Raw genomic sequence first — 57,671 nt, forward strand, 5'->3', positions numbered from 1 at the left:
TACACATTGGCTTAACGCCGATGTGTAGTCCCAGGCAGACTTGAACTGCCGACCTCCACATTATCAGTGTGGCGCTCTAACCAACTGAGCTATAGGACTGAGTTGGAAGAAAGCACTGCGGCTTCTCATGCCAGACTTCCTTTCTCTTATTCTTAAAACAGAGTGCAGTGAGTACAAGAAGAAAAACGAACCAAAGGTTCTTTTATTTCCTTGATTACCGTTAACTTCTTGACATGTATACTTAAATACTTATCAACTAAATCAACTAATAAGCATCCTCTCCAGAAAGGAGGTGTTCCAGCCGCACCTTCCGGTACGGCTACCTTGTTACGACTTAGCCCCAATCACCAGTTTTGCCCTAGGCCGATCCTTGCGGTCACGGACTTCAGGCACCCCCGGCTTTCATGGCTTGACGGGCGGTGTGTACAAGGCCCGGGAACGTATTCACCGCGCCATGGCTGATGCGCGATTACTAGCGAATCCAGCTTCGTGGGGTCGGGTTGCAGACCCCAGTCCGAACTGGGACCGGCTTTCAAGATTGGATGCAATTTGCATTACACCGTCCCTCTGTACCGGCCATTGTAACACGTGTGTAGCCCCGGACGTAAGGGCCGTGCTGATTTGACGTCATCCCCACCTTCCTCACACCTTACGGTGGCAGTGTCTCCAGAGTGCCCAGCTTAACCTGATGGCAACTGAAGAGAGGGGTTGCGCTCGTTATGGCACTTAAGCCGACACCTCACGGCACGAGCTGACGACAACCATGCAGCACCTTCACAGAGACCCCGAAGGGCGTCATTATCTCTAAATCCTTCCTCTGCAATTCAAGCCCGGGTAAGGTTCCTCGCGTATCATCGAATTAAACCACATGTTCCTCCGCTTGTGCGGGCCCCCGTCAATTCCTTTGAGTTTCACCGTTGCCGGCGTACTCCCCAGGTGGGATGCTTAATGCTTTCGCTTAGCCGCTGATACCAGGTACCAACAGCGGGCATCCATCGTTTACTGTGCGGACTACCAGGGTATCTAATCCTGTTTGATACCCGCACCTTCGAGCTTAAGCGTCAGTTGCGCTCCCGTCAGCTGCCTTCGCAATCGGAGTTCTTCGTCATATCTAAGCATTTCACCGCTACACGACGAATTCCGCCAACGTTGTGCGTACTCAAGGAAACCAGTATGCGCTGCAATTCAGACGTTGAGCGTCTACATTTCACAACACACTTAATCTCCAGCCTACGCTCCCTTTAAACCCAATAAATCCGGATAACGCCTGGACCTTCCGTATTACCGCGGCTGCTGGCACGGAATTAGCCGGTCCTTATTCGTATGGTACCTGCAAATAGGGACACGTCCCTAACTTTATCCCCATACAAAAGCAGTTTACAACCCATAGGGCCGTCATCCTGCACGCTACTTGGCTGGTTCAGACTTCCGTCCATTGACCAATATTCCTCACTGCTGCCTCCCGTAGGAGTTTGGACCGTGTCTCAGTTCCAATGTGGGGGACCTTCCTCTCAGAACCCCTACTGATCGTTGCCTTGGTGGGCCGTTACCCCGCCAACAAGCTAATCAGACGCATCCCCATCCATTACCGATAAATCTTTACTTCAAATCTGATGCCGTCATCGAAGACTATGCGGTATTAGTCTGCCTTTCGGCAGGTTATCCCACAGTAATGGGAAGGTTGGATACGCGTTACTCACCCGTGCGCCGGTCGACGTCCAAAGAGTGCAAGCACTCAATGCCGTTTCCCCTCAACTTGCATGTGTTAAGCCTGTAGCTAGCGTTCATCCTGAGCCAGGATCAAACTCTCCATTGTAAAATATGTGTTGGTGATAAGTGATAGGTGATAATGAATACCAATATCCCCAAGCACTCCACCGAGTAATCTCTGTTTCAGAACGCTTATCCTAAAAGTATCAAGTAAAAAGCACCTTTTCTTTTGTTCCTTTAGTTTTGAGGCGATGCCTCAAAAGCAGGGACAATGAATTGATCGGTTCGTTTCTTTTACCCATCCATTTGATATAAAATCAAACAGACGCTTCTTGTACTACTTCTCTGTTTATGTAAATCTTTTCAAAGAACTCTTTCTTTACTGCTTTAAGTAACTTGCCAGGTGGCTTGTTTTGTAAAGCGAATGCAAAGTTATAGACTTTCTGTGTAATCTCCAAATGTTTTGAGAGAAAATTTTATCGAAAAAGTGTTTTTTCTTCGTTAGAGAGGAAATAAACCGTATTACACCTTATTATATATATCAATCCACGATAAAACTTTCTGTAATCACAGCACCATGGACAATTCCATCAAAATGTTCAATCACTCACAAAAGGGGGCATCCCCCCATTCAGTTATTCTTTAGACGACTTTATCAAATGCCAAACCTCTCTAACCCATAAGACTAAAGAGGAACCAATCAAGATGATAGCCCAATCTTCAAAAGATAGACCACCCTTAACGATATTAAAGAACTTCTGCAGAATAGGAAGTTCCACCATCGCAATCTGTCCAATGAAGATAATTGAGATAATAAAGAGCAATCCACGACACCCCTTAAAATGAAGCGCACTACGTCCAGTTTCAAAAGCACGCGCATTGAACAGATAAAAGAAATGCGTCATCACAAAGATAGTAAAAATCAAAGTCAGCTCATATGGGCTAAGTCCATTAACCTCACCAAGCTGCAAATGAAGAATATCTCTCAATGCAGTAATATCAGCATGCTCAAATATATAGAGCAAAACCAATAGCAGCACAAAGAAGAAACCACCCACACCAATGATATTCCAGCCCATAGAACGATTGATAATAAAGGCATTCCTATCACGTGGACTATCCTTCATCACTTTCTCTGACGGAGGTAAAGAAGCCAACGCCATTGCAGCAAAGGTATCCATAATAAGATTTACCCACAGCATCTGCGTTACCGTCAGCGGAGATTCCGTACCCATAAACGCACCAGCAAGTACGAGGAAACAAGCCGCAACATTGACGGTTAGCTGAAAGAGTAAGAAACGTTGTATATTCTGATAAAGCGAACGTCCCCACATCACAGCCTTACCAATACTACTAAAAGAATTATCGATAATCGTAATATCCGAAGCCTCCTTAGCAACAGAAGTACCATCACCCATCGAAAGTCCCACATGAGCCGCTTGTAGCGCAGGTGCATCGTTGGTTCCATCTCCCGTAACAGCGACCACCTCATTACAACGCTGCAATGATTCCACAAGACGTTTCTTATCTAACGGACGAGCACGAGAGATAATCTTCAGATCCTTCACCCGCTTATCCAATTCATCATCAGAAAGAGCAGCAAAGTCAGGACCACTAATAATATTCTTATCCGTATCATTACTTGTCCACAAGCCAATTTGTCTACCTATCTCCTTTGCCGTCCTTGCGGTATCACCTGTAACTATCTTCACATCAATACCCGCCTTCATACATTCAGCCACAGCCCCAGGCACATCACTTCTCACAGGGTCGCTAATTGCGACAATACCCTGAAAAGTTAGATTATCAGCAACAACCCGTCCATCCTTAAAGACCTCTGTCTTACGATCTATAATCTGATAGGCAAAGCCCAAAGTTCGCATAGCCTGCTCCTGATAGCCTTCCAACTGATGTTCAATCTCCTCTTTCGGCACATTACAATCAGTTTGTTTGCAAAGACCATAGACAATCTCTGGCGCACCCTTCACATAGAGAATCTGCTTATCCTCCATCAAAGCAGAGTTTACAAGCACTGCCATATACTTCCGTTCCGTAGTAAAAGGGAGTTCATCAATAACCTGCACAGCCTCTCTCAGTTCCTGATAAGAAACCTGATTATCCTTCAACCAAAGTAGTAATGCTCCTTCAGTAGGATTGCCCAAAACCTTAGGATTACTTGCATCCGTATAATCTATTGAGGCAGTAGAATTGACAGCTATCCCCTCTTTCAACAAACAAGAAGCAAGACCATCATCTAATGTCTGATTAGCTAAAGCATAGAATTGAGTTTGATAAATACGCATCTGATTCTGCGTCAGCGTACCCGTCTTATCCGTACAGATAACTGTTGTAGCCCCCATTGTCTCACACGCATGCATCTTACGTACAAGATTATTGGTCTTCATCATTCGGCGCATACTATAAGCCAAGCTCAACGTCACAGCCATAGGAAGGCCTTCTGGCACTGCAACAACAATCAATGTAACGGCAATCATCATTGTATTCAGTGCATGAGCAAGCAATCCTGCCATACTCTTATCAGGCATAAGGCAATCGTGGAAAACAATCACACACGCCATCAGAATACAGAAATACGCTATAGTGCTAATTGTTTTCGAATACCATTTCCAACCATCAAACTTCGTGATAACAAGCCAAAAAAATACGATTGTAGGAATGGTTAAGGTCCAAACAATAGGACTCCAATGGAAAAACACCATTAATCTACCTACAATGATAAGTCCTGCAAAGACGTAACTTAGTTTAGTAATAAGCACACTCAGTCCATCAAGTTGCTCACTAAGAGGTGTTTTAACGCTATCATCAATTTGTGCAGCCTCAAACACCTTACCATTTTCAGTCCTATCGCCTACAGCCTCAACCTGAAAGATACCATGCCCCTCCATTACCTTCGTACCACGTAACACCTGGTTCGTAGCGTATGAAGCATCCTTTTCAAACTCCTCTTCTTTTACCGATTTATAGGCAGGTACGCTCTCTCCATTCAGTGTAGACTCATCAACATGCAATGAGATAGCCTCCAACAACCTACCGTCAGCAGGAATCTCAGCACCCGTATTGATAATAACAATATCGCCAACTACAATATCTTTTTTAGCAACAGTTGTTGTATTTCCATTTCTGATAACCTCTACCTCCTCTTCATCGTTCACTTGATTGAGAATAGCAAACTCTTTATCCGCTTTTAATTCAAAGAAGAAAGCAATCGTCGTAGCCAAGAAGATAGCGAGGAATATACCGACTGGTTCGAAGAAAACGGCTGCGCCATCTTCAACATGAAGGCCCCAATACTCCCAACAAGAGATAGCAATAGAGAGAAAACCCGCAATAAGCAGAATAATAATCAGTGGGTCTTCAAACTTTTCCAAGAACTGTTTCCATAGTGGTTCCTTCTCTCGGGGTGTTAGCACATTAGCCCCATATTGCTCACGACTCTTCAACACCTCTGTGTCAGTCAATCCTTCATAATGTTTCTTTTGCTTCATAATAATCTTAGCAAGTTTATTTAGATGGACTTAATCCTATCCTACAATTAATAAGCAGATAGCAGTTCCTTTCACTAATTCCTAATCCTTTCATAACTTTATAAACTTTGATATATCTGTTTGCAAAGTTACAAATAATCTGATTATAATCCACATTTCTGTAACATTACAAGTCATATTCTCAACTATTTTTAATGAATTACAGAAGAATATCAGGGCAAAACAATGTTTTCGTTATCATATTCTTTTCCAACAATTCTGGTATAATTATTATCCCTATACATAATGCTTTTGCAAAACTTAATCATAATGCTATGAATATTACATAGAAATTATGGCAAAGATAATAAATTTATGAGGAAGAATACAACTGATTTCTTGTTCTTACATTCCACGCTTCTTTGTTTATCTTATAATATTCTTCCATCATTTATTTCTTATTTATTACCTTCTTCCCAACGTTGAAACCTATCCATAAAGAAGAATGCAGAAAACACGCTTAGTATGGTAAGAACAATACCAATAACTGCCCATAAAACCATTTGCGAGAAGGATAGAACTGTTACTTTTGAGAATTCAACAAAAGAATAGATGCAGTAAGGCAATGTTAGGAGGCTTGTAATGATAACTGGCACATACTTTCGATATACAATCCACTGTACGATATGCATTAACAAGTGAACGGAATATCCTGTCAATGCAGCAAACCACAATTGATATTGACCTGTCCAAACCGAGCAAAACGAAACAACAGAAACAAGTATGAACTCGTGAGCAGTTCCAACGGCAAAGGTGGAAGTGGAATAATCGAAAGGTCCATGTCGAGTAAAGAACGACTCGATTTTAGGAAATCGTTTTCTCAATTCTCCCCTATTCCTGTCAATCCAACGCCTAAACATAATAATTTCCTCGTATTCGTGAATCATAAATACGACAAGGAAAAGCATAATTATTAAGTTTATTTTTGTCATAACCTCTTTTGTAATTTATTTCAAACTACCGACGCAGTTTCTTCCAATCGTCTAAAGTGATTTTAGTAAAATGTTCTGTGCGAACCTCATTTAACATTGGAACAGGTTTATTGCCTTCTGTATGACTGTAAACGGATCCGCATTTCTCTTGTACTCGTTTTGATTTCTCGTTGCCATCGTAGTACCCACACCAAACTGTAGTTTTCCCTAAGTCCTCAAACGCATACCGAAGCAATTCGTTTACGGCTTCAGGTATCAAGCCTTGTCCCCAATAGGGTTCACCAATCCAATAACCTATCTCACACTCGTTGTCTGCCATATCTGCGCTTTTGACTTCACTTCTTACAGCCATTATTCCAACGCAACCGATAGCTTCACCTGTTTCTTTCAACACAACCGCATAGGTTTCAGGAGCAGAGAATGCTACCTTTATAATCTCACGACTGTTCTCTACACTTGTATGCGGTGGCCAACCAGCAATCAGACCAACGTTTGGATTCCGAGCATATTTGTATAATGCTTCAGCATCGCTTTCTTTCCACGCTCTCAATAGCAGGCGTTTTGTTTGTAGTCCCATACTTTTTTCTTATACGTTATCTGTTGTAATGTCTAAAGAGGTCAAACTTTCTATTTCTTGTGACGATAGATAAAGTCCGAGCTTTCGGTTTTTTTCTCTCATGCACAAGAAGGTCATAAATTATCCCTAAAATAATTTATCCAACGAAACTATGGCAAAGATAATAAATTATGGGAAAGTAAAGAAATAATAGAAGGTAAAACATTAATCATTCAAACCATTACATAAATCCAAATAACAAATTATCATTATTTAACTAAATAAGGTAACATATGTTATCTTTGTATTTCCCAATAACTCAGTATCTTTGCATTAGAAATAATAAAAATCAGTAACAAAGTTATGGCAAATAAGATGAAAGACTTTCTCCCAGCAATTGAGATGGAGAAAATGCAGGCAATGCTTGAGCTTGAAGAAAAGTATGAAACAGGACAGCTCTCATTAGAAGAGGCACGCGAAGTGATGAAGACAAAGATAGGAAAGATTCGCCCTTATCACCTTGCCTTCATCGAACAAAACATGAAGTCGCGTGAGGACGACGAGTGTATCCGTGCAGACATGCGCAAGATTATTGAACTCGTTGAAGGTTTCATGGACTACAGCCGCCCTGATGTACCAGAGGATCACCCACTCTCACATTATTATAAAGAGAATGACGAGATGCGAAGACTGCTCCTTGCGGTCGAGGATCTTGTACAATATCCTGTCATTAAAAACCAGTGGTTAGAACTCTACGACCAGATTCGTCAGTATCCTATCCACTATCACCGTAAGCAGAATCAGCTCTATCCACTTTTGGAGAAGAAAGGATTCGACCGCCCAACGACAACAATGTGGAACTTTGACGACATCGTTCGTGATGAGATTAAGGATTCACTCCGACTCTTAGAGGCTGGCGAAGATGAAGCTTTCATCGCTAAACAAAATGAGCTTATCGCCTATGCACGCGACTTGATGGAAAAGGAGGAGACTATCCTCTACCCTACTTCATACGCTCTTATCTCGGCAGAGGAGTTTGAGGACATGAAGTCGGGCGACCAAGAGATTGGTTTTGCCTTCTTCAAAGTAGACACACCATCAACACCCAACACTCAACACTCAACACCTCAAAAGGGCTTTGCAGAAGACCTGCAGGCATTGCTCAGCAAGTATGGCTACTCTGCAGGACCACAGCAGGAGTTGGATGTGGCAACAGGTAAGCTGACCTTAGAGCAGATAAACCTTATCTATAAGCATCTGCCAGTAGACATCTCTTTCGTAGACGAGAACGAATTGGTGAAGTTCTATTCAGATACCGACCATCGTATCTTCCCAAGATCGAAGAATGTTATCGGACGACAGGTGTCTAACTGCCACCCACGTAAGAGTGTACACATCGTTGAGGAAATCGTAGAGAAATTCCGTAGTGGCGAACAAGATAAAGCCGAGTTCTGGATTAACAAGCCAGAAGTGTTTATCTACATCGTTTACTTTGCTGTGCGCGATGCAGAAGGTCGCTTCCGTGGTGTACTCGAGATGATGCAGGATTGCACACATATCCGTGAGTTGACAGGTTCACAGACCTTGCTGACATGGGCTGGAAAAGAAGAGGAAAGTGCTGCAAACACTACTCCTTCTGACAATGAAGACGACGAAGCGTCTGCTGCACAATCAGACACTCCTATTGAGATAACACCAGACACACGTCTGAAAGACCTCTTTACAGCTTATCCAAATCTGAAGAAAGAACTCGCTTCTCGCTATCCATCTTTCAAAATGCTAAACACACCATTGGGTAAGTTGATTCTCAAGAAAGCTACTGTCCGCACCGCTTCTGAGCGTTCAGGATTGGGTGAAGAGAAGTTTATCAATTTACTAAAGGAGTGCATCAAAGACGCCTAAGGTGGTCTTTTCACTCATTGTGTAACAGGTTGTTTCTCAATAAAATCTCTTTAGGATGCACATTTCGTGCATCCTTTTTTTATATCCAGCATTTTCATCCTAACTCATTAGCATCGATAAGCTACGTGTTGACGCCTAACACCAACGGTGTGGAGCGTCCGCACCATTGGTGCGCAGGGTCAACACCATTTTAATAGTGACTTTATGCTGAGCATACTAATGAGAGATTCATGTTTGATTAGCGATCTCAGGAAATAGAGAATCTACCTCTTTATATCCTATCCATATCCTTATAATCCGGTATCGTTACCCCACTTGAAAAGCTATCTTTTACACTTCATTCTTGCAGGGTTCAAAGAAAATACGTACTTTTGCGTACAAGAATTACGCATTATGACAAGAAAGATATTTCAATTATTAAGCTTGGGCTTGATACTTTTTGGTATCACAGCCTGCAAGCAAGAAAAGAAATCAAACGATATTATCACCAAGATAGCACCTAAACCAAAGGTACCAAGCGGTCCACAGCCAATGACCGACTTCAAATATGAGAAGAAGATAGAATGGATGGGTAGTACCTATACGATTCGTATCCACCGCTTTGCAGACAAGTCATTGTCAATCGTCAGTGATGAAGACGGACGTAAATACTACGATAACAAGTTCCAAGTACAGATTCTTCGTCAAGATGGTTCATCTTTTTATGAGCGTACACTTACGAAAGATGATTTTAGAGAATACACTGATAACCAATATGGTAAGGATGGCGCACTGATTGGTTTCATGTTCGACCGTGCAGAGGGTAACAAACTCTACTTTGGTGCAAGTGTGGGTTCACCTGATCCAAAGAGCGATGAGTATGTACCATTGGATGTAACCATCGATAATATGAGCCGCATGCGAATCAGTAAGGCTACACAACTTGATACACCAAGCGACCAGCCACAACAACAGCCAAAGAGTGAGTTGGAGAAGGCAGAGGAAGAGGGGGTGTAAAAAGCCTCCCCCGACCCCTCCAAAGGAGGGGAGTGCTAATAGGATAAGATTGGTGATTAGGCTTAAGCCTTATTAGTCTTATTAGCCTTATTAGCCTTATTAGCCCAATACCCTTTACTTACCCCTCACGCACAAAGTCAAGGGCTTCCTTAACTTCATCCTCACTGACAGACTGGTTGATACGGACATCACCAATACCACCTAAGAGCGTAACATTGATTTCATTACCACGATTCTTTTTATCATGGTGCATGAACTCAATGAGTTTAGGATAATCATTACATGTAATAGCTAATGTGCCATAATACTCACGAATGAAGTTGACCGTCTGACGCATACGTTCCGTTGGGAAGCCAGTCTTCACAACAGACAGATAAAGCTCAGCTATCAAGCCGAAAGCCACTGCATAACCATGAAGAATTGGATTCTTTTCTAATGACCATGACTCAAAAGCATGACCAAAAGTATGTCCGAGATTTAATACCTTTCTAATACCCTTTTCATGTGGGTCTTCCTGAACAATACACTCCTTTACCTGCACACTCTTACAAAGCATTCCGCTCAATTGCTGTAAGTCTGGCTGTGCAAGATTAAAGTTTATCAGCTCTGCCCACATTGCTTCATCAGCTATCAAACCATGTTTCAACATCTCAGCATAACCACTTCGGATGTTTTCCGTATCGAGTGTTTTAAGCCATTCGGTGTTAAGGAGAACGACATCAGCCTCACTAAACACGCCAATCTCATTCTTCAATCCTCCGAAGTTCACACCCGTCTTACCACCCACACTGGCATCTACCATCGCAAGCAATGTAGTTGGAATATTAATAAAATTGATTCCACGCTTGAAGGTTGAGGCAGCAAAACCACCAAGATCGGTCACCATACCACCACCAAGGTTTATCAACAGTGAGTGGCGTGTGGCTCCTCCCTGCTGCAATGCTTCCCATACAGAAGCCAACGTGTCAAGCGTCTTACTGCTATCAGTCGTACCAATCGTAATTACTTGTGCCTGCTTCAGACAGAAATCATCCTTGATAAGTTCCCAACATTTCTCATGTGTCGTCTCATCAACGAGTACAAAGATCTTATCCTTCTCACATTCTGAGATGGCTGTTGCCAATTCACGCTTGAACTGTTTTGATATAATAATATTCTGTCTCATAAGCTTTCTCCTTTAATATTCAATACAAAAATACGCCTTTTCTTTTTACACAAACATAGAATTACATAGTTATTTCACACACTTTAATACTCAAATCAATGTTTTTGCGCACATCACTTACTCCGTGTGCAGTGTTTGCAAGTTGTTTACTATCAAATGACTTCAGCACCACTAAAGAACCAATAACATTCTGCCCTAAACTCCAAACACCTCTTATATATAAGCATCTTGAAATCTTTTTTCAATAAAATATTAACCTGCATTAAACCTTATCACATTCTCGTCGTCATATATATCGTTCAACGACAAGATTTAGAAATTAACAATAAACTTATGGTAAAAAGACTGTTGACATTTGTTCTTCTGCTGACTGGCTCTATATCGATGCTGGCACAGAACCGAACAATTACAGGATCACTCTACGATGGAGAGTTAAAAGAGAAGGTACCATTTGCTGTTGTTCAGCTGTTGAAGCAGGACAGTAGCTATGTTGTTGGTGCCACATCAGATGAAGCAGGAAGCTTTAAGATTACGGCTCCGAGCAATGGACGATTCATCTTGAAAGCATCTTATGTAGGTTACAAGACTATTTTTCAGAACATTACCATTGCCAATGAGCAGGATGTGGCAGTGGGTCAGTTAGACTTCCAAGTAGACTCACGCACTTTGAAAGAGGTGAAAGTTGTGGCAAGTGCACCGAAAGTTGTCGTAAAAGCCGACACCTTCCAGTACAATGCTTCGGCTTATCGCGTACCAGAAGGTTCGACGATTGAGGCTCTTGTAAAGAGATTACCTGGTGCGGAAGTGTCGAGTGATGGAACCATTAAGATTAATGGTAAGGAAGTTAAGAAGATACTTGTTGATGGAAAGGAGTTCATGGTGGGCGATACCAAGACCGCGATGAAGAATCTCCCTACCTCTATCGTACAAACTATTAAGGCTTACGACCAAAAGAGTGACTTGAGTCGTGTGACGGGTATCGATGATGGTAACGAGTCAACTGTACTCGACTTTGGTATCAAAGCGGGAATGAACAAGGGTTTATTCTCTAATATTGACCTCGGTATCGGTACGCATAACCGCTATTCAGAGAAGGCGATGGGCGCTTATTTCAACAATAAGTTCCGTATGATGGGCTTTGCATCAGCCAATAATGTCAACGACATGGGCTTCGGTGGTGGTCCACGTGGCGGTTTCGGTGGCGTAAGACAGGGATTGAATGCGACCAAGATGGTGGGTCTGAACATGAATTATGACAATGGGAACACCCTGCAGTGGGATGGTAGTGTGCGTTGGAACCACTCTAATGGCGACCTGAATACACGTGTATCAAGTGAGAACTTCGTAGCAAGTCAGGGCTCATTTGCCAACCGTCTCGCACAAGAATACACCAGAACGAACTCTTGGGACGGCCGTTTCCGCTTGGAGTGGCGACCTGACTCTGTATGGAATATTATGTTCCGACCAAACATCAGACTCACTAAGAACGACGGACAGGTGGTTAGTTCTTCTGCTGCCTATAACGCTGACCCATACGAAACAGTTGATGATCCATTGTCAGCAGCCTCTATCGCACAGCTGAAAGCATTGGGAACGATGGTGAATACACAGCGTAATATGACCATAAGTTATGGTAATACCACCGCTTTGGGTGCTATGCTGCAGGTGAATCGCAAGCTCTCAAGCAACGGAAGAAACGTTACTTTGCGCGTAGATGGTAACTATAGTGATTCGGATTCAAAGACCTTCTCAACGCAAGATATTCAGTATTTCCAGTTGCAAGATGCACTCGGGAACGACTCTACTTATCGTGCCTATCGTTACAACCTTATGCCAACAAAGAGTTGGGACTATGCCCTACAGGCTACTTATAGCGAGCCAATAGCCCGCAAGACTTACCTGCAGTTCAGCTATCAGTTTAAGTATGGCTTCTCAAAGAGCGACCGTGACACCTACGATCTCTCTGCTATGCCTTCAGGAACCTTCGGTAGTCTGCAACCAGCTTATCGTTCATGGGACAATTATCTCGGACTGCTGACCAATCCTTTGGCAAGCTATCTCGATGATAACTTGAGTCGTTACTCTGAGTATCGCACCTATACACACGACATGCAGGTGATGATGCGAATGATTCGTGATAAGTGGAAGATGAACGTGGGTGTGATGTTCCAGCCACAGCACTCTACTTACATGCAGGATTACCTCGGGGTACACGTTGACACAGCGCGCACTGTATTCAACTGGAGTCCTAATTTCGACTTCCGTTATAAGTTCAGCGAGCAGAGCAATCTGCGTATCAATTATAAGGGTACTATCACTCAACCTACGATGAGTCAGCTGTTGAGTATCGTCGACAACACTGACCCACAGAATATTTCAGTTGGTAACCCTGGTTTGAAGCCAGCCTTCACCAATAACTTCCGCTTGTTCTATAACACGTACAAGCAGAGTCATTCACAGGCGCTGATGACTTTCGCGAACTTCTCAACGACACGAAATGCAATTGGCAACAGTGTGACCTACGATGCGATCACAGGTGCACGTACGATACGGCCAGTGAACGTAAATGGTAACTGGGATGCTGATGCAGGATTGATGTATAACACAAGTATCGACTCTGCTGGCGTATGGAATCTCCACACCTTTACGCGTGCTAACTTCAATCGTTACGTCAGCTATCTGCAGCTTAACAGAACAAGCAACTTAGAGAAGAATATAACGAAGTCATTGACCTTAGGAGAACGACTCGCTGCCAGCTATCGTACCTCTTGGTTAGAACTGGAGTTAGACGGTTCAGTAGATTATACGAACACGAAGAATAATCTTCAGAGTATGAGCAATCTACGTACATGGCAGTTTGCATATGGTGGTACGTTGAGTCTTAACCTCCCTTGGAACATGAGCATTTCGACCGACCTTCACCAGAACAGTCGTCGTGGATATAGCGATGCCTCATTGAACACCAATGAGCTACTTTGGAATGCGCAAATCTCACAGAGTATGTTGAAAGGCAATGCACTGACCTTCAGTTTGCAGTTCTATGACATCTTACGTCAGCAGAGCAACCTCTCACGTGTCATCAACTCTATGAGCCGTACAGATACTGAATACAATAGTATTAACAGCTATATCATGCTGCGTGCTACCTACCGTTTGAACCTCTTTGGTGGTAAGAACGCTATGCCTAAACCAAAGGATAGTCCAGACTTCGACCGCAATGGTCCTGGTATGGGTCCACGTCCAAATGGTCGTCCTTCTGGCAACGGTGGCGGTCGTCCTCCTATGGGCGGTGGATTCGGTGGATTCTAACAGCCTCACCCCCAATCCCTCTCCGAATGGAGAAGAAGAAGCCTCACCCCCAACCCCTCTCCGAATGGAGAGGGGAGTAGTCACCGATATCCCCTACAAGATTGATTGGTATTATAGATTAATATTATACCTTTTAGTATCTTCTATAGGGGTATCACGGTAATCACTCCCCTCTCCATTCGGAGAGGGGCTGGGGGTGAGGCTGCAACTCTTGCACAGTTCTCTAAAAATGCTTACCTTTGTCTGCAACCCTAAATCATTCAAAGAAGGGTAAACCCAAATAAAAAAATACAGACAATGAAACCTATCAAGAACTTTATCGCAGCTGTGGGCTTGACGCTCGCGCTCTCTGCTATCACCAATAACGCTCACGCACAGGGAAGTAATATGCAGGAGAAGGTGAAAAACTACTTCCTTCAAACGCTTAAAAAGAAGCAGAATGAAGAACAGAAAAGCAAGGATGCCTTTCAACGTAACAAGACTTATACTACGGATATACAGCAACTGATAAAGAACAAAGATATCGCACAAAACCAAAAGATGGTGTGGGCAGCATGGTGTGAGGCGAATCGCGAGTTGAATGAACAGAAACTTGCAAAGCCTGAAGACTTGCAGAAGGGCGTAAAAGCATCGTGGAATTTGCCAGAAGCATTGGAAAAGAATGCTGTCATGCCTTACTACTATGGTATAAAGGGAAGCACAGCAGGAAAGCTTCCGTTGTTCCTTTATCTGCATGGTTCTGGTCCAAAGGAACATGAATGGGCGACCGGACTTATCTTAGGAAACAGATTCCAAGATGGTCCTTCTCTCTATTTCATTCCACAGATTCCTAATGAAGGCGACTACTATCGCTGGTGGCAAGTAGCTAAGCAGTTTGCTTGGGAGAAGCTTATCCGACAAGCATTTGTCGAGGGTAATGTTGATGCTAATCGTCTCTACGTCTTCGGTATATCTGAAGGGGGCTATGGCAGTCAGCGTCTTGCCTCTTTCTATGCCGACTATTGGGCTGCAGCGGGTCCAATGGCTGGTGGCGAACCATTGAAAAATGCACCTGTAGAAAACTGTGCTAACATTGGTTTTTCATTCCTCACAGGAGCGGATGACACTGGTTTCTACCGTAATATTCTAACTTATTATACGCAGATTGCATTTGACTCTGCTCAGTTGGTACGACCGCTTGATACCGACAAGCGTCCGCTCTTTGTTCATCGCATCAACCTATTGCCTGGCATGCAGCATCATATTAAATACGACCTCACTACTCCATGGCTAAAGAATTTCGTTCGTAATCCCTATCCAAAGACGGTTCTCTGGGAAGATTATGACATGGATGGGCGACATCGTTCGGGCTTCTACAACCTACAAGTGTTAAGCTCTCCTACGCAGAATCGCACTTACTATGACATGAATATCCACAACAATGTGGTGAAGATTAATATCAAAGAGGTCGAATACACCGCTGTTGAGAGAGACAAGCATTGGGGTATTGAAATGAGATTTAACCGCAGCTACACAAATGCAAAGGGCGGTAGGCTACGTATTTATCTGAATAGCGAACTCATAGACATGAACAAGCCTGTGACAGTTATCGTCAACGGAAAAGAGCTCTATCGAAAGAATGTGAAGGCAAATCTCCAAGACATGATTAATAGCTGTACCGAGTATTTCGATCCTTACAGAGTTTATCCAACTTCCATTGAGATTAATTATTAACTCAATGGGAGCTGGGGAAATCCCCCTTTACCCTTCATTTTGTAATAAAATTTCACTCCCTTCATTTCAAAAGATGCTCTTTTGGCTTCTAAAAGACGCCTAATTGGCTTCCAAGAGACGCCCTTTTGACCTCTTAAAGACGCCCTTTAAGAACCCAATTAAGCACCTTTTATCAACCAACTTTGTAACAGTCTGATTATAGGAAACTTACAAAGGCCGTAAAATACACGTTTTTCATACCGCTTTTAAGCCTTGAAAGCGGAATTATTGTAAATAAATTTCAGACCCTTCTTTTGAGTATTCATAAATTTGGTGTAATGCGCTTTGACGTAATGTCACACAGAGAAAGGGAGAGGACGGAGGATTATAAAACAAAGTAATGGTAGGCACGGAGGCACCGTCGGTGCATAGAGCGACGGAGCATATTTGCAAGCTTTATTAGAGATTCTATACACAAACAATTTATCCAAAAGTTATAAGGAACCTGTACGCTACACCTCCGCCGCTCTATGTGCCGTCGGCACCTCCGTGACATTGCGTTTACCTCCGTCCACTCCGTGACTCCGTGTGCCCATTATATAAGCCTTTTAATTTATCCTCCATATTTCGAAATATTGCTGTCCGGTAACCCTTTTTCACATATAAAAGTTAAGGGCTAAAATCCGTATTTGGATTTCAGCCCTTTTTGTTACTTTTGTTTCTGCGATAAAACTTCAATAACATGGGCAAAAGTACACATTTTATCGGACAGCCGGTCTATAATCAGGTAATAAAATTACTCGATAAGCAACAAATCAAGCAAATTAGCCTTGAAACACCCCGAAGTGAAGCTTATGTGAAGCGTCTTGATGGGTGGACTCACCTTGTCATAATGCTTTTCGGTGTTCTCAAACACTTTGATTCTCTTCGGGAAGTGGAGATAGGCATGAAGGCTGAAGTAAACAAACTGCATCATCTTGGCATCGACTATGTCGTCCGTCGTAGTACGCTTGCTGATGCCAACAAGCGTCGCCCACAAGAGTTCTTTGCAAAGGTTTATGCGCACCTCTTAGAGCGTTATGGTTCTTTTTTATCGGACAGCCGCCCTAAAGGTGAACAGAAGACATGGGAAAAGCTTCTGTATATGATGGATTCAACTACGATTACCCTTTTTGACAACATACTCAAGGGTGTAGGCAGACACCCCAAGAGTGGTAAGAAGAAAGGCGGTATGAAGGTTCATACGGTGATGAAGTATCATGTTGGCGTTCCCATGGTCGTACAGCTTACCTCTGCCGCCACGCATGATCATTATCTACTTAAAGAAGTGCATCTTCCTAAGGATGCTACCCTTACCATGGACAGAGCATACGTTGATTATGCACAGTTCCAGCGACTTACAGAGGAAGGGGTATGCTATGTGACCAAGATGAAGAAGAATCTCACCTATACGGAGTTGTCCTCAGTAACCTATGTAAGCCCTGATGGATTGGTTACACATACAGACAAGAAGATTCTCTTTGAGAAAGGAGAGATACGGCACGAAGCAAGACGTGTAGAACTGTGGAGTAATAACTCCCATAAGTCAGTTGTCCTGCTGACCAATAACTTTGAGCTCGATGTAAAAGACCTTGAGGAGATATACAAACGAAGATGGGCTATAGAGTCCCTTTACAAGCAGCTCAAACAGAACTTCCCACTGCATTTCTTCTATGGTGACAGTGTAAATGCCATACAGATACAGACATGGGTGGTACTCATTGCCAATCTGCTTTGTACCATTATCTCCAGAATGATAAAAAGACACGTATCCTTCTCGCAGCTGGTAACCATGCTGAGGCTCACACTGATGTATTACACTGATTTCATCTCATTTATGGAAAATCCACAAAATGATGAACTCATCATAATAGCTGAAAAGGCAAATTCACCACCAAAAGAACTTGACTTATTTGATTAGGGGGGCTTGGATTTCAAAAAAGAATGCGGAATTACCTATATAAAGACAATTCCGCAAGGATTTATATGTTATTTGAGTTTTACCGGACAGCAATAATTTCGAAAGAACCTCTTATTACCCTGTTACCATGTCTTGAATATCCTGTTACCATGTCTCTTATTACTCTGTACCATGTCTTCCATTACTCTGTTACCATGTCTTGAATATCCTGTTACCATGTCTCTTATTACCCTGTACCATGTCTCTTATTACTCTGTACCATGTCTATTATTACCCTGTCTCATGTCTTCCATTACTCTGTTACCATGTCTTCCATTACCCTGTCTCCATCAAGGAATGCAAAACCACAAAAAGAGTTGACAAGTTAATTATCCCAAGGACCATACCCCTCAAAACAATTAACTTGTCAACTCGTTTACTTGTTTACTCGTCTACTTAAAATTTCTCAACCTTTCATTATCTCTTCTTCATGAACGCAGCAGGCTTAGCACTTGTGCTTAAAGGATGGAAAAGCATCACAGGCTGAAGCAAGAACAGAGGACCGTTAAGGTATAACTGGCTTCCCTGCTGGTTGTACTTATAGATCGCAAAGACGTTTCCATTAAATGAATTAAGAGGGAAACCTAAAGGTCCTAAATACGTTAAGCTCTTTATGTAAGCGGCATTCTTACCACTATCCTCAAGAATACCAGCAACCATCTTATCCGCCTTAGAGTACGCCATTCTTGCTGTCATTGTCAACTGATTTGATGCATAATAGTTATAAATACCAGGAACAACCTTCTGAAATTTAGCAAAATCAGCATCACTCACCTGACCAGTACTATGTGCTTCAGTCTGCTGACGAATTAGCTTCATGAATGTACCGTAATGATTGATGTCCCAAATAGCAGTTCTGTAGAAATAAGTGGTATCATTCACTCTCTTTGAAAGAACATATTCGCCAGCCTTCAATGTCAATGACACCTTAGCAGGATCAAAGGTGAGCGTCATCTTCATACCCGTGTCACTTGAATTAAAGGTCAACTCAGTATCAGATTTCTTCTCAAGTGTACCAACAATCTGCGTAACCAATGTGTTAATATCAGTTGTAGATGAGGTCATCTTAAGAAGGTCATAACCATAGAGACTATAGGTCTTACCTGCGAGGTCGTCAATGCCACCCTGTGTCACAGTAATCGTATCACGATTCTCTTGGTTCTTCAAAACGAGTGAGAAAGTACGAATCTCACCTGTTGTGTTAGCTCCAATATGTGCCACGAAAGCAGAGTCCTTATTCTCAATTGATGTCACACCAGAAGCATCGGCAGCATCAGCAAGCTCCATAGAAGGCTCAGCACCTAATGCGGTATAAGGTAGAGTGAGGGTTGTATCCTTATCACTCACAGCGTAATACTTAGCACCTTTGTACTTGAAAAGAGCTCCAGCTTGCAAGATTGGCAGATTAGTAGAATCATTACCATTCTTGATCGTCAACACTGCAGAACGACTGTCAATGGCTGGGTTGTTAGTAACACTGACTACGATAGAATCGTTCTGCAGCTGAGCTGTTGCCCATGAATCACTGACAGAGACGGTTGAGCCAGCAGGTGCAGTAAACTTCACCCCACCCTTCTGTGCCGCAGCAGTAAAGGTGAGTTTTGAGTTTACCACCTGCACAGGGTTCTCACGCAAGTAATTACTACCTGCATCGTTGTCGTCACTGCAGGCAACGAAGCCTGCAGTAACAGCAAGGAGAAGACAAATATTAAATATCTTTTTCATAAAACACTTACTTGTTTAGTTTTACTTGAGATGCTGTAGATGTTGTGAGGAATGAGTTCCAGTCTACATCGAAGCGTGCAACACGGTTTGGTAGATACTGTGGCATCAATACTGACTCAGTATTTTCTAACGACTCTTCTGTCAAGATAGAAGGCTTGGCAGATGAAGATGTAGAAGCCCTCTTGGTGAGTACTGGGTTAGTCCACTTATCCCACCAACCTGCAAGATTCTCAGAGGTGAATGGTTCGCCAGTGTAAGCCCAGAGAATGATTTTCTCAGTAGTCAAACCAGTATACTGTACCTGTCCATTAGAGATGCTGAACAATGGTCCACAGAGTGATGCGCTGATGTCGCCATTGTCTGCAATGGTGAAGGAAATTAGGTTGTAAGCACCTGTTCCTGTACCTGTACCACTCTTCTCATCGATGTTAAAGGCATTACCGATGCTATAGCTTACATTATTTCCCTGGAAGGTCATCACCTTCTGTCCACCCTGCATCAAGAATGCATTAGCAGAAGCCACGTAGGTCAATGGGAATACATAATCTGAACCATAAGCACTGTGAACGTTGAGATAGAACTTGCGGTTCGCACCAGAACCTACATATCTCAATCGTGCTGTACGAGTATTATCAAAGAAGCCCATCTTTCCATCCTTTGATACATATGAGTTCATCGTGAGCTCATAAGTACCCATGAGTGCAGAAAGGTCGAACTGCATAATCTGAACCTGTGCCTCTTTTATACCATTTGAAATCTTAAGTTTTGCACCACGCGCATTCGTTGCAATAGGATTAGCATCTACCTTAATAATGAGCTTATCACCATCCTTAGAGAGGTGAACCCATGATGCATCACAACTGATGTCGAGCTTGTTAAGATATGGAATGGTCTTCGTAATAGTCTTCTCACCATTAGAAGCGTTGATAGCACCTATCATCTTCGCAATGAGGTTAACATCAACGGTTGAAGCAGTAGACTCTACACCAGTTCCTGTGAACTTAGCAGTAGCCTTATCAAATGTTAAGTCGTACAACTGTACGCCATTCAACATAATAGGCTCATACAAACGGATTCCCTTATCTGTAAACGCATAAGCAGACTCAGCAACAACCTTATCACCATCATAGATAGCTAACTGACGATTATTCTTATCTGTAACAACAAGTGTGTAAGGCTTTCCACCAATGTTAAGAGCTACATCAGAGAAAACAAAGAGGTTGGTAAGTTCTGTTACCTTCTCTATATATTCTGAAGCTTCGCCAGAGAGTTTATTGAGATACATAGTATTCAACGAACGCTTGCCGTGAATCTTGATGCGGTCAGCACCAATACTATCAATAACAAACTCGAAGTCGCCTTCCTTACCGAGATACTCACCATTCTTTGGAGTAGCATAAATGTGGAGGAAAGTGTTGTACGTATCAAACGACAAAACCGGTCCATCGTCTTCTTTCATCTTATACAATGACTTTACCTCGCCATCATCAGGATTGTTCTCGTAGCGTACAATCGCATTGTCTTTGGTGAACTTAATCGTATAAGCCACGCCACCATAAACCTGGTTTCTCTGTGGATAATAGTCTAAAGCCCAGCCATATTGCGATGCAACCAACGTTTCCTGTGCCTTCTGAAGGAATTCGTCCATACGCTCAGAGTAAGGCTTTCCAAAGACATTCTCTTCTTCTGTCTGGCATGACTGAAGGAAAAGAGCTGGCAAGGCAAGTAGGAGATATATAAATAATTTATTTGCTTTCATATAATGATCCTTTCTTAATAATTAAGATTTGTCAGATTATAACTGCCACTAACAACGTTGTTCTCACGCTCAATGACAGTATCACGCACCTTATCAAGGTCGACATTAAAGGTCTCTTTATAGTAACGTTTAGCAATCTCGAGCTTCTTCTCAATAGCTGTTACACCTGGCTGATCTTTTGCTTCTGCACCATTAGCATCCACAATGGTTGCTTTCTTGAGGATAGCGTTCCATTGTGCATCGGTAGAAATAATGTAAGTACTTACTACCTCAGCAAAGTCCTCACGTTCTTCCTTCTGTGAGTAGGCTGTAACGAAACCACGCTTCTCATAGCCTGTTCCATACTTCTCAGAAAGCCACGAATCATTAACATAACCTGTTGGTGTTATCTTACCAAACTCACGTGGGTAGTCCTTAGTCTGGTTCACGATGTGAACAAACTCGTGGTGAATCGTCTTAAGATAATATTCATCCAAAGCGCTACGATTGTTCTTGACTTTATCAAGATGATTAACACCCAAGAGACGAATCTTCTTTCCACCCTCAGCAGTACCGAGTTTTATACTACCATTGTTTCCATACTCGAACTCACCCAAGAAGCTGAAAAGCTTTGGGAAGAAGCGACGTGTGAAATCAATACCTGCTGCTTCGGTATAAGCCTCAACACAAGTGTACTTCACAATATGCGCTAACTCCACTGACTGAGCTGAATCGGCTGGTACATCATAGTAAGACATATCCGACTCATTGTCCTCATAACGCCACTGTATTTGAATGTTATAAGGTACTACGAAGTTCTTGTACAGCCACTTGTCAAAGACAGTATTTGCTGCCTTAGAAGGCTTAATAACGCTCTCGCTTGACAAATTATCGTCTGAACAAGCAGTGAAGCCTGCTGCCACTGCCGCTAACAGCGATAAAGCTAATATGTTTTTCTTCATTTCTTAATCCTTTAATTAGCTATTAAAAAGAGTGTGCACTTACTGGAGCAGAATACTGATTGACCGCTGAAAGTACTGGCAATTTGTACTGAGAAAGGTCAACGAGCTTCGCACCTGCTACAAGAGCCTTGGTTGGGTTGCCTGCAACACCTGCCTCACGAATACTCTGTGGAATCTGTACCACCTGACGAGGGTCGTCCTTCTCCAACCAATCAAGGTTCTTTGAAGGCCTACCATTAGCACCAATCAAACGACGTGGAATCTCGATATTGTAACGTCTGATATCCATCCAACGCATTCCCTGATGTACTGTCTCGATACGACGGAAGTTCAGCAAGCACTGTAAGAGTGACTCCTGCACTGAGCCTTCAGCACCGATAGTGAAGCGAGGGTTGATGTGCTTCTTGAAACTTGGTACCATCTTAGCAGCATCAGCGTATGCATATGGAACTGTCTTGAAGTAAGTTTGTACACTTGTTGGGGTAAGGGTCACATTGGTATTGAAGAAGTTCTTCATCCAAATAGTCATATCTGCACAAGCAGCATCATTCTGACCAAGCATGATTTCAGCCTCTGCACGGTTGAGCAAAGCCTCATCCATCGTGAAGTCAACGTTCAATGTGCGGAGATAACCAGAGCCTGTTGTGGTATTACGAATCTCAAACTCACGTGGAAGTTTCATCAACAAAGCGAAGTTACTCTCACCTGAATTAACAGTAAATGGCTTCCAAATGAGGTTTGACGATGTACCCCAGATGTTATTACTCTGGAACAACTCTGTCTCTGCCAAGTAGTTAGTAAGTGTATAACGCTTACTGGTTAACCATGGTGCAAGAGCCATACCAGCATTGCTGACACTGGTCTGAACAAGGAGGTTACAGTCTGCAGAAGCACTACAATAAGCCTCAGCAATCTTTACTGCCTGCTCTGATTTACTCAGTGGCATAGCCTGCAAAGCTCTATAGTCACGCAAAGAAGCAGCAGGGTTACTACCTAAGAGCTTATCAGCATATTCCTTTGCCTTCTCCCACTTCTCATAATAGAGGTAGAAACGAGTTGCAAAAGCATAAGCAGCCTGCTTATTGAAGTGATACTTTGGCACCTCATATGTATCGTTAAGCAATGGGATACCAGCCTCAATATCAGCAGCAATCTTTGCATAGACATCAGCTACAGTACCACGATTACTCTGTTCTGCAGCTGCAGAGAAGTCTGCAATTCCTGTTGCATAATAGAGTCCAGCATCCTTTGTACTGGTCTTGCCATTATAAGGACGGCAGAATTCGTTAGCAAGGATAAAGTGGTCATAGGCACGAATGAGCAAAGCCTCACCCTTTGAATTACGAAGTATATCGTTCTTTGGACCGCCCTGATCCTCAATGGCAGCCAAAGCTTCATTAGCCTTATAGACACCCTCATAATAAAGCATCCACACCTGCTCAGGAGAGTCATTACCACCTTCTGTCTGCTCTTGCCAGAAGAAGTACTGATCACCACCACGATTACCCTGGCTATTCTGTGCTCCCATGTAATCGGTATTGTCAGACATCCACTCGTTAAAGAGCGTCGGTGTACGGTCAGGATAGGCTGTCACAAGCAGACCCGCAATCTTCTTTGGTGTGTCCAAAGTCGTACGGTTGTCTGGCAACGTATCCAATTGGTCAGAACAAGATGCAAGTATCGCTACAGATGCAAGCATCAAGCTGCCCTTATATATGATATTCTTAATTTTCATATTCGTTCTATATTAAATTACTTCTGGTTCTGATTCAGCATCTTTTTATTGTCTAATGGCTGTATCATCTTACAACCATTCGCCTTGTTAGGAAGTCCAATGTTACTATCAACATTTGGATATTCTCAGCTGAATATGAAGCCTCCGTTAAAATATTAAAGACCTAATCTCAATGTCATGGTGAACTGCTTTGGAACTGGTGCAGCCACACCACCTGTATTGAAGAACTCTGGATCCTGACCGTTCAGCTTCTTATCTGAATAGAAGAGGAAGAGGTTAGTTGCCTGAAGCTTCAAAGCTAAACTGCTAACGCCAATAGTTCTAATCATAGCTGCAGGGAAAGTGTAACCCAATGAGATTTCCTTCATACGAATGAAGTCACCCTTTGCGATACGAACATCAGAATAGTTATAAGCATTGTAAGCTACATCCAACTGTGAATTGTTGCGGTTCTGACGACGTGAAGCAATTACAGGGATAGTAGTCAAAGTCTCATCACCACTGTATGTCCAGCGATTACGGAACTCCTTAGGCAAAGCATCCATATCGTCATAGCGGTTGCTGAAGATATGGTTCAAACGAACCTTATTACCAAAGCTATAAGTAACAAATACGTTGAGGTCCCAATTCTTATAACGGAAGACGTTACCAAATGAACCCGTTGTAGTTGGGTCGGCAGGACCTTCGAACTTCAGATACTTAATCTTCTCCTGATCACGCTCCTGGAGGTTAAGACCAGAGATAGTTCTTCTACCATCCTCGTTCATGAATGTAGGCAAACCCTCACCATCGAGTCCAGCAAATGGGATGCTGAAGATAGAGTTTACAGGATAACCTACAAGACTATAACCAGTTCCCTGTACGAGGTCGATAACACGCGCATGGGTGAAGAGACTTGTAATCTCATTGTGTGTCCATGAGAAGATAAAGTTAGATTCCCAACTGAAGTCCTTTGTCTTGATGTTATGTGTATTCAATGAAAGCTCCATACCATTAGACTTCATTGAAGCAACGTTAGCAAGGTTATAAGAACCCAACTGTGGATGGTTCACGTAACCAATAAGGTCACTATTGCGACGCCAGTAGAAATCAGTTGTAAGATTGATTCGGTTGTCAAGGAATCCAAAGTCGAAACCAAGGTTGAACTCACGTTTCTTCTCGTAGGTAAGGTTCTTATTACCGAACTGCTCATCGTAACCCGTCTCCTGAATAGAAGTAAATGGACGCCAAGGCACTGTTGCTGTGAAGATTGGCAATGAGTTAGTTACAGGAGGACGGTCACCAGTAAGTGAGTAGCTCAAGCGGAATGTAGCATGTGTCAACGCCTGCTTAAACACCTTATTAAACCATTCTTCCTCATGTGCGTTCCATGCACCAGAAACGTTATAGGTTGGCAACCAACGAGCTGATGTAGCCTTACCTAAATAGTTAGTACCCTCATAACGGAAAGTACCAGTCATCTGATAGCGACCCTTATAAGAATAGGTACCTGTACCGAAGTAAGCAAGACTGCGGATGTGGGTATTTGACAAGCCATAGTAGTCAGATCCCTTCTCCTGGAACATCTTGAATGCACGATAGTTCAGCTTAGCAATCTCACCAGCATCAAACATCATACCCCACTCACGGTCGAAAGTAGCCTTACGGTCAACGCTATTACTCTCAACACCGGCATAGAGGTTCACGATGTGTGTATCATTGAATACATCGTTGTAAGCAGCAGAAAGACGGGTGTCCCAACCAAAGAAGTGGTTACCTGTTCTGTCAAGAATACCGCCCTCTTTGAGGATTGACTCTGGAAGAGCAAATGGGTTGTCAGGATCAGTATAAAGATAAGGATTGGCATCGCGGATAGTTGTTGTACCCATTGCACGATAAGCCAAAGCCTGATTAGAGTTTTCACGAACGACATGTTCCATCGTTGAAGCAGCACTCTTAACAGCTACCAAAGCAGTAAGCTTCAACTTTGTTATTGGCTTATAGTCAATACTTGTCTGTATACGGAAGTCGTGTACATTCAAGTCCATGTAGTTATTGTTCAACTCATTGAAGATGTTGAACGGAGCATAGTTACGTGTATATGACTCGGTTGGGTCGAGTGTACGTGAAGTATTCAAAGAATAAGAGTAAGGGTTGATATCGAAAGCACGACTAACAGCACCAGTTGATGGGTCAATCGTACGACTCAATGAACCTGGAGCTCTCTGCTTACGATAAGAAGCATTAGCGATAAGGTTCAAACCGACCTTCTTATTAATATTGTAAGTCGTATTGATGTTACCAGTGTAACGCTGAACACGGCTTGACTTATACCATCCTGGATCGTACATTGCAGAGAGAGAAGCATAGTACTGACCCTTATCTGTACCACCAGAAGCACTCACAGAGTGGTTGTGCATGATTGAACTTGAGAAAAGCTGGTCGAACCAGTCAGTATTGCGATACTCAGCAGCACGCAGATAAGCATCACGCGCTTTCTGTGTATTCTCAAGACCGAACTGTCCCTTAGTAGCGTCATACTCAGAGATGAGCTGATACATACGACCATAAACACCACTTGTAGAGGCGTTAGCAATCTCAGCATAATTCAAATAGCCCTTCTTCTCCAACTCACGATAAACCTCCATCTGGTCCTGTGAGTTCATGATATTAAAGTTCTTATAGCTTGGCTTCAAACGGAGGGTGTACTCACCAGTATAGCTCAAATGGCTCTGACCAGCCTTACCCTTCTTTGTAGTTACAACAATCACACCTGCCATAGCACGAGCACCATAGATAGATGTAGCAGAACCGTCCTTCAGAATCTGGAAACTTTCAATGTCATCAGCATTCAATCCTGCAATAGCAGAAGAAATCAAAGTCTTTGCATCACCTGATGACAACGAACTTGCATCAACATTGGCAATGTCTTCCATGATGACACCATCCACAACCCACAAAGGTTTTGATGAACCGAAGATTGACGTGTTACCACGAACACGAATCTTAGGAGCAGTACCGAACGTACCTGATACGTTCTGAACGCTCACACCAGCAGCACGACCTTCGAGTGAACGGCTCACGTCCGCCATACCATCGAGCTTAGCTTTTGAAGCATCAATCTTGGTAGCAGCACCAGAGAAGAGGCGTTTGTCTTGCTGGGTCATACCCGTTACGACGACCTCAGTAAGCTGATGATTGTCATTAGAGAGGACAACCTTCATGCCATCTTTTGCTGTTACGGTCTGAGTGACCATACCAATGTAACTGACTACGAGTTTCTTTCCTGCAGGAACGTCGATAGTGAAGTGACCATCAATATCGGTAACTGTACCCGTCGTAGTACCTTGTACCATGACAGATGCTCCGATAACGGCTTCTCCATCGTCCTGAGAAACTACGGTTCCGTTAATCTTTGCCTGACCAAACGCTGTTCCTAATGACAGGATAAGACCAAACAAAAAGAGAGTAATTCTTTTCTCCATAGATCTCTTTTGATTATTAAAATATTATTGTGTAACTGTTTCGCTAAACTTTACGATTTTGTTCCTTTCTGAAACATTTTATTAGAGATGAGTCTTAAACCTAAATATATTGCTGCTTTTTCACAATATAAAAAGATTATTACTTTCATGGAATGCAAATTTAAATATTATTTATATAAGTTGCAAGCATTTTTCGAGTAAAATTACATTTTCTTTTAAAATTTAATTGAATACTTACTGATTTCAACAAAAGAGTACATAAAACACTTATAATTATAAACAGAAGAGTGTTTAGATGACAAGTAAACAGGTTTTACTTGACAAGTGAACATCTGAACAAGCTATTAGTTATAAAAGAAAAATAGGATTTTGTTTACATGTTGATAAGTTTTGTTTACATGTAAATGGGCGTGTAAATGAACAAAATTGCTGATTTAAAGAAAGACAAGAGATTAGGGGGAGACAAAATAAAAATAAGATAAAAAAGACAAGGTAACAAAGTATACAAAGACCAAATAACAAAATAATCTGGAACAAAGTAATAGCATCATGAGTTACCGCTCAATCCCTACTCTCCTATCACGGATGCCATAGAACAATAATATAATGTAAAGAAAAATCTAATCTTCGAATTGAGAAGGGCATAAATCAGCTTGCAATTAACGCCCAATTGGCTTGTAAAAGATGCCCTTTAAGACGCTAACTAACGCCCTTTTGAAACCTTACTAAGCACCTTTTAAAAAGCTATTTTGCAATAGATTGATATTAAGGAAGTTACAAAGGCTATTCAAAAAGAGGTTTTAGAGCCATTTGGGGCAAATAAACAACGAAATGATGTAAAGAAAATTCAGAGGATTAAGGAAAAGCTTTGTGGTAAGATAACAGATAGCTAAAGACGTTGTATTTAGAGTAAAATCATTCTCTCACACATTTAGGAGAATAAAAATAGGGTGTATCAGAAATTTGATACACCCTAATTATTTTTCGTTTTAAACTTATTCTTTCCTAAATCTGGCAGAAGAATAGTACAATTACCTGCGCCAGGAAGATTCTAAGGAACATACTGAGCGGATAAACTGTTGAGTAACCTACAGCTGGAGCCTCACCTGCACAGATAGAGTTTGCATAAGCCAAGGCTGGTGGGTCGGTATAGGTTCCGGCAAGCATACCCATAATTGTGAAGTAATTGAACTTATACTTCAAACGAGCAATAGTGCCGACAATAAGGATTGGAACAATCGTAATGATAAAACCTGTGTACACATACTTCAATCCGTCACCCTGTACTACGGTGTCCCAGAAGGTTGCTCCTGCCTTGATACCTACAGAAGCCAAGAAGAGTGCCAAACCAATCTCACGGAGCATCATATTCGCTGACGTTGTAGTATAGGTCACAAGTCCCATTCGATAACCAAAACGACCAATAAGAATAGCGATAACCAACGGACCACCTGCAAGACCGAGTTTCATTGGTACAGGCATGTGAGGAATCGCAATTGGCAACGTACCGAAGATGATACCGACGATGATACCAACGAAGATGGTTGCAATATTTGGTGCGTTAAGGCGCTTTTCAGAGTTACCCATCATAGAAGCAACGCGGTTAACGTTCTCTTCTGGACCAACAACCATGATACGGTCACCCACGATAAAACGGTGGTTGCGACCAGCAAAGAGGTCCATACCCTGTCGGCTGATACGTGTTACGTTCACGCCATATACTGAACGGAAATGAATATCGCCCAATGTCTTTCCGTTAATCTTACTATTGGTGATAACAATACGACGGCTAACCAACTGTTGTGGCTGGTCTTCCTCGTGCCAGTCTACTTCAATCTCTGGACCGATGAAAGCACGGATAGCAGCTGCGTCAGCCTCTGCACTGACAACGAGAATCTCATCGCCTAACTCAAAAATATTATCTAAGGTAGGAACAGACAATACCCCTTCGTGCATAAGACGTGTACAAACGAAGTCACGATTAAGGAATTCTGATATTTCTTCGAGCTTACGGCCTGCGATATACGCATTCTGTACCTTCAAATACATTGTGTAAGGCTTTGCATGAGGATTCTCAGCTTCTTCCTCATTCAGCTTTTCATTCTCCTCTTGAAGGTTTACCTTACAGATATAACGGATAGCGATCGTCGCACTGATGATACCTACCACACCCAAAGGATAAGCACAAGCGTAACCAGAAGCGATGTCGAAGTTCATGCCATTCTTGAAGACACTGTGGAGTGCTTCATTCGCAGCACCAAGACCAGGAGTGTTCGTCACAGCACCATAGAGCGTGCCGACCATCATAGGAAGATTTGTCTTGTCCTGCGTGTCAAAGAAAATGTAGTAACAAGCAAACATCACAAGGACGTTGAGCAGGATTGCCACCGTCGAAAGGATGTTCAACTTCAGACCACCTTTACCGAAACTTTCAAAGAATCCCGGTCCGACTTGCAAACCAATCATAAAGACAAAAAGAATCAATCCAAAGTCTTGTACAAAGGTCAATACGGGGATAGGTCCTGTAAATTTAATGTGACCAGCAAGAATGCCCACAAACAACACAAAGGTAACGCCAAGCGAAATACCTCCAATTTTAATTTTGCCAAGGTAGATACCCAAGGCAATGACAATAGAATACAATAGCATAATATGGGCTACCGTATCCTGTTTCTCTGCCGAAAAAATATCAATTAACCAGTCCATAAGTATTATTTATTGCGTGCAAAGATAAGGATTAAAAGGCATATAATCTAATCTTTTATGACGAATTTTAACCATATGTCTGTTTTTGTATACGTTACTTTCTTATTTACCTATGTAAAAACTGTTCGTAAGATGTTATTGAGCCATCGAGAATATGAAATAATGAGACATTCTTTTCTATGTAGACAAATAAAAATAAAAGGTATTGCAGTATAATAACCTATTAGAGATTAAGACAGCCAAAGAAGTTATTGTCTACTTTCATCTTCATGCTAAGGACCTCTAAATCTATTTTAAAGATATTCTGTACATGTCCTATCCTATTCACTTTTATGATTATAAAGACCCTCTCCCACCCTCATCATCTAACATGCCGATGCTTAGCACACGTCGTGCTGATGGTGAGCACCAATGGTGTTAGGTGCTAAAAGATTGCGATTTATCGCTGAATTAGAAGCAAGAAGAATCTTTATTAGACTTTATAAGGCTACATAAATAAAAGAATCCCCTTGTTTGTTGCCGAATAAGTATTCTACAACAAACAAGGGGATTGACTATTTATAAACTACTAATTTACTTTACGCTAATCTTTGCAGCCTTGTTTCCTACACGTACGATGTAGGTACCACGAGCAAGAGAGATGCGTGTGCTATCGTCAGCAACCTTACCTTGGTAAACGAGTTTACCATCGATTGAGTAGATAGCAACTGTGCTATTCTGTGCGCCAAGAACGCTAATTGCACCATCGAAGAACTGAATCTTAACATCCTTATCAGCTGTAACAGCATCAATACCTGTTGCAGGTGTGAACGCGATGTAGTTTGTATAGATAAGTGCATTAGGGAAGTTATCGTTTGACATCACACAAACAAGGTTGGTGATAGACTGAGTGAGCTTCAATGTAGTTACACCATTCTCAACGGTGTACTCATCATTGACCTCTAACTTCTCACCTTGTAACTCGCCATCTCTGTATGTCACATTACCGATGAACCAGTGATAGGTTGTCATCTCACCGCCAACAACAGCTTCAGAGCTGAGGTCAACCTTACCATTAACACACTTAACATCGATTGGTGCCTGAAGGTTGTAAGAGTATCTATCAAATCGTTTGCCGTTATTGTTTGGCAATGGCATTGTAGAGAACTTCAGACGGTTGCCAACAACGTTGAGAACTCTAAGGTTGGTATTCTTTGATACGTCAACCTTTGTCAACTTATTAGCGTTCAACCACAACTGCTCTAACTGAGGAAGCTTGTCGAGTGACACGTTTTCGAGGTCGTTATCGCTCAAATCAAGGCTCTCAAGTTTAGGGTTATCAAGCTTGATTTCCTTCATCTTATTGCTTGAGAGGTAAGCAATACCAAGGTTTGGTGCCTTTGACAAGTCGAAGTTCTTAATCTTATTACCAATCAATGACACTGCGAAAAGTTTTGGGAACGGTGACAAGTCAATGTCTGTCAACTCATTACCATCAAAGTTCAAATCTGTAAGATTTGGTGCTGCAGGGAGCTTAACAGATGTAAGTCCAGCTTGAGTTATAGAAATGAGTTTCGCTTCCTTCAAACCAGTGAGGTCTACATCAGTCATCTTAACATTTGCAACGCTGAAGACTTTCACCTTATCATCAGCCTCAGCAACAAGCACACGTACCTTTGTGTTCGCCTTAGATTTAGCTTGGAAAATCTTATATTTTTCTCCAAGTGTGTACTGTGTAACATTACCATTGCCGCCCCACTCGAAGTAAACAGACTTACCAGGAACATAGCTTGCAAGAGACAATACTACGCTATCGGTCTGGTTGACAGTAGTAAAGGAAGCCAACTCGTATTTAGGGAAGGCAATAGGATGAACATTAGTAGTCTTGAAGACATTCTTACCTTCGAAATCAGGGTAGGCAGCATGCGTCATCTCACAATAGATTGAGTCAAGTGCGAGGTTGGTGAACTTAGCTGAACCATTGGTGATGGTGTAGTCCTTGCCCAACTGTAATGGTGTACCATCTTTCTTCTTCCATACAAAGTTAGTTGTTGCTCCATCCTTTGTTATATACTGCTCAGAGAGGTCGATACCTGGTGAAGAGGTTGAAATCTGCAATACATTCTGTGGTGCATAGATAAAGTTACCACGAGTCAGACCGAAGTCGTTAGGCATATTAGCCAATGTGAAGTAGTTACCACTAACATTCAACTTCTTAACTGGTGCTACAGGTGGAATCTTCACCTCAGTAAGTTCGTTATTTGCCACATTGATATCCTCTATAAGTTCGCTGTGGTTGAGAAGGAGACGAGTGAACTTGTTGTAAGAGATATCAAGCATACGCAAGTTGTCGGCATCCTTAAGATCCAACTTATTCAGTTTGTTGTGACTTACATTGAGCTTGGTTACACCATAGATGGTATTGAAGAGCAATGAGTCAACTTGGTTATGACTAATGTTGATATCAGTCAACTTACTCTTATTAAAATAAGATGATGGACCACGGAGATCAACACGATTTAGCTGATTGTAAGAGAGGTCGAGTTTCTCAAGCTTATTGTTGTAAGAGAGGTCGATAGTAGTAAGATTTGCTCTCTTCAATGTAAGCGTACGAAGTTCTGTAAGTGCAGAGAGGTCGATGTTGTCAATGTACTGGCCATCAGACTCAAGACTTGTTACGTACTTATCCTGTGGGACATATACGATAATGTCTCCAGCACCAGTACGTGTAGTCACGATATTGGCTGTAGCTGGGCGCTCATCCTTAATCTCGAATGGGGTAGTATTACCATCGCCTAAGTCAACCTTTACAGTTACAGGATTAGCTGCTGTAGCACCAAGGATACCAACAGACATCTTCAGAGGAGAACCTGCGTCGCCAAGACTTGCGAGCTGAATAGCCTTCACATCCTTACCAAACTCGGCAACAGTCTTCACACGGAAGTTTTCAGTGCGGATAGGATAGTCTCTGAGTCGGCTATTAGTGAACTGAACAAAGACTTCTTCATTAAGTTCTTTCTTCAAAGTAACCTTACCACCCTCGTAAGAATAATAGCTGTCATCTAACTCTACTGGCTTTGTTGGGTCATCCTTTGGAACACGATAGAGTCTTGCCTGAGTCGTTGTATTTGCACGAAGCACACGCTTGCTAAGGTCGATGACATCACCTACCTTATATGTATCGTTCAACTCCATAGGGTTTTGTTCGTGGTAATACTCAAACCAGTTGCCTGGTTCAGGTAGTGTCGCAAAGTCCATGTAGTTATAACGTACATTGACACTATATAGTTTTGGGTTTTGACTAACGTCAAGGTTCCGTAGGAGGTTACGGTCGCAAGAGAGTGTGAAGAGCTCTGGATTGTTTCTTAAGTCAAGCTCTTTCAAGTTGTTACCACCACAATAGAAATAGTAGAGCTTCGGACAGTGAGACACATCAATGGTCTCGAACTTCACGTCAGTATTGACAGCCCCAGAAGAGTGAGAGATGTAGAGCTGCGTAATCTCAGGGTTATGACTAAGGTCAAGAGTCTTGACACGAGAGTCACCCACGTTGAGTATTTGCAGTAATGAGTTCTTTGAGAGGTCTACACTTTCAACACTTGTCATGTCAAGACTCAAACGCTGCAGATATGGGCAGCCTGTTGGATCTGCTGTCTTGAGACTAATAGTGTGGTAAGCATCAAACGAACGGAGATTAGGAAAGTTCTTAAGCGTGAAGTCTGGAGAGATATGTCCAATCTGTGGAACCTCCAACACCATAAGATTTGGCATACGACCAATCATTAATGGAGTTGTAGCAGAGAAAGGATTATCCTGCAAATAGATAATATTCAGACTCTGTAAACGATCGATGTTGAGTGACTTTAAGTTGTTATGCTCTAAGTTCAAGACTTGGAGTTTCAAGTTGTCATTAAACTGAATCTGGTCGATCTCGTTACCAGAAGCATTGAAGAAATAGAGGTCGTCTGGGTTACCTTTGATTGTTACCCAGCCTGCATCTGACACAACATCTGTACAGAGAGTACCCTTAATGGCCTGTTCGCCATGATCATTCTCAACAATAGCTTTATTAATCTCAACTTCGGTATCACCAGAACCATAGTCGATAGAGACATCAGCCTTGTCTGATTTAGAGCCCAACACAAAAGAAACCTGTGCTGCCACACCAGAATTCTTTGCCTTTTCAGGCACATTGGTGTGGAATCGAATCAAAACTTCGTCTTGCGCATGGGCAGCAAGCGAACTCCACAACATAGCCATCACTAAGAGGAGGAATGATGGTAAAAAAGTAAATTTGTGCTTCATATAAATATAAATATTATTGTGTTCTGATTTTATAGCTTATCTTTACTTATCGTATTCCCAAGGGTTAAGAGTGTTAGTCCTATCCTTTGGGAATATTATTCGATGTGTATCAAGCCTTAATAGATAACGATACGTTGTGCCTTACCACCATTTACTTGAATCAAGTAAACGCCCTTGTTCCATGAAGAGGCATTAACGTTGAGTTCGTCACCTTGTGCTGAGAGCGAGTGAACTAACTGTCCGCTGAGTGAGTAAGCACGTAGATTCAGCTGCTTTGCACCAGCAAGGAAGGCTGAGAAAGAGCGTTCGCCAGTCATTGTAATGACAGGTACTGCCTGACTCTCTGCGTATCTTACACCATTAATACCATTGGTTTCCTTTTCCTTTAGTACCTGCTTCAAACCTGCGTAAGCGTCAAACTTACCTGCTCCCCACTGTACTGGGTCGCCCGTTTTAGTGACATAGTCATCCTTACGAGCGGTCTGTTGGATGATACGTATTACGTCCTTGACAGTCAAACTTGGGTTTGCTTCAAGCCAGAGGGCAATAGCACCAGCTACAACAGGCGTAGCCATGGATGTTCCGAGAGATTGATGCCAGTAGTATTTCTTACCACCTTTCTCCAACTTACCCTGCAATGCCATGTCAGTATAGCCTAAGTCAGTATTCTCTACAGCATATGTATTAACAGAAGAGATGATAGATGCACCCGGAGCACATACGTGTGGAAGGTTTCTACCATCGGCTAATGTACCGAAAGAAGAGAAGCGTGAAGCCTCGCCTTCAGGGAAGTCATCTTCATCACCTCGCTTGTTGTAGCCATAAACAAAGCCGTCGAGAGATGACCAGTGGTTGCGTACATTGTAGCTACCAACAGTAACGATGTTTGCAGCACATGCCATATCGCTGATAGACCCATTACGTGTTCCGCTTACGAAGCCCTCCTGCTTGTTGCTATCAAAGTAGATAAACTGTGCATCACTGTACACTTCAACACGCTGTCCAGGCTTCTTACTCGTTATTAGCAACGCCAGTTTATAGTTTCCATCCTTGTTATCTTTCTGGTTATCACTGGTCATTATCTGCGCCATAGCGTAGTAACGGCCCGTTTCAGGGTCTATTGCAGAAGCTGCTGTGACGTATCCATCGAACGCTTTCGCAAAGCCTTGGTTAATAACAGCACCTGACATTGAATACTCACCACCTGATGCGTAGGTTATAGGTTGGCCATTTGTATTATTTGGAAGAGGGATTCTGCTAACAACACGGTTGCCACGCTTCGTATTAGTAACAACGATTTGTAACTCGAATTCTGTAGAGTCATTACTATAAGCTGCTATCTGTCCGTTACGAAGATTAAAGTAGGTCTTACCTCCAGAACGCAAAGTATCTGGTTGCATTGGCGTGAGGAAGGTTTTAACCGTTTCATCTGCAGCGGTAAAATTCTTCTTTAATGCGATACCCATGTTCGCTTCGTTACCTGCAGCAACACAGATAATAGCGTGTTTTCCTTCCTCTGCAAGGAAGCGATTCATTACACTTGTAGAGTCGTGTACACCAATGTTACTACCTAATGAAAGGTTGATAACACATGGCTTTGGCTTCTTTCCTGATAGTTTTGCATACTGTACGACATCATCAACACCAAATGCAATATACTGATCACGCAAATCACCGCATGAAGCCACAAGTTCTGACTCTGTCGCACAACCATAGAAAGGATTAGGACCTGTCACTTTATAAGACCTATCGTTATCGTTAGTCTTAGCATAGTTGATATTGCCTTTGTATCCACCCGCCATGATTCCTGTAGTGTGAGTACCATGGAACGTAGTGTAGGAATCAGTCGTAAAGTCCTCAATAGCGTATGCATTATCACGGTTTGTTAAGGTATCAAGCACGACACGAGGGTAATAGTTATCGAATTGATAACCATCCTTATTTGACTGACTGGCTGTAATCTTACTGATATAACCAAATCGCGTGCTTCCGTCTGGCTTGAGGAAGTTGATATGGTTAGGGTCAATACCACCATCAACAATACCCGTTACCACTCCTTTACCAGTGTAAGCCTGTGGGAGGTCGATACCTTTGTGAATCTTATCTACGCCAATCTCCTTACGTACGACGTCCATCTTCTGATAAACACGACGTGGGAGTTCCATACGACGAACGCACTTTAAGCCTGCAATACGCTCAATGTCTTTTATTGGAGCCACGACAATGGCAATATTACCACGTACACGCAGCACCTTTACGCCTTGTGCCTCTAAGTCTGCACGGTCGTTCTGATCCTTCATTTCGACCATTGCCATTGTGTTCTCTGGTACACTCTTTGGGCGTTCAAACGAACGTGTACGACTGTTGTAGGTAGGAATGGAAGTGTTACGGAGTTTGAACAGTTCCAACTGACTTTGTAGGTCAAGCTTCGACTGACCGTAAGCTAATCCTACCGAACATAAACAAAATACAGTGAGTAGAATTTTTCTCATCGCTTGTTAACTATAACTTTTTTACCGTTAATAATATATACTCCATTAGGCAGTTGTGTGCCTTCTATGCGCTTGCCATCGAGACGATAGACTACAGCCTTCCCTTGTTTTACGGCTTCTATGGCATCAATACCAGCTGTGTCGCCCTTGAGAAGGACATCTAAACGGTCGTTGTTCTTCAAATCAAACTCAAAGCTTGTGCCGCCAGGATAGGATGGGGCAAGTATCGTTCCATTGAGTTTAACTACCATCTTACTCAAGTCGTTGCCGTAAGCACCAAGCATGAAATGATGATCGTCGGCTGAGAACATCACCGTGTTTTCACCTGTCTGCATCTTAATCGTTGAATGGTCAGAGCGGTAGAAGTTGAATCCATAGTTCGCAAGACTGATGTCGTCAATGAAAACTGTTGCCTTCTGGTCGCGCACAATGGCTGATGTCGTAACCTCAATCGTCATACCATCGGTTAGTCTTATCTCGTATGCTCCTTCGTAATTGGCTGTTACAGGAGTGCCATTTGCTTTGATAGACTCAATCTTACAACCGCTATTAGGTTTTATTTGGATGAGGTTATTCTTCTCGCCTAACTCAATATTATTACTGCCATTCTGTAGCGTTATCACCTTATTATTATAGCTTTGTCCCTCATAAGCGGTGATATTTGCTGCCTTATCAACAGTCAGCACAGCCTTTACAGTAGCATATTTATGTGCTTGAATATCAAAGACAAGATTGTCTTTCACATAGCATTCGTAGGTACCATATATCGTAGTGGCAGTCCCATTAACCTTGAAAGCATCTAAAGCATAGTTTCTTTGGTCGAAAGTTAATGACAATTTTGTTCCAGCTTTCAGCTTGAAATCAGCGTCATTGTAGTTCTTAACTTCCTCACCATCAGCCATTACCTTTGAGATAACACCCTTTGCTTTCTCGTCAGTAAAGTTGAATTTAACAGGATAAGATACGTTTGGATAATCGGCTTTAATGTCAACAACACAGCCAGCGGTCAGCGTGACAAAGTATTGACCACTTGAAGGAGTAACGTCGTTACCGTCGAGGGTCACCTTATATATAGGGGCATCACCATAATTAGCATTGGTAATTACAAGTGTTTTCTCGGTATTAGGAATCCATTTAACTGTGTTTTCACCATTTTGTAACTCTACAGACGTGCGTGATTCATTGCGTGACACCCTCACTTTTGAGGCATTATCAACGTTTACAGTACATGAACCTGTGCGAGCTTTAGCTAAGTCAGCACTTTTAACAGTGAAGAGCTTATTATTGTCTGCATCCGAAACATAGATGTTGCAACTGGTTAGATTATTAATAGTCTGTGGTGCAGAGTTATCATTATCAATCGTCTTGAGGACACTCTTTAAGTAATAACCCTGTTTTGCCTCAATGGTTAAGGCACCATATTGGGGCACAGTAATTTCATTTGTTCCGTTAGCAAGATTGACAACGGGCAAGTAATTTACTTTGACTGAAACTCTGTTGATATCATCAACCTTGACTCTTACAGTCGTGTCAGCCTTTACGTTTACTGACGAAAACGCCAGTAGCATTAAGAAAATAAAATAGTAAACCTGCTTCATATATACATATTTATAGTTAATCGAATATTGGATGTAACACTTTTTCTATGGTATCTGCACGTATGGCAGAAGATATTTTAGAGGAATTGATGAGTAAAGACTCTTACAGGTTATTCGTTCTATTATATATCTGCTGCAAATATAAATATTATTTATAAAAGAAGCAATCTTTTTTCGATTAAAATTATACTTTAAATCATAAAATGTATTATTAATTTCTATTTCAAACAAAAGAGTACATAAAACACTTATAATTATAAAATCCTCGTAGTTTGTAAGCTACAAAAGGGTTGAGCAGATATTTAGATAAAAGAGAACGGGATGTGATTGTAAAAAGGACACATTTGAATATGTAAATAAGTAGACAAAAGTATACGACATTAGTTTAAGAAAATAAAAGATATTAGAAAACGAAGTTAACAAGAAGAATTATCTACAAAGTCGTTTGATGAGTGGCAGGAAACGATCAAATCCCACCTATTAACTATATAAGAAAAATCGTTTTAATTTGTTTCTCTGCTCTTAGACCAGTAATCTATTAAGCTTATTTCTGGGTCTTCAGGATTTTGGAGTGATAAATTTTGCCACTTAAGGTTAGGTTTCTGAGAAAATGTCACACGGAGAAAAGGAGAGGACGGAGGATTATTAAAACAAAGCAATGGAAGTCACGGAGGCACCGTCGGTGCATAGAGCGACGGAGTTTGTTTGCCATTTCTATTAGTAATTTATACACAAAGCGTTTATCCCAAAAGACTTCTCAAGAATCTGTACGCTACGCCTCCGTCGCTCTTTGTGCCGTCGGCACCTCCGTAACATTGCACAACCTCCGTCCTCTCCGTGACTCCGTGTGCCTATCATATAAGACTTTTAGTTTATCACTCCATATTTCATGAAAACCTTATTTTTAATAGTATAACCTACTTCTAACAACAAATTAAGACCTCATCGGTCATATATTACAACGTAATTAGTACTCAGCACCATTGGTGCTAAGCATCAGCACGACATGTGCGGGGCTTCAACACATCATTTGAAGACAGAAAGAAAGGGACGATAAGATTATAGTAATAAAGATAGTAAGCCACTAATTTCTAAGGGATATAGTGAATGTTTACCTGACAGCAATACTTAGAAAAGCTGTTATAGCCTATCTTTATCTATTCTTTTTGTATGAAAAAATAACCCGACAATGATTGTTTATTTTTGTAGCAAAGGCAAAATGAAAGTTCTTCAAGCTAACTCAACAAACAGAACACATAACTCGTTAACTTGTCAACTCGTCTACTTGTCAACTTGTCAACACATCAACTCGTTAACTTTACAACGTTATTTCTCCAGAACCAAAGCAGCGATGGTGCTGTTCATCATAGACAACACAGAATTGTCCAGGGGCAACGCCATGGATATTTTCGGTAGAGTGAATAATACACCTACCGTCCGACAACTGTTCAACAGTTGCGGGATGGTACTCAGGTGTGTGGCGAATCTTGAAGGTAATCTTCTCAGGTAAGGTTGTGATACCTTCTGTTAGGAAGTGGAAGTCATGGAGCGGGAAATCTTTTTTGTAGGCTGTAGCAGGGTCATAGCCATGACTTACATACAGGATATTTTTAGTTACATCTTTTTTAATAACGAACCAAGGGCCACCGCCAAGACCGAGTCCCTTCCGTTGCCCGATAGTATGGAACCATAGTCCTTTGTGTTCGCCAATCTTCTTTCCCGTTTCAAGTTCGATGACGTCGCCTATTTCTTCGCCTAAATAGCGGCGTACATACTCATTATAGTCGATATTTCCAAGGAAGCAGATTCCCTGCGAATCCTTTCGGTGCGCATTGATAAGATTCTCTCGCTCGGCAATCTCTCGCACCTCATTCTTCTCGTAGTGGCCAATAGGGAAGATTGCTTTCTTCAGCTGCCAGTCGTAAATCTGTGCTAAGAAGTCAGTCTGGTCTTTGACTGGATCAGGACTTGTGGTGAGCCATTTACGTCCGTCAATCCATTCTGTCTGTGCATAATGGCCCGTTGCGATGAGATCATAGTCATGTCCCATCTTCTCATCAAAAGCCCCAAACTTTATCAGTCGGTTGCACATCACATCTGGGTTAGGCGTAAAACCAGCCTTCACCTTCTCCATGGTGTAGCGTGTCACCTGGTCCCAATACTCCTTATGGCAGTCGATGACTTCCAACTTACAGCCAAAGCGGCGTGTCACAAGTGTAGCCATCTCAAGGTCTTCTTCAGAGTTACAGTCCCAGTCTTCCTTCTCTTCCGGTCCTATCTTAATATAGAAACAGTCAGGATGTAGTCCTAATCGTGCAAACTCATAGACCACAACCGAGCTGTCAACACCGCCAGAAAGGAGAACGGCAATACGCTTACCTTCGAGTTCCTGAATATTCATCTTTACAATCTTTCCTTCTTTCTTATTCTTTTGTTCTGACTTTCTCGTCAGCTGTTTTCTTTTTATGTGCCACCTTCATTCTATCGAATCCCATGCCATAGACACCATTGACAGCACCTTGTGACACAAAGGCATTCGGGTCTATTTCGTCAATCACTTGATAGATGGAGTGTGCTTCAGAACGACGTGCGATGACAAAGAGCATTCCCACCTTCTTACCAGTGTAGAATCCACGAGCCTCAATAACCGTACAGCCACGATCAACATCGTTGTTAATGGCAGAACCAATCTCTCCCCAGTGTTCAGAAATAACAAAGAACTGCACGGAACCACGCATACCATTAATAAGGTAATCCACCACATAGGTCATTACGAAGAGAACTATGTAACCATAGATAACCTTTTCCCAATTCTCCAAGACTAAGTAACTGGAACTGATGATACAGAGGTCACAAGCAAGGATGACACGTCCGAGTGACACATCACGATACTTGTGAATCATTGCCGCAATCACATCCGAACCGCCCGAACTGGCATTATACTGCAAGGCGATGCTGACTCCGACACCTAATAACACACCACCTACAACGCAGGCGAGGAAAGGTTCGTCTGAAAACAACGGATGTCCAGCAAAGACCTCACGCAATACCGACGTCGAAAAGGCGAACACTAATACGGCAAAAATCGTCCTAACACAAAACTTCCAACCCAATATCTTTAACGCGACAAAGAGCAGTATGCCATTGATAGTAAGGTAGGTATACTGCACAGGGATATCAAGACCCCACTGAATAACCGATGCAATACCCGCAATACCACCAATCGTGATATGATGTGGCAATAAGAATGCACACCAGCCAAAGCTGCCGATGAGCATTGCCAATGCAATCATCAGAAATTCGCGTACATCTCTAAACTTATTTTTTCTTTTTCTTACCATTGTGTTTGTCAACCATTAGCATTGTGCAAAGTTAGTGAAATAATTATGAAAGTCAAGTGAATAGCTAATTTTTTTGCACACAAAACTTATATCTTTCAGATGTTTTTATTATTTTTGCGCGTAATTTTTAGCCTTATATTAAATGATAGAATTGTTTTCCGCAGACGGTTGGCTGAATCAAGCCATAGTATCTGTCAATTATTTTACATGGACATATATCCTCGTAGCAGGACTCGTTATTTGTGCTTTGTGGTTTACATGGCGGACGCGCTTTGTGCAGTTTCGCATGATTGGCGAGATGGTTCGCCTATTAGGAGATTCGACAGGAACACATGACGAAGGTGAGAAACATGTATCATCTTTTCAAGCTTTTGCCGTCTCAATTGCCTCACGTGTAGGTACTGGAAACCTTGCTGGTGTGGCAACTGCGATAGCCATTGGTGGCCCTGGTGCTGTCTTTTGGATGTGGGTTATTGCCCTCTTAGGCTCTGCAACAGCCTTCATAGAGTCTACACTTGCCCAACTTTATAAGCGTCGTCATGCTGACTCATTCATTGGTGGACCAGCCTATTACATTCTACATGGTATGCATTGTAAATGGATGGCGAAACTCTTTGCCGTACTGATTACAATGACCTTCTGTATGGCTTATATCTCCATACAGAGTAATACGATTTGTGGTGCTATGCAAAAGGCATTTTCTATTGATCCGACATGGATGGGTGGCGCTCTCGCTATACTCTCTTTAGCAATCGTTTTCGGTGGTATTCAGCGTATTGCCAAAGTTAGTAGCGTACTCGTTCCGCTGATGGCAGTGAGTTACGTACTCCTTGCTTTGGTCATTATTGTAATGAATATTCAACTCATTCCACACGTCTTCCGCCTTATCGTTGAGAACGCTTTTGGCTTTGAACAGGTGGCAGGTGGCGGCTTAGGTGCTACGATGATGAACGGTATTAAGCGTGGACTATTCAGCAATGAGGCAGGTGAGGGTTCTGCTCCTAATATTGCAGCAACCGCATCTACTACTCATCCCGTAAAACAAGGACTCATCCAGTCGCTCGGTGTATTCACAGATACGCTCCTCGTTTGTAGCTGTACGGCTTTTATCATTATCATCAGTGGACTTTATGTCAACAATTCTGAGTCAGGAATTCTCCTTACTCAGGTTGCTTTAGAGAGCGAAGTGGGCGCAGCTGGTCCAATCTTTATAGCAATAGCCATCTTCTTCTTCGCTTTTAGTAGTATTATCGGAAACTATTATTATGGTGAGGCAAACGTACGATTCCTTACTCAAAAGCCTTCAGCCATTCTCGCTTTGCGTGTGATAACAGGTGGTGTAATGGTGATGTTTGGTGCCATTGCCAGCCTCGACCTTGTATGGAGTATTGGTGATTTCTTCATGGCTCTCATCACGATTTGTAACCTCATTGCTATCTTAACACTTGGTAAATATGCCTTCCGCCTACTCGATGACTATCGTCAACAGAAACGGGCAGGCGTGAAGAGTCCTGTCTTCAAACGTGAGACAATGCCCGATATAGCAAAAGATATTGAGTGTTGGTAATTCAGAATCACTGTTGTAATTCATAATTCAAAATTCAAAATTCATAATTATGATTACTACTATAATTCATAATTTATAATTCACAATTCATAATTATGATTACCGATATTAAGTGTGGTTTATCGCTACAAGTTACGTGAGACTCGACAACAGCTAATAAACGACTACGAATTAAGCGAATGATACGAAATCTTTTGTAATAAGGATTCGCATAATTAGTCCACCCTTAAAAGCCTAATATTCCTCTGATTCACAGTATATTATGCTGAAAATTATTTGCTTATATCTGCAAGTTTTTGTACCTTTACATTATAAATCTTGCAGATATTTATACTTAAACGTACATCCAAACAGCTCTCTATGTTCTCTTTTTTAGAGGACATGCTTAGTCATCAACATCCCCTTTTTCAACTTAGTAATAAGATTAATTGGGAGTGTTTTGAAAATGCTTTTTCTCCATTGTATTGCAATACTAATGGTCGCCCCGCTCATCCTATTCGCTTGATATGTGGTCTTTTAATCTTAAAACATTTGCGTAATGTTTCAGATGAAATGGTTGTTTCTCAATGGAGTGAGAATGCTTACTATCAATATTTTTGTGGTGGACTTGAATTTATGCCCAAACAACCCTGCGACGCTTCCGAGTTAGTTCACTTCAGAAATCGTATAGGTGAGGAAGGTATGGAGTTAATATTAGCAGAGAGCATCCGTGTTAATACCGACCATGATGACGAAGATCATTTTGATACGGCTTTCATTGATTCTACCGTGCAGGAGAAGAATATAACCTATCCAACAGATGCGAAGTTGCATAAAAAGATAATCAAAAACGTTCTGAAGATAGTTCATGACAAGTGTCTTCCTCTACGACAAAGTTATACGCGTACGTTGAAAGGGATTTACCGTTCCCAACGTTTTCGTAATCATCCCAAGAATCGTAAGAAAGCTCCTAAGGCAGATAGGCAACTGAAGACTATAGCAGGTAGATTAGTAAGAGAACTAGAGCGTAATCTTGGGGGAAGGAAAGGATATGAGAAGATGTTTGAGCTATATTACAGAGTTCTTTCTCAGAATAGGAAGTCAAAGAACAAAATATATTCTCTGCACGAACCAGATGTAGTTTGTGTCAGCAAGGGTAAGGAACATAAGCAATATGAGTTTGGCAATAAAGTATCTATTCTTCGCTCATGGTCAGGACTTATTCTTGGGGCATGTTCTTTTAGGAATGAATATGATGGGCATACTATCGAAAAGACATTGGAACAAACCCAAAGGATGACAGGAAAGTAGGTTGATAAGTTAGCAGGAGATAGAGCGTATAGAGGTGTAAAGCAGATTGGGCAGACAAAGATACTCATTCCAGACACTCCTAAAGCTAAAGACAGCTACTACCAAAAGAAACACAAACTATTTTGTAAACGAGCAGGTATAGAGCCAACCATAGGACATCTTAAAGCAGACCATCGATTATCTCGCAACTTTTATAAAGGTGTGAAAGGAGATGCTATCAATGTCTTATTAGCGGCGGCAGCATATAACTTCAAAAGAGCTATGAGAGTTCTTTTGGACCTTATAAAAAGAATCAGCATAGAGTTTGTCTGTACAGACTTTATGCTGAAATATAGTTTTTAAGGGGTGACTAATTAGCAAAATTCGTAGTCGGTAAAAGTGAGATAGAGTGCTAAAACACATATCATAAAGTTCAAAGCTCAAATCTCAAAGTTCAAAGTTAACGGTTCAAAGTTCAAAGCTAATAATGGTAATCATAATTATGAATTTTGAATTATGAATTATGAATTACAACCGTGAATTATGCATTATGAATTACCCCCGCTTATCTTGCTTCTAATGATACCATCAACAGAGAACTTGCCAGCACCAGCGAACCATGAGAGAACGAAGATGACAAGGTAGAGGAAGGCTAACTCACCATTGCTAACAGAACCGCCATGGACAGTTGTGAAGGCAACGAGCATGGTGAAAATCATTGGCAAGAGTGCTAAACGTGTGAGGAAACCAAAAACGAAAGCCAAACCACACACTAACTCGCCAAAAATACTCAATCCTACTGCCACCTCACCACTCAGACCGAAGGGTGCAGGGAAGTGTGCAGCTGTTTCTGAGAAGTGCTGTAACTTGTCGAGTCCGTGGCTCGCAAATGTCAATCCGAACACAAGGCGTGATGCCAATAAAATAAGTGATGTCTTTGTACTCTCAGCTTTTGGGAATAGTAATTCTAAACATTTCATATCTTACAATCTTTTATATTTATACGTTTTACCTATGGTGCCATGTCGCCCTACCTTATTATATAAGCGTGACTATGTGGAGAATAGCACTGCGGTCATATCTTTAATTCATTACAAAGATAGGGATAAATTCCCATTCTATCCTAACAATACCCCAAAAAGTTTATCGAAAGCGACGAAAAATACCATATATGTGGTATTGACTTACAACGATTATTTATGCAACATTCTTATCCTTCATATGCAAAAACCGAAGAATCATTTGCATAGGATAAGTTAGTACTCGTTTTTAAAGAGATAATAAAGATTGCATTTTACTGTTTGCAGACTGAGAAATATATTTACATATCAACCCTACAAAACACCTCTTTTCGCACAAAAAACAGTATTTCTCAACACCCTCACAACTCTATAATAATCAACAAGTTACAGAACAAGAATGTAAAAGGTGCTTAATTGGACTTCAAAAGGGCGTTAGTAAGGGTCTTAAAGAGCATCTTTTGCAAGTCAAAAGGGCGTTAATTCAAGTCTAAAAGATGCTCGTTAATTTTCGAGGTTATGAATTTTATTTACAAGCCTATATAATAAGTCACACGGAGAAACGGAGGGAACGGAGATAAGGAAATGTCACGGAGAGAACGATGAGACTAAGAGTGACGGAGGTATAGCGTACAGATTCCTAATAACTTTGAGGATAAACACCTTGTTTATAAATTGATAGTAGACATCTTATCTTCTCTGTATTTCAGAGTTGCTGTCACTTCTGTCAGCCACAATCATCACTTAACTCATTAATTTACAGTATTGTTACGCAAAGTGTTAAAAGTGACAGCAAACTAAAACAAAACTATTCTTGTAGGTTTGGTAATAGTAGCTCTTTGCGTAAGGAGGCTTTTATTACCTCATCCCTCTGGTAAGTGTATTGTTATTATTCATGAAGAAAAATACCTGTTATAACCTTTTTTATGCCGTTGCCTATCCCCATTATTAGGTATTTACTGTATAAACATTTTCTATTCTGTTTTTTTTCATTACCTTTGTTTGTTAAAATGTAGTTAAGTTGACGAGTAAACGAGTTGACAAGTGAACAAGTTGCTTGAGAAGAAGACAAAGGAACTTTGAAAAATTAACAAGTGAACAAGTTGACAAGTGAACAAGTTGCTTGCAGCAATAAATACAATAGACAGAAGTAATCATAATTATGAATTATGAATTTTGAATTCTAAATTATCAAAGCTATGAAGTTATCAGAATTAAAGACTGGAGAAACTGGTGTTATCGTAAAGGTATCAGGACACGGTGGTTTTCGTAAACGAATCATAGAGATGGGATTTATCAAGGGTAAGACCGTTGAGGTATTGCTCAATGCACCCTTGCAAGACCCCGTTAAATATAAGGTTATGGGTTATGAGGTTAGTCTTCGTCATAGCGAGGCTGACCAGATTGAGGTATTGTCGGATGTGAAGACTCACTCTGTTGGGAATGAGGAGGAGCAGGAAGACAATCAGGTTGAGATGGATTCAACCACAGACGACAGCACGGACAAGGAGCTAACGCCCGAGAAACAATCAGATGCTGTGCGCCGTAAGAGTCATACAATCAATGTGGCACTTGTCGGTAACCCTAATTGCGGTAAGACATCGCTCTTCAACTTTGCATCGGGAGCACACGAACGAGTAGGTAATTATTCGGGTGTGACGGTTGATGCGAAGGTGGGACGTGCTGAGTTTGATGGCTATGTGTTTAACCTTGTAGACCTCCCAGGTACTTATAGTCTTTCAGCCTATAGTCCTGAAGAACTCTACGTGCGTAAGCAGTTGGTTGACAAGACACCAGACGTAGTCATCAATGTGATAGACTCGTCTAACCTTGAGCGCAACCTCTATCTTACAACCCAGCTGATAGACATGCACATACGTATGGTTTGTGCGCTAAATATGTTTGATGAGACTGAACAGCGTGGTGACCATATTGATGCACAAAAGCTTTCTGAGCTCTTCGGAGTGCCGATGATACCAACAGTATTCACCAATGGTAGAGGTGTGAAGGAACTCTTCCGCCAGATTATTGCCGTTTATGAAGGGAAAGAAGACGAGTCGTTGCAGTTCCGTCATATCCATATCAACCACGGACATGAGATAGAGAATGGTATTAAAGAGATGCAGGAGCATTTGAAGAAATACCCTGAACTCTGCCATCGCTACTCTACCCGCTATCTTGCCATCAAGCTGTTAGAGCATGACAAGGACGTAGAGCAACTCGTTAGTCCGTTAGGTGATTCGATTGAGATATTCAATCATCGTGATACGGCAGCCGCTCGTGTAAAGGAGGAGACGGGTAATGACAGCGAGACAGCCATCATGGATGCCAAGTATGGTTTTATTAATGGTGCGCTGAAGGAAGCGAACTTCTCGACAGGTGATAAGAAAGACACCTATCAGACCACCCATGTCATCGACCATGTCTTGACAAACAAATACTTTGGCTTCCCAATCTTTTTCCTTGTACTGTTGGTAATGTTCACTGCAACCTTCGTCATTGGTCAGTATCCAATGGATTGGATAGAGGCTGGTGTGGGTTGGTTAGGCGAGTTCATTTCTACGAATATGCCTGCCGGACCAGTAAAAGATATGATCGTCGAGGGTGTTATCGGCGGTGTAGGAGCTGTTATCGTGTTCCTCCCTCAGATATTAATACTTTACTTCTTTATCTCCTACATGGAGGACTGCGGCTATATGTCACGTGCCGCCTTCATCATGGACCGACTGATGCACAAGATAGGACTGCATGGAAAGTCATTTATCCCACTTATCATGGGCTTCGGTTGTAATGTGCCAGCGGTGATGGCAACACGTACGATTGAGAGTCGGAGGAGTAGATTGATAACCATGTTGATTCTCCCCTTGATGAGTTGTTCGGCTCGTCTACCTATCTACGTAATGATTACGGGTTCGTTCTTTGCGTTGAAATATCGTTCGCTTGCCATGCTCTCCTTATATATAATAGGTGTGTTGATGGCAGTGGCAATGAGTCGTTTGTTCTCAGCTTTTGTGGTCAAAGGTGAGGATACGCCATTTGTGATGGAGCTACCACCTTATCGTTTCCCAACATGGAAGGCAATTGGTCGCCATACATGGGAGAAAGGTAAACAGTATCTTAAAAAGATGGGAGGTATTATCCTTGTTGCTTCTATCATCGTATGGGCTTTAGGCTACTTCCCTCTTCCAGACGATCCGAACATGGATAATCAAGCACGACAGGAACAAAGCTATATCGGACGAATCGGTAAAGCCGTTGAGCCAGTGTTCCGTCCACAGGGTTTCAATTGGAAATTGGATGTTGGCTTGTTGTCTGGTATGGGTGCAAAAGAGATTGTTGCATCAACAATGGGCGTACTCTATTCTAATGATGGTAGCTTCTCTGACGACAATGGTTATAGTAGTGAGACAGGCAAATACTCAAAGCTACATAATCTGATTACAAAGGATGTAGCAACTATGCATCACATCAGCTACGAGGAAGCAGAGCCTATTGCAACACTTACAGCCTTCTCGTTCCTTCTCTTTGTACTGCTTTACTTCCCTTGTGTAGCCACGATAGCAGCTATTAAAGGCGAAACTGGCAGTTGGGGTTGGGCTCTCTTTGCTGCAGGTTACACTACAGCATTAGCCTGGATCGTTAGTGCTGTGGTCTTCCAAGTGGGCATGCTGTTCATGTAGACGCTGTAATAATTCAGAATTCATAATTCACAATTCATAATTATGATTACCGTTATAATTTATAATTCAGAATTCAGAATTCAGAATTCAGAATTCATAATTATGAACACCATTATTAGCTTTGAACTTTGAGCTTTGAACTTTATGATATGTGCTTTAGCACTCTATCTCACTTTTAGCGACTACGAATTTTGCTAATTACGCAAATCCTTATTACAAAAGATTTCGTATCATTCGCTTAATTCGTAGTCGCTTATTAGCTGTTGTCAAGTCTCACGTTACTTATAGCGATAAACCACACTTAATATCGGTAATCATAATTATGAATTGTGAATTATAAATTATGAATTATAGTAGTAATCATAATTATGAATTGTGAATTATGAATTATGAATTACCAACGCCTTCTAAAAGGAGTACGCCAAGTTCACCAATATTGAGTTGCTGGCAGCATGATACTTACCGTAGGCAAGGTTGAGTTTGAATTGTTCAAGGTTGATACCAGCTCCGACACTGAATCCTGCCCCATGCGCACTGGCATTATCAGCTTTACCGATGGTCATTTCGTCTGCCTTACGGAAGTTGTAACCACCACCAACCCAAATACTTTCAGACAGTAAGACTTCTGCGCCGAGATTGAGGTGATTGATAAAACGATAGTCATAATGCGTAAGATCAACGAGGGTAGCAGACACTCTGACAGGGAGGGCAGCGAAAGTCTTGCTCACACCCACCTGCACATCAATCGGCATCTTACCATACTCCTCTTCGTATGCCTTAATCTGTCCACCGAGGTTCTTGGCAACTAAGGATACCGACCACTGTCTTTCAGGCTCATACCAGTTGAGACCAAGGTCTACACCCACCGCCATAGAGTTATAACTACCAATGTAAGAAGTAATGAATTTTGCCGTGATACCACCCACCAGATTACGTGCTAATTCGTAGGAGAAGATACCTTCAACAGCGATTTCGCTGGCATTGAAAGTACCAGTTTGTACGTTGTTAGCATCGACTTCCTTCATCTTTCCGTAGTTCATATACTGCACACCACCTGCCAACGTTGCTTTCTCACCCAATGCTTTCGTATAAGAAGCACCCATATAATGAGCTCCACGCATATAATTCATGTAACTAAGTCCCACGGTTTTATCGCTTACGGAAGAAGCCAAAGCAGGGTTAGAGAACATCAGTGAAGGGTCGTCTTCAATGATAGTAATATTCTCTCCACCCAATGCAGCAGCATGCGCACTCACTGGAAGACGTAGGAAGTTGTATTCAGTTTGACTCTCCTGTGCTCGTATTACAACCGCAAAAAGGGCTAACAGGAGGGTGAAAACAATTTTTTTCATTTAATCTAAATTAATTTCTCGGCAAAGTTACATCTTTTTCCGAATATCTTATTACTTTTGTCGTTGCAACTTATAATGAGGCGTTTTTGTGCCCATTATGGATTGTATAACGGCAGAAAAAGGTGTTTAGTATATCTTATCTTGGAAATAAAGAAGTCAAATAGAGCAGATTTAGAGAATAAGCGGTGGGTTGGTTTCCTCTTGGGAATCATCGTTGCACTGTCTTTCTTCTTTGTTGCCATGGAGTATAATGCAACGGGGAGTGATGATGATTCGGCTAATACTAAAGCCATCAAGAATGTCACGCTCCACGATATGGACATGCTGCCTGCCATTGACCAGCAAGACCTTGCCAAGACACAAGAAGACAAGAAACCTACGATGGAGGACCTGCTCAACCTTAAACGCCGTGATATCCCGAATAAGGTTACGCCTCACGATGCAGGAAGTATGAACTCGAACGATAAGAAGACGGGGGCTCCACAGGTAAGTAACGAACCGATTGTTATGCCGATGGTAACTACTACTACTGAACCTCCGAAGATAAAAGAAGAGGCTAAGAAGGAGATGGAGAAGATGACCGATGACAATTCCGACAAGGTTGTAGAACGCTATGACGACAAGGTTAGCAAGCGAATACTCTCCGAAACGCCAACACCACCGGGCGGATGGGTGGAGTTTATGAAGTGGCTTACGAAGACATTGCAATATCCTGCTGCTGCAAAGGAGAACAAACTGCAGGGAACGGTGAATATTACTTTCATCATCAATGCTGATGGTACGGTTGATGATGTCAGAATCAAGAGTGGTAAGGTACCTGTTCTCAACGACGAAGTACTACGCGTTCTCAAGACAATGGGTAAGTGGAAGCCAGGCATTGAGAAGAATAAACCATGCCGTTCGCTGATAGAGATTCCGTTTGTCTTCCAACTTGCATAAGACTTTTGACCCGCCCAAAAGCCTTCAATGCTTATTTTGAAAATAACTTTTAACTCCAATTCTATATGTACACTGCTAATGAAATTCTGAGTAAAGTAAACGAGTATATAAACAACCTTACTTATGACCGCAAGCCACAAAGCTTGTACGAACCGATAAAATACGTCCTCTCATTGGGAGGGAAGCGCATCCGTCCTACGCTGATGCTGCTTTCTTACAATCTTTTTAAGGACGACCCAGAGACGATTCTCTCACCGGCTTGCGCCCTTGAGACCTATCATAACTATACACTCTTGCACGATGACCTGATGGATGATGCTCCGCTTCGTCGCGGACAGCAGACCGTTCATGTGCGTTGGGATGCCAATACGGCTATCTTATCGGGCGACTCTATGCTCGTTTTAGCTTTCGAAAGAATGGCTCAGTGCGACAGCAGACACCTCAGTGAGGTGCTTCGTCTCTTTACCGTTACGGCACTTGAGATTGGTGAGGGTCAGCAGTACGATATGGAGTTTGAGAATCGTAATGACGTAAAGGAAGAAGAATACATCGAGATGATTCGTCTTAAGACCAGTGTTCTGTTAGCTTGTGCGATGAAGATTGGTGCTATCCTTGCCGATGCTCCTGCTGAAGATGTGGAGAATCTCTACAAGTTTGGCGAGCAGATTGGTCTTGCCTTCCAGCTGCAAGACGATTATCTTGACGTCTATGGAGACCCAAAGGTATTCGGTAAGAAGATAGGTGGCGATATTATTTGCAACAAGAAGACCTACATGCTCATCAATGCTTTTAACAAGGCGAATGCTCGTCAGTGTAAGGAGTTGGAGAAGTGGATTGGCTGTGAGAACTTCAATCACGAGGAGAAGGTTGCTGCCGTCACTGAGTTGTATAATAGCATCGGCGTTGACAAGATGGCTATTGAGCGTATCAACTATTATTTTGATGAAGCAAACAAATATATTGCGGCAGTAAACCTACCTGATGAACGCAAGGCTGAACTGTTAGCGTATGCACAGAAGATGCTGCATAGGAAGTGGTGAAGCCTCCCCCGACCCCTCCGAAAGGAGGGGAGCCAAATAGGATAAAACCCCACCCCGACCCTCCCCAAAGGGGGAGGGAGGCAAATAGGATAAGGTCAGGATAAAGTTAAATAGGTGCATTGATTGCTGAGAAATACTACTCGTCAAGACCTGTCATCCAAAAAAACAACAACACCCAACATTCAACACCCATCACCCCTACACTTCATCAACACCCAACATTTAACACCCAACACCCATCACTCACCACCCAATGATAATAGACACCCACGCCCATTTAGATGTAGAAGACTTTGCTGACGACCTCCCAGAGGTTATCAGTCATGCCCACGAGGCAGGTGTAGGAAAGATTTTCCTACCAGCTATCGACCTCAAATCAGTGGATACTGTATTGGCTGTTTGCCGACAGTTTCCTGACACCTGCTATCCAATGATTGGACTGCAGCCAGAGGAGGTGCGCGATGATTGGCGTGAAGTGTTGGACGCTATGCACGAACGAATCCTACTCTCGCTTCGACAGAAGGCAGAAGGAACAGCCAAACCGGGTGAGACAGTGATTGCGATTGGTGAGGTAGGACTTGATTTCTATTGGACACGTGAATACGAGAAACAGCAGCTTGCAGCCTTTGAGGAGGCTGTGAAGTGGAGCGTTGAGACACGTCTTCCGCTGATGATTCACTGTCGTAAGGCACAGAACGAAATGCTACATATCATGCGCCCGTACGAAAAAGAACTGCCGGGTGGTGTCTTCCACTGCTTTACCGGTAATCAGAAGGAGGCAGAGGAGTTCCTTCGTTTCGACCGCTTCGTGCTTGGAGTGGGTGGTGTATCAACCTTTAAAAGTAGTCATCTGCGCGAAGATCTCCCTGCAGCAGTACCCCTTGACCGCATCGTTCTTGAGACCGACAGCCCCTACATGGCTCCCGTTCCTCATCGTGGTAAGCGTAACGAGAGTGCTTTCATCGTTGAAGTGATGCGCACCCTTGCCCTTAGTTATGGCGTTGATGAAGCTGAATTTGCCCGCCAAACCAATGAGAATGTACGTAGGGTATTCGGTGTTGGGTGTTAGGTGATGGGTGTTAGGTGATAGGTGTTGATGATTTGTTAAGTTATGGGTGATAATGAATTAACAAACTGCGTATATCAATAAACACAGCAACTTACGGTAATCATAATTATGAATTGTGAATTCTGAATTCTGAATTAATACAGTATATGAAGAAAATAACTATCGCCATCGACGGCTTTTCATCATGTGGAAAGAGCACAATGGCAAAAGACCTTGCCAAAGAGATTGGCTATATCTATGTAGATACGGGTGCTATGTATCGCTCCGTTACACTCTATGCGCTACGTCATAACCTCTTCAATACAGACGGAACCATCCGCGAAGAGGAGTTACAGGCACAGATGAAGGATATCAACATCAGTTTCCAACTCAATAAGGAGACGGGGCGTCCAGACACTTACCTCAATGGTGAGAATGTTGAGAACGAAATCCGTACGATGGAGGTGTCATCTCATGTTAGCCCTATCGCCACACTCGCCTTTGTGCGTAAGGCACTTGTCGAACAGCAGCAGCGCATGGGAGCAGAGAAAGGAATCGTTATGGACGGTCGCGACATCGGTACGGTGGTATTCCCGAATGCCGAACTTAAAATCTTCGTTACCGCTTCAGCAGAGGTACGTGCGCAACGTCGTTACGACGAGTTGAAGGCGAAGGGAATGGAAGCAGACTTTGCCGACATCCTTAAGAATGTGCAAGAGCGTGACTATATCGACTCGCATCGTGAGACATCACCGCTTCGCAAGGCTGATGATGCCCTCGAACTCGACAACAGTCAGCTCACAATTGCCGAGCAAAAGCAGTGGCTTTACAACCAGTATCTGAAGGCTGCAGAAGCATAATAAGCTAACAAAAGGCTCATCTTTTCAGGTCCTTTCGTTAAAGTGGTATGATAAACGTACGCACATTTAACGAAAAGACCTGTTTTTTTTGCTATCCCAAGCTATCCTAAACACTACCAACAAACGATCTCGCCCCACCCTTTCACACTAAAAACCACTCTATCTTAACAACGCAAAAACACTAATAAGGACTTGAAAAAACATTACATAAATTCATATAAAACCACTCCTAAAAAGACAAAAAAAGCCTAAGAACACCACGCTTACAACCATCAGTAAATCAAATAGTTATAAAGGAGTAAAACAAGAGGTGCTTAATTAGACTTCTAAAGGGCGTTAGTAAGGGGCTTAAAGGGCATCTTTTGCAAGCCTAAAGGGCGTCTTTAAGAAGCTAAAAGAGCATGAATTGCGTTCGAGCCGTTAGAAAATAATTGACAAAGTTCCTATCACAAGAAAACTATCTGATTGTATCGAACGATAGAAAACACTGAATAGACATAGTAACAATCCGCTTTTTTGTAGTCTTCATAAATTGGGAATGATAAGGATACCGCCCTAAGTTTAGGACTTTGACAATATGTCACACAGAGAAACAGAGGATACGGAGGATTGTTGAAAACAAAGCTACGATAGGCACGGAGCCACTGTAGATGCATGGAGTAACAAAGTTTGTTTGCCGGTTTTATTAACGACTTACACACAAAACCTTTATCCCAAAGGAGTTATCAAGAATCTGTACGCTACAACTCCGTTACTCTTTGTGCCATCGGCACCTCTGTGACATAGCCTTTAGCTCCGTTCTCTCCATAACTCTGTATGCCATAACACATAAGATTTTAGTGCATTACTTCACATTCCAGAAGAACCTCTTTTCACTCTACGCACTAACATTAAGACGCAATAAATCTAAGATTTATGAATTAAGAAATACTAAAATCAACAGAATTATACTTTGTTCAGACTGCTATCTCAACTTAAAATGTTATCTTTGCATCTATGAAGTTAAAAAAGATAATAATGCTCATCGCCTGCATATTCTCTTTTGCAGGTCTGAAGGCACAATATACTATCCAATGCGAAGACACCTGCAGCCATGTTCATGGGCTTGACATGAGCCATTACCAAGGCGATGTATGGTGGGAAACAGTAGCTGAAAACAGCAATCATAAGCTCAATTACGTTTACTTAAAAGCTACTGAGGGCGGTACACGTATTGACCAACGCTATCTTGAGAATATCGAGGCTGCACAACGCTATGGTATGAATGTCGGTTCTTACCACTTCTATCGTCCTGCTATTCCACAAGAGGAGCAGTTGCGCAACTTCCGCATGCAGTGTCGTCCACAAGACCAAGACCTCATCCCAATGGTAGATATTGAGACTACCGGTGGACTGAGTACGGAGGCTTTACGCGATAGTTTACAGAGGTTCCTCGTACTTATGACACAGGAATATGGTGTTAAACCATTGGTTTACACATATACAAACTTCTATAACAGATATCTCAGCGGTGCACTCGACGGCTATAAACTTTTCATTGCACAGTATAACGGACGCGAGCCAGAGCTGAACGATGGAAGAGACATCTTTGCTTGGCAGTACACTGGCAAGGGACGTATCAACGGCGTGAGAGGATATGTTGATAAGTCTCGACTGATGGGTAACCACAGTATGCGTGAGTTGCGATTCCGACGAAAGCGTTAGCTTCAACACCAAGAGAAAAGGAAATAGATAATTATCCACACTACTATAATCTTACGTTAGATAAATGATCATCAAATGCCCTGAATGTGGCCATCAAGTGAGCGACAAGGCTCCCGTATGCCCAAGCTGCGGTGTAGAGATTGCCGGACATATCATTAAATGTTCTCATTGCGGTGAATTATACCTCAAAGAGGAATCATCATGTCCAAACTGTCATCATACGGAACACCATGTAGAGAGTTCTGTAACGGCTGCAGAGCATCACACAAGTGAGGCTACGAACGATAGTAAGGTGCAAGAGCCTGTTGTTCTCATGTCAGTTGACAAGGGGGAAGTAACAGGAAACGATGATGTTATCATCCCAGTAGAGGAAACGGAAGAACACGAAACGGATAATTACGACAATAAGACACAAGACACGATCAACGAGCCAAACACGGAGGAAGAGGCTGTCGATGCCGACTTCATCATGGATGATAATGCTGATGAGGAGGTGATTGCCAATGCCGAGGCAATAGCTGAGGACGAGGAGGAAAGCACTCCGGATAAGAATAATCATCTGTCATTGGCTGTCTCACTGCTCATCGCTGCTATCACTGCAGCCGTATTGCTCTTCCTTTACAACCAAGGGGTGGGCGCAAGCAAAGCTAACAATGAGCAAGAGGCTTTCGCACAAGCAATGAGTAGTAGCGAGCCAACCGTACTAAAGAATTATCTCAAGGAGAATCCATCTGCTTCTAAGGCACATCGTGATAGTATATCAGCCCGTCTAAAGGTGCTAACAACTACCACCCAGAATATGCAACAGTCTGATAATGACCTTTCTGTGGCATTGACCAGCAACTCAAAAGAAGTGTTGCAGCAGTTTATTGCTAAGTATCCAGACTCAAAACATCGTGGTGAGTTGGAAGCAAAGATTGACGAAATAGACTGGGCAGGAGCTGTAGCTAAAAACAACGAGAATGCTTATCTTGGCTATAAGGCGCAGCATCCAAATGGTATTCATAGTAAGGAAGCCGATGAGAAGTTGAAGAATATTCTGACACCAGAGATGGCTGAGGAGTCAGCTGCTGCAAAGGTCACGGATGGTGAGAGAGCAAAAGCGGTTGCTGCGGTTCGCCAACTCTTACAAGGTATCAACAGTAAAAGCACGGATAAGATTTCTGGTGCTGTTGCGCCATCATTAAACTTCCTTGGTTCAGGTGGTGCTACGGTGAAGGATATTCGCCGTTATATGACCGACCGACTTTATCAAGCTGATGTCAAGACAATCAACTGGCACCTTGGTTCGCCTACTGAAGTAACCAAAAATAGTAATGAAGCGGGTGCAGATATTCGCCTA

The 57,671-nt window shown here is 42.2% G+C and carries 30 protein-coding genes, 1 tRNA gene, 1 rRNA gene and 1 pseudogene (1 of these 33 cut by a window edge); 14 read left to right on the forward strand and 19 right to left on the reverse strand.

Going from position 1 to position 57,671, the window contains the following annotated elements; translation table 11 throughout:
• Positions 1–25 precede the first annotated feature (25 nt).
• The 5 genes from HMPREF0659_RS10795 to HMPREF0659_RS10815 form a co-directional block, all read right to left on the reverse strand.
• A tRNA-Ile gene (locus HMPREF0659_RS10795) sits at positions 26–99 on the reverse strand.
• A 186-nt stretch (positions 100–285) separates the two neighbouring features.
• Positions 286–1,816, reverse strand: a 16S ribosomal RNA gene (locus HMPREF0659_RS10800).
• 529 nt (positions 1,817–2,345) lie between these two features.
• Positions 2,346–5,216: a cation-translocating P-type ATPase gene (locus HMPREF0659_RS10805; protein WP_044046109.1), complete on the reverse strand. Its 2,871-nt coding sequence runs from the start codon at positions 5,214–5,216 to the stop codon at positions 2,346–2,348.
• A gap of 437 nt (positions 5,217–5,653) precedes the next feature.
• The gene (locus tag HMPREF0659_RS10810; RefSeq protein WP_013265277.1) at positions 5,654–6,187 is read right to left on the reverse strand and encodes an HXXEE domain-containing protein; all 534 of its coding nucleotides are present in this window, start codon (positions 6,185–6,187) and stop codon (positions 5,654–5,656) included.
• 25 nt (positions 6,188–6,212) lie between these two features.
• A complete protein-coding gene (locus HMPREF0659_RS10815; protein WP_013265378.1) occupies positions 6,213–6,764 on the reverse strand; it encodes a GNAT family N-acetyltransferase in 552 nt (183 codons plus the stop codon).
• A 342-nt stretch (positions 6,765–7,106) separates the two neighbouring features.
• On the opposite strand from HMPREF0659_RS10815, the gene HMPREF0659_RS10820 reads away from it, so the two are divergent.
• Positions 7,107–8,645 (forward strand): DUF438 domain-containing protein, encoded by a 1,539-nt coding sequence (locus HMPREF0659_RS10820; protein WP_013265717.1) that lies wholly within the window; start codon positions 7,107–7,109, stop codon positions 8,643–8,645.
• Between the two features lie 393 nt (positions 8,646–9,038).
• A complete protein-coding gene (locus tag HMPREF0659_RS10825; protein ID WP_013265185.1) occupies positions 9,039–9,641 on the forward strand; it encodes a DUF4738 domain-containing protein in 603 nt (200 codons plus the stop codon).
• Between the two features lie 118 nt (positions 9,642–9,759).
• Here the strand turns inward: HMPREF0659_RS10825 and aroB are convergent, their stop codons facing one another.
• Positions 9,760–10,806 carry a 3-dehydroquinate synthase gene (gene aroB / locus HMPREF0659_RS10830; protein WP_013265151.1) on the reverse strand — a complete coding sequence of 349 codons (1,047 nt, stop codon included), beginning with the start codon at positions 10,804–10,806 and terminating at the stop codon, positions 9,760–9,762.
• A 333-nt stretch (positions 10,807–11,139) separates the two neighbouring features.
• Here aroB and HMPREF0659_RS10835 point away from each other — a divergent pair, with 333 nt between their 5' ends.
• The 3 genes from HMPREF0659_RS10835 (at position 11,140) to HMPREF0659_RS10845 (ending at position 17,767) form a co-directional block, all read left to right on the forward strand.
• Positions 11,140–14,115, forward strand: a complete 2,976-nt coding sequence (locus HMPREF0659_RS10835) for a TonB-dependent receptor domain-containing protein (RefSeq protein ID WP_013265694.1) — start codon at positions 11,140–11,142, stop codon at positions 14,113–14,115.
• Positions 14,116–14,412: 297 nt separating this feature from the next.
• Positions 14,413–15,828: a hypothetical protein gene (locus HMPREF0659_RS10840; protein ID WP_013265574.1), complete on the forward strand. Its 1,416-nt coding sequence runs from the start codon at positions 14,413–14,415 to the stop codon at positions 15,826–15,828.
• Positions 15,829–16,549: 721 nt separating this feature from the next.
• Complete coding sequence (locus tag HMPREF0659_RS10845) at positions 16,550–17,767, forward strand: IS4 family transposase (protein WP_044046110.1); 1,218 nt, start codon at positions 16,550–16,552, stop codon at positions 17,765–17,767.
• Positions 17,768–18,223: 456 nt separating this feature from the next.
• Here the strand turns inward: HMPREF0659_RS10845 and HMPREF0659_RS10850 are convergent, their stop codons facing one another.
• The 11 genes from HMPREF0659_RS10850 to HMPREF0659_RS10900 form a co-directional block, all read right to left on the reverse strand.
• The gene (locus HMPREF0659_RS10850) at positions 18,224–19,531 is read right to left on the reverse strand and encodes a BACON domain-containing protein (RefSeq protein ID WP_013265197.1); all 1,308 of its coding nucleotides are present in this window, start codon (positions 19,529–19,531) and stop codon (positions 18,224–18,226) included.
• 7 nt (positions 19,532–19,538) lie between these two features.
• Positions 19,539–21,290, reverse strand: coding sequence for a DUF4302 domain-containing protein (locus HMPREF0659_RS10855; protein ID WP_013265642.1), 1,752 nt, complete (start codon positions 21,288–21,290; stop codon positions 19,539–19,541).
• 14 nt (positions 21,291–21,304) lie between these two features.
• Positions 21,305–22,231: a zinc-binding metallopeptidase gene (locus HMPREF0659_RS10860; RefSeq protein ID WP_013265739.1), complete on the reverse strand. Its 927-nt coding sequence runs from the start codon at positions 22,229–22,231 to the stop codon at positions 21,305–21,307.
• A gap of 22 nt (positions 22,232–22,253) precedes the next feature.
• The gene (locus HMPREF0659_RS10865) at positions 22,254–23,966 is read right to left on the reverse strand and encodes a RagB/SusD family nutrient uptake outer membrane protein (RefSeq protein ID WP_013265765.1); all 1,713 of its coding nucleotides are present in this window, start codon (positions 23,964–23,966) and stop codon (positions 22,254–22,256) included.
• A gap of 155 nt (positions 23,967–24,121) precedes the next feature.
• A complete protein-coding gene (locus HMPREF0659_RS10870; protein ID WP_013265855.1) occupies positions 24,122–27,430 on the reverse strand; it encodes a SusC/RagA family TonB-linked outer membrane protein in 3,309 nt (1,102 codons plus the stop codon).
• A 1,005-nt stretch (positions 27,431–28,435) separates the two neighbouring features.
• The gene (locus tag HMPREF0659_RS10875; RefSeq protein WP_013265781.1) at positions 28,436–30,136 is read right to left on the reverse strand and encodes a putative transporter; all 1,701 of its coding nucleotides are present in this window, start codon (positions 30,134–30,136) and stop codon (positions 28,436–28,438) included.
• Positions 30,137–30,709: 573 nt separating this feature from the next.
• Positions 30,710–34,420, reverse strand: a complete 3,711-nt coding sequence (locus tag HMPREF0659_RS10880) for a leucine-rich repeat domain-containing protein (RefSeq protein WP_013265344.1) — start codon at positions 34,418–34,420, stop codon at positions 30,710–30,712.
• 116 nt (positions 34,421–34,536) lie between these two features.
• Positions 34,537–36,912, reverse strand: coding sequence for a S8 family serine peptidase (locus HMPREF0659_RS10885; protein ID WP_013265068.1), 2,376 nt, complete (start codon positions 36,910–36,912; stop codon positions 34,537–34,539).
• The gene (locus HMPREF0659_RS10890) at positions 36,909–38,510 is read right to left on the reverse strand and encodes a hypothetical protein (RefSeq protein WP_013265272.1); all 1,602 of its coding nucleotides are present in this window, start codon (positions 38,508–38,510) and stop codon (positions 36,909–36,911) included. The genes HMPREF0659_RS10885 and HMPREF0659_RS10890 overlap by 4 nt, the downstream gene beginning before the upstream one ends.
• A gap of 1,318 nt (positions 38,511–39,828) precedes the next feature.
• Positions 39,829–40,911 carry a tRNA 2-thiouridine(34) synthase MnmA gene (gene mnmA, locus HMPREF0659_RS10895; protein ID WP_013265446.1) on the reverse strand — a complete coding sequence of 361 codons (1,083 nt, stop codon included), beginning with the start codon at positions 40,909–40,911 and terminating at the stop codon, positions 39,829–39,831.
• A gap of 22 nt (positions 40,912–40,933) precedes the next feature.
• Complete coding sequence (locus HMPREF0659_RS10900) at positions 40,934–41,851, reverse strand: YitT family protein (protein ID WP_044046111.1); 918 nt, start codon at positions 41,849–41,851, stop codon at positions 40,934–40,936.
• A 142-nt stretch (positions 41,852–41,993) separates the two neighbouring features.
• Between HMPREF0659_RS10900 and HMPREF0659_RS10905 the strand changes: the two genes are divergently transcribed.
• Positions 41,994–43,418 (forward strand): alanine/glycine:cation symporter family protein, encoded by a 1,425-nt coding sequence (locus HMPREF0659_RS10905; RefSeq protein ID WP_013265336.1) that lies wholly within the window; start codon positions 41,994–41,996, stop codon positions 43,416–43,418.
• Positions 43,419–43,748: 330 nt separating this feature from the next.
• Positions 43,749–45,050, forward strand: a pseudogene (locus HMPREF0659_RS10910) (IS5 family transposase).
• Between the two features lie 185 nt (positions 45,051–45,235).
• Here HMPREF0659_RS10910 and HMPREF0659_RS10915 read toward each other — a convergent pair.
• A complete protein-coding gene (locus HMPREF0659_RS10915; protein ID WP_013265524.1) occupies positions 45,236–45,667 on the reverse strand; it encodes a DoxX family protein in 432 nt (143 codons plus the stop codon).
• Between the two features lie 1,238 nt (positions 45,668–46,905).
• On the opposite strand from HMPREF0659_RS10915, the gene feoB reads away from it, so the two are divergent.
• A complete protein-coding gene (gene feoB, locus HMPREF0659_RS10920; protein ID WP_013265816.1) occupies positions 46,906–49,386 on the forward strand; it encodes a ferrous iron transport protein B in 2,481 nt (826 codons plus the stop codon).
• Positions 49,387–49,793: 407 nt separating this feature from the next.
• Here feoB and porQ read toward each other — a convergent pair whose 3' ends face one another.
• Positions 49,794–50,738 (reverse strand): type IX secretion system protein PorQ, encoded by a 945-nt coding sequence (gene porQ / locus HMPREF0659_RS10925; RefSeq protein ID WP_013265700.1) that lies wholly within the window; start codon positions 50,736–50,738, stop codon positions 49,794–49,796.
• Positions 50,739–50,879: 141 nt separating this feature from the next.
• Here porQ and HMPREF0659_RS10930 point away from each other — a divergent pair, with 141 nt between their 5' ends.
• The 6 genes from HMPREF0659_RS10930 to HMPREF0659_RS10955 all read left to right on the forward strand — a co-directional run.
• A complete protein-coding gene (locus HMPREF0659_RS10930; protein WP_013265112.1) occupies positions 50,880–51,677 on the forward strand; it encodes an energy transducer TonB in 798 nt (265 codons plus the stop codon).
• Between the two features lie 65 nt (positions 51,678–51,742).
• A complete protein-coding gene (locus HMPREF0659_RS10935; protein ID WP_004359367.1) occupies positions 51,743–52,717 on the forward strand; it encodes a polyprenyl synthetase family protein in 975 nt (324 codons plus the stop codon).
• A 253-nt stretch (positions 52,718–52,970) separates the two neighbouring features.
• Positions 52,971–53,786: a TatD family hydrolase gene (locus HMPREF0659_RS10940; protein ID WP_013265351.1), complete on the forward strand. Its 816-nt coding sequence runs from the start codon at positions 52,971–52,973 to the stop codon at positions 53,784–53,786.
• A 146-nt stretch (positions 53,787–53,932) separates the two neighbouring features.
• Complete coding sequence (gene cmk / locus HMPREF0659_RS10945) at positions 53,933–54,625, forward strand: (d)CMP kinase (RefSeq protein ID WP_013265273.1); 693 nt, start codon at positions 53,933–53,935, stop codon at positions 54,623–54,625.
• Positions 54,626–55,621: 996 nt separating this feature from the next.
• Positions 55,622–56,329 carry a glycoside hydrolase family 25 protein gene (locus HMPREF0659_RS10950; protein WP_044046112.1) on the forward strand — a complete coding sequence of 236 codons (708 nt, stop codon included), beginning with the start codon at positions 55,622–55,624 and terminating at the stop codon, positions 56,327–56,329.
• 64 nt (positions 56,330–56,393) lie between these two features.
• A protein-coding gene (locus HMPREF0659_RS10955) for a zinc ribbon domain-containing protein (protein ID WP_013265255.1) crosses the window boundary here: on the forward strand, positions 56,394–57,671 show its 5' portion. It continues 108 nt past the right edge of the window; the window shows 1,278 of its 1,386 coding nt (coding positions 1–1,278); the start codon lies at positions 56,394–56,396; its stop codon lies beyond the right edge, outside the window.

It is taken from the genome of Prevotella melaninogenica ATCC 25845 (assembly GCF_000144405.1).
Classification (GTDB): Bacteria; Bacteroidota; Bacteroidia; order Bacteroidales; family Bacteroidaceae; genus Prevotella; species Prevotella melaninogenica.

Excerpts from the sequence above, each read along its gene's own strand:
- HMPREF0659_RS10805 (WP_044046109.1), bottom strand. The coding sequence starts at position 5,216 with ATGAAGCAAAAGAAACATTATGAAGGATTGACTGACACAGAGGTGTTG.
- HMPREF0659_RS10810 (WP_013265277.1), bottom strand. The coding sequence starts at position 6,187 with ATGACAAAAATAAACTTAATAATTATGCTTTTCCTTGTCGTATTTATG.
- HMPREF0659_RS10815 (WP_013265378.1), bottom strand. The coding sequence starts at position 6,764 with ATGGGACTACAAACAAAACGCCTGCTATTGAGAGCGTGGAAAGAAAGC.
- HMPREF0659_RS10820 (WP_013265717.1), top strand. The coding sequence starts at position 7,107 with ATGGCAAATAAGATGAAAGACTTTCTCCCAGCAATTGAGATGGAGAAA.
- HMPREF0659_RS10825 (WP_013265185.1), top strand. The coding sequence starts at position 9,039 with ATGACAAGAAAGATATTTCAATTATTAAGCTTGGGCTTGATACTTTTT.
- aroB (WP_013265151.1), bottom strand. The coding sequence starts at position 10,806 with ATGAGACAGAATATTATTATATCAAAACAGTTCAAGCGTGAATTGGCA.
- HMPREF0659_RS10835 (WP_013265694.1), top strand. The coding sequence starts at position 11,140 with ATGGTAAAAAGACTGTTGACATTTGTTCTTCTGCTGACTGGCTCTATA.
- HMPREF0659_RS10840 (WP_013265574.1), top strand. The coding sequence starts at position 14,413 with ATGAAACCTATCAAGAACTTTATCGCAGCTGTGGGCTTGACGCTCGCG.
- HMPREF0659_RS10845 (WP_044046110.1), top strand. The coding sequence starts at position 16,550 with ATGGGCAAAAGTACACATTTTATCGGACAGCCGGTCTATAATCAGGTA.
- HMPREF0659_RS10850 (WP_013265197.1), bottom strand. The coding sequence starts at position 19,531 with ATGAAAAAGATATTTAATATTTGTCTTCTCCTTGCTGTTACTGCAGGC.
- HMPREF0659_RS10855 (WP_013265642.1), bottom strand. The coding sequence starts at position 21,290 with ATGAAAGCAAATAAATTATTTATATATCTCCTACTTGCCTTGCCAGCT.
- HMPREF0659_RS10860 (WP_013265739.1), bottom strand. The coding sequence starts at position 22,231 with ATGAAGAAAAACATATTAGCTTTATCGCTGTTAGCGGCAGTGGCAGCA.
- HMPREF0659_RS10865 (WP_013265765.1), bottom strand. The coding sequence starts at position 23,966 with ATGAAAATTAAGAATATCATATATAAGGGCAGCTTGATGCTTGCATCT.
- HMPREF0659_RS10870 (WP_013265855.1), bottom strand. The coding sequence starts at position 27,430 with ATGGAGAAAAGAATTACTCTCTTTTTGTTTGGTCTTATCCTGTCATTA.
- HMPREF0659_RS10875 (WP_013265781.1), bottom strand. The coding sequence starts at position 30,136 with ATGGACTGGTTAATTGATATTTTTTCGGCAGAGAAACAGGATACGGTA.
- HMPREF0659_RS10880 (WP_013265344.1), bottom strand. The coding sequence starts at position 34,420 with ATGAAGCACAAATTTACTTTTTTACCATCATTCCTCCTCTTAGTGATG.
- HMPREF0659_RS10885 (WP_013265068.1), bottom strand. The coding sequence starts at position 36,912 with ATGAGAAAAATTCTACTCACTGTATTTTGTTTATGTTCGGTAGGATTA.
- HMPREF0659_RS10890 (WP_013265272.1), bottom strand. The coding sequence starts at position 38,510 with ATGAAGCAGGTTTACTATTTTATTTTCTTAATGCTACTGGCGTTTTCG.
- mnmA (WP_013265446.1), bottom strand. The coding sequence starts at position 40,911 with ATGAATATTCAGGAACTCGAAGGTAAGCGTATTGCCGTTCTCCTTTCT.
- HMPREF0659_RS10900 (WP_044046111.1), bottom strand. The coding sequence starts at position 41,851 with ATGGTAAGAAAAAGAAAAAATAAGTTTAGAGATGTACGCGAATTTCTG.
- HMPREF0659_RS10905 (WP_013265336.1), top strand. The coding sequence starts at position 41,994 with ATGATAGAATTGTTTTCCGCAGACGGTTGGCTGAATCAAGCCATAGTA.
- HMPREF0659_RS10915 (WP_013265524.1), bottom strand. The coding sequence starts at position 45,667 with ATGAAATGTTTAGAATTACTATTCCCAAAAGCTGAGAGTACAAAGACA.
- feoB (WP_013265816.1), top strand. The coding sequence starts at position 46,906 with ATGAAGTTATCAGAATTAAAGACTGGAGAAACTGGTGTTATCGTAAAG.
- porQ (WP_013265700.1), bottom strand. The coding sequence starts at position 50,738 with ATGAAAAAAATTGTTTTCACCCTCCTGTTAGCCCTTTTTGCGGTTGTA.
- HMPREF0659_RS10935 (WP_004359367.1), top strand. The coding sequence starts at position 51,743 with ATGTACACTGCTAATGAAATTCTGAGTAAAGTAAACGAGTATATAAAC.
- HMPREF0659_RS10940 (WP_013265351.1), top strand. The coding sequence starts at position 52,971 with ATGATAATAGACACCCACGCCCATTTAGATGTAGAAGACTTTGCTGAC.
- cmk (WP_013265273.1), top strand. The coding sequence starts at position 53,933 with ATGAAGAAAATAACTATCGCCATCGACGGCTTTTCATCATGTGGAAAG.
- HMPREF0659_RS10950 (WP_044046112.1), top strand. The coding sequence starts at position 55,622 with ATGAAGTTAAAAAAGATAATAATGCTCATCGCCTGCATATTCTCTTTT.